Origin of the sequence: Streptomyces sp. NPDC102360 (assembly GCF_044766085.1) — a bacterium.
Classification (GTDB): Bacteria; Actinomycetota; Actinomycetes; order Streptomycetales; family Streptomycetaceae; genus Streptomyces.
In genome coordinates this window covers 4,157-60,310 of the sequence record NZ_JBIWLG010000012.1, presented here as the reverse complement: position 1 = coordinate 60,310, position 56,154 = coordinate 4,157, and the positions used below count along the sequence as shown (strand labels likewise).

At 69.6% G+C, this 56,154-nt stretch carries 50 protein-coding genes, 2 tRNA genes and 1 pseudogene (1 of these 53 running past the window's edge); 19 read left to right on the top strand and 34 right to left on the bottom strand.

Going from position 1 to position 56,154, the window contains the following annotated elements; all coding sequences use genetic code 11:
• Together ACIRHA_RS34535 and ACIRHA_RS34530 are read right to left on the bottom strand one after the other, a co-directional pair.
• Window positions 1–1,181, bottom strand: the 5' portion of a protein-coding gene (locus ACIRHA_RS34535; protein ID WP_403854066.1) for a sensor histidine kinase. The gene continues 16 nt to the left of window position 1, outside the view; the window shows 1,181 of its 1,197 coding nt (coding positions 1–1,181); it begins with the start codon at window positions 1,179–1,181; its stop codon lies beyond the left edge, outside the window.
• 273 nt (window positions 1,182–1,454) lie between these two features.
• Entirely contained in the window at window positions 1,455–4,079 is a 2,625-nt protein-coding gene (locus ACIRHA_RS34530) for a valine--tRNA ligase (protein ID WP_403854064.1), read from the bottom strand.
• A gap of 115 nt (window positions 4,080–4,194) precedes the next feature.
• Between ACIRHA_RS34530 and ACIRHA_RS34525 the strand changes: the two genes are divergently transcribed.
• Window positions 4,195–5,241, top strand: a complete 1,047-nt coding sequence (locus ACIRHA_RS34525) for a hypothetical protein (protein ID WP_403854062.1) — start codon at window positions 4,195–4,197, stop codon at window positions 5,239–5,241.
• A gap of 79 nt (window positions 5,242–5,320) precedes the next feature.
• On the opposite strand, the gene clpX is transcribed toward ACIRHA_RS34525, so the two are convergent.
• From clpX to ACIRHA_RS34500, 5 genes are all read right to left on the bottom strand, one after another.
• Window positions 5,321–6,607, bottom strand: coding sequence for an ATP-dependent Clp protease ATP-binding subunit ClpX (clpX, locus tag ACIRHA_RS34520; protein ID WP_326022559.1), 1,287 nt, complete (start codon window positions 6,605–6,607; stop codon window positions 5,321–5,323).
• Between the two features lie 156 nt (window positions 6,608–6,763).
• Entirely contained in the window at window positions 6,764–7,423 is a 660-nt protein-coding gene (locus ACIRHA_RS34515) for an ATP-dependent Clp protease proteolytic subunit (RefSeq protein WP_266719658.1), read from the bottom strand.
• Window positions 7,424–7,484: 61 nt separating this feature from the next.
• Window positions 7,485–8,090, bottom strand: coding sequence for an ATP-dependent Clp protease proteolytic subunit (locus ACIRHA_RS34510; protein ID WP_351341472.1), 606 nt, complete (start codon window positions 8,088–8,090; stop codon window positions 7,485–7,487).
• A 283-nt stretch (window positions 8,091–8,373) separates the two neighbouring features.
• Window positions 8,374–9,756, bottom strand: a complete 1,383-nt coding sequence (gene tig / locus ACIRHA_RS34505; protein WP_403854059.1) for a trigger factor — start codon at window positions 9,754–9,756, stop codon at window positions 8,374–8,376.
• A 160-nt stretch (window positions 9,757–9,916) separates the two neighbouring features.
• Window positions 9,917–9,993, bottom strand: a tRNA-Pro gene (locus tag ACIRHA_RS34500).
• Between the two features lie 139 nt (window positions 9,994–10,132).
• On the opposite strand from ACIRHA_RS34500, the gene ACIRHA_RS34495 reads away from it, so the two are divergent.
• Window positions 10,133–10,206, top strand: a tRNA-Gly gene (locus ACIRHA_RS34495).
• Between the two features lie 66 nt (window positions 10,207–10,272).
• On the opposite strand, the gene ACIRHA_RS34490 is transcribed toward ACIRHA_RS34495, so the two are convergent.
• The 11 genes from ACIRHA_RS34490 to ACIRHA_RS34440 form a co-directional block, all read right to left on the bottom strand.
• Window positions 10,273–11,448, bottom strand: coding sequence for a tyrosine-type recombinase/integrase (locus tag ACIRHA_RS34490; RefSeq protein ID WP_403854057.1), 1,176 nt, complete (start codon window positions 11,446–11,448; stop codon window positions 10,273–10,275).
• The gene (locus tag ACIRHA_RS34485) at window positions 11,448–11,648 is read right to left on the bottom strand and encodes a helix-turn-helix domain-containing protein (RefSeq protein WP_403854055.1); all 201 of its coding nucleotides are present in this window, start codon (window positions 11,646–11,648) and stop codon (window positions 11,448–11,450) included. The genes ACIRHA_RS34490 and ACIRHA_RS34485 overlap by 1 nt, the downstream gene beginning before the upstream one ends.
• Complete coding sequence (repSA, locus tag ACIRHA_RS34480; RefSeq protein ID WP_403854053.1) at window positions 11,645–13,036, bottom strand: replication initiator protein RepSA; 1,392 nt, start codon at window positions 13,034–13,036, stop codon at window positions 11,645–11,647. Before repSA ends, ACIRHA_RS34485 begins: the two co-directional genes overlap by 4 nt.
• The gene (locus ACIRHA_RS34475) at window positions 13,033–13,221 is read right to left on the bottom strand and encodes a hypothetical protein (protein ID WP_403854051.1); all 189 of its coding nucleotides are present in this window, start codon (window positions 13,219–13,221) and stop codon (window positions 13,033–13,035) included. Before ACIRHA_RS34475 ends, repSA begins: the two co-directional genes overlap by 4 nt.
• A gap of 87 nt (window positions 13,222–13,308) precedes the next feature.
• Window positions 13,309–13,623, bottom strand: coding sequence for a SpdD-like protein (locus tag ACIRHA_RS34470; protein ID WP_403854049.1), 315 nt, complete (start codon window positions 13,621–13,623; stop codon window positions 13,309–13,311).
• Between the two features lie 23 nt (window positions 13,624–13,646).
• Window positions 13,647–13,805: a hypothetical protein gene (locus ACIRHA_RS34465; protein WP_351341442.1), complete on the bottom strand. Its 159-nt coding sequence runs from the start codon at window positions 13,803–13,805 to the stop codon at window positions 13,647–13,649.
• Window positions 13,806–13,815: 10 nt separating this feature from the next.
• Window positions 13,816–14,007 (bottom strand): mobile element transfer protein, encoded by a 192-nt coding sequence (locus tag ACIRHA_RS34460; RefSeq protein WP_351341445.1) that lies wholly within the window; start codon window positions 14,005–14,007, stop codon window positions 13,816–13,818.
• 22 nt (window positions 14,008–14,029) lie between these two features.
• Window positions 14,030–14,668 (bottom strand): DUF2637 domain-containing protein, encoded by a 639-nt coding sequence (locus tag ACIRHA_RS34455; RefSeq protein ID WP_403854047.1) that lies wholly within the window; start codon window positions 14,666–14,668, stop codon window positions 14,030–14,032.
• Between the two features lie 79 nt (window positions 14,669–14,747).
• Window positions 14,748–14,927: a hypothetical protein gene (locus ACIRHA_RS34450; protein ID WP_403854045.1), complete on the bottom strand. Its 180-nt coding sequence runs from the start codon at window positions 14,925–14,927 to the stop codon at window positions 14,748–14,750.
• An 84-nt stretch (window positions 14,928–15,011) separates the two neighbouring features.
• Window positions 15,012–16,367: an FtsK/SpoIIIE domain-containing protein gene (locus ACIRHA_RS34445; RefSeq protein WP_403854043.1), complete on the bottom strand. Its 1,356-nt coding sequence runs from the start codon at window positions 16,365–16,367 to the stop codon at window positions 15,012–15,014.
• 3 nt (window positions 16,368–16,370) lie between these two features.
• A complete protein-coding gene (locus tag ACIRHA_RS34440) occupies window positions 16,371–16,727 on the bottom strand; it encodes a hypothetical protein (RefSeq protein ID WP_403854041.1) in 357 nt (118 codons plus the stop codon).
• A gap of 181 nt (window positions 16,728–16,908) precedes the next feature.
• On the opposite strand from ACIRHA_RS34440, the gene ACIRHA_RS34435 reads away from it, so the two are divergent.
• Window positions 16,909–17,640, top strand: a complete 732-nt coding sequence (locus ACIRHA_RS34435) for an XRE family transcriptional regulator (RefSeq protein WP_403854039.1) — start codon at window positions 16,909–16,911, stop codon at window positions 17,638–17,640.
• A gap of 35 nt (window positions 17,641–17,675) precedes the next feature.
• Entirely contained in the window at window positions 17,676–18,146 is a 471-nt protein-coding gene (locus tag ACIRHA_RS34430; protein WP_403854037.1) for an NUDIX hydrolase, read from the top strand.
• On the opposite strand, the gene ACIRHA_RS34425 is transcribed toward ACIRHA_RS34430, so the two are convergent.
• The gene (locus ACIRHA_RS34425) at window positions 18,147–18,698 is read right to left on the bottom strand and encodes an HD domain-containing protein (protein ID WP_403854035.1); all 552 of its coding nucleotides are present in this window, start codon (window positions 18,696–18,698) and stop codon (window positions 18,147–18,149) included.
• A gap of 875 nt (window positions 18,699–19,573) precedes the next feature.
• Entirely contained in the window at window positions 19,574–19,768 is a 195-nt protein-coding gene (locus tag ACIRHA_RS34420; protein ID WP_326022563.1) for a hypothetical protein, read from the bottom strand.
• Window positions 19,769–20,278: 510 nt separating this feature from the next.
• On the opposite strand from ACIRHA_RS34420, the gene ACIRHA_RS34415 reads away from it, so the two are divergent.
• Together ACIRHA_RS34415 and ACIRHA_RS34410 are read left to right on the top strand one after the other, a co-directional pair.
• Window positions 20,279–21,442: an acyltransferase family protein gene (locus tag ACIRHA_RS34415; RefSeq protein WP_403854033.1), complete on the top strand. Its 1,164-nt coding sequence runs from the start codon at window positions 20,279–20,281 to the stop codon at window positions 21,440–21,442.
• Window positions 21,443–21,511: 69 nt separating this feature from the next.
• A complete protein-coding gene (locus ACIRHA_RS34410) occupies window positions 21,512–22,306 on the top strand; it encodes an SDR family NAD(P)-dependent oxidoreductase (protein ID WP_403854031.1) in 795 nt (264 codons plus the stop codon).
• 25 nt (window positions 22,307–22,331) lie between these two features.
• On the opposite strand, the gene ACIRHA_RS34405 is transcribed toward ACIRHA_RS34410, so the two are convergent.
• Window positions 22,332–22,769, bottom strand: coding sequence for an HD domain-containing protein (locus tag ACIRHA_RS34405; protein WP_403854029.1), 438 nt, complete (start codon window positions 22,767–22,769; stop codon window positions 22,332–22,334).
• A 171-nt stretch (window positions 22,770–22,940) separates the two neighbouring features.
• Between ACIRHA_RS34405 and ACIRHA_RS34400 the strand changes: the two genes are divergently transcribed.
• Window positions 22,941–24,122, top strand: coding sequence for a cation:proton antiporter (locus tag ACIRHA_RS34400; RefSeq protein ID WP_403854027.1), 1,182 nt, complete (start codon window positions 22,941–22,943; stop codon window positions 24,120–24,122).
• Between the two features lie 29 nt (window positions 24,123–24,151).
• On the opposite strand, the gene ACIRHA_RS34395 is transcribed toward ACIRHA_RS34400, so the two are convergent.
• A complete protein-coding gene (locus tag ACIRHA_RS34395; protein ID WP_403854025.1) occupies window positions 24,152–25,324 on the bottom strand; it encodes a PP2C family protein-serine/threonine phosphatase in 1,173 nt (390 codons plus the stop codon).
• Window positions 25,325–25,463: 139 nt separating this feature from the next.
• Here ACIRHA_RS34395 and ACIRHA_RS34390 point away from each other — a divergent pair, with 139 nt between their 5' ends.
• On the top strand, window positions 25,464–26,696 hold the full coding sequence (locus tag ACIRHA_RS34390; protein ID WP_403854023.1) for a GNAT family N-acetyltransferase: 1,233 nt from the start codon (window positions 25,464–25,466) through the stop codon (window positions 26,694–26,696).
• Here ACIRHA_RS34390 and ACIRHA_RS34385 read toward each other — a convergent pair whose 3' ends face one another.
• A complete protein-coding gene (locus tag ACIRHA_RS34385; RefSeq protein WP_403854021.1) occupies window positions 26,697–27,518 on the bottom strand; it encodes an Fpg/Nei family DNA glycosylase in 822 nt (273 codons plus the stop codon).
• Between the two features lie 162 nt (window positions 27,519–27,680).
• Window positions 27,681–28,169: a ribose-5-phosphate isomerase gene (locus ACIRHA_RS34380; RefSeq protein ID WP_403854019.1), complete on the bottom strand. Its 489-nt coding sequence runs from the start codon at window positions 28,167–28,169 to the stop codon at window positions 27,681–27,683.
• Between the two features lie 163 nt (window positions 28,170–28,332).
• Here ACIRHA_RS34380 and ACIRHA_RS34375 point away from each other — a divergent pair, with 163 nt between their 5' ends.
• Complete coding sequence (locus ACIRHA_RS34375; RefSeq protein ID WP_403854017.1) at window positions 28,333–29,760, top strand: amino acid permease; 1,428 nt, start codon at window positions 28,333–28,335, stop codon at window positions 29,758–29,760.
• 54 nt (window positions 29,761–29,814) lie between these two features.
• Here the strand turns inward: ACIRHA_RS34375 and ACIRHA_RS34370 are convergent, their stop codons facing one another.
• Complete coding sequence (locus ACIRHA_RS34370) at window positions 29,815–31,317, bottom strand: serine/threonine-protein kinase (RefSeq protein WP_403854015.1); 1,503 nt, start codon at window positions 31,315–31,317, stop codon at window positions 29,815–29,817.
• Window positions 31,318–31,519: 202 nt separating this feature from the next.
• On the opposite strand from ACIRHA_RS34370, the gene ACIRHA_RS34365 reads away from it, so the two are divergent.
• Complete coding sequence (locus ACIRHA_RS34365; RefSeq protein ID WP_403854013.1) at window positions 31,520–32,281, top strand: LPXTG cell wall anchor domain-containing protein; 762 nt, start codon at window positions 31,520–31,522, stop codon at window positions 32,279–32,281.
• Window positions 32,282–32,285: 4 nt separating this feature from the next.
• Here the strand turns inward: ACIRHA_RS34365 and ACIRHA_RS34360 are convergent, their stop codons facing one another.
• A complete protein-coding gene (locus tag ACIRHA_RS34360) occupies window positions 32,286–32,867 on the bottom strand; it encodes a biotin transporter BioY (RefSeq protein ID WP_403854011.1) in 582 nt (193 codons plus the stop codon).
• 287 nt (window positions 32,868–33,154) lie between these two features.
• Between ACIRHA_RS34360 and ACIRHA_RS34355 the strand changes: the two genes are divergently transcribed.
• Together ACIRHA_RS34355 and ACIRHA_RS34350 are read left to right on the top strand one after the other, a co-directional pair.
• Window positions 33,155–34,519, top strand: coding sequence for an amino acid permease (locus tag ACIRHA_RS34355; RefSeq protein ID WP_403854009.1), 1,365 nt, complete (start codon window positions 33,155–33,157; stop codon window positions 34,517–34,519).
• Window positions 34,520–34,695: 176 nt separating this feature from the next.
• Complete coding sequence (locus ACIRHA_RS34350; RefSeq protein WP_403854007.1) at window positions 34,696–36,111, top strand: amino acid permease; 1,416 nt, start codon at window positions 34,696–34,698, stop codon at window positions 36,109–36,111.
• 57 nt (window positions 36,112–36,168) lie between these two features.
• On the opposite strand, the pseudogene ACIRHA_RS34345 reads toward ACIRHA_RS34350, so the two are convergent.
• Window positions 36,169–37,395 (bottom strand): annotated as a pseudogene (locus ACIRHA_RS34345) (RNA-guided endonuclease InsQ/TnpB family protein).
• 322 nt (window positions 37,396–37,717) lie between these two features.
• Between ACIRHA_RS34345 and ACIRHA_RS34340 the strand changes: the two are divergent.
• Complete coding sequence (locus ACIRHA_RS34340; RefSeq protein ID WP_351344293.1) at window positions 37,718–38,359, top strand: superoxide dismutase; 642 nt, start codon at window positions 37,718–37,720, stop codon at window positions 38,357–38,359.
• Window positions 38,360–38,500: 141 nt separating this feature from the next.
• A complete protein-coding gene (locus ACIRHA_RS34335; RefSeq protein ID WP_403854005.1) occupies window positions 38,501–38,716 on the top strand; it encodes a hypothetical protein in 216 nt (71 codons plus the stop codon).
• A gap of 2 nt (window positions 38,717–38,718) precedes the next feature.
• Here ACIRHA_RS34335 and ACIRHA_RS34330 read toward each other — a convergent pair whose 3' ends face one another.
• Window positions 38,719–39,360 carry a DsbA family protein gene (locus ACIRHA_RS34330; protein ID WP_403854003.1) on the bottom strand — a complete coding sequence of 214 codons (642 nt, stop codon included), beginning with the start codon at window positions 39,358–39,360 and terminating at the stop codon, window positions 38,719–38,721.
• Between the two features lie 138 nt (window positions 39,361–39,498).
• On the opposite strand from ACIRHA_RS34330, the gene pepN (ACIRHA_RS34325) reads away from it, so the two are divergent.
• Window positions 39,499–42,084, top strand: a complete 2,586-nt coding sequence (pepN, locus tag ACIRHA_RS34325; protein ID WP_403854001.1) for an aminopeptidase N — start codon at window positions 39,499–39,501, stop codon at window positions 42,082–42,084.
• Window positions 42,085–42,372: 288 nt separating this feature from the next.
• Window positions 42,373–43,434 (top strand): hypothetical protein, encoded by a 1,062-nt coding sequence (locus ACIRHA_RS34320; protein ID WP_403853999.1) that lies wholly within the window; start codon window positions 42,373–42,375, stop codon window positions 43,432–43,434.
• An 8-nt stretch (window positions 43,435–43,442) separates the two neighbouring features.
• On the opposite strand, the gene ACIRHA_RS34315 is transcribed toward ACIRHA_RS34320, so the two are convergent.
• Both ACIRHA_RS34315 and ACIRHA_RS34310 read right to left on the bottom strand, forming a co-directional pair.
• Window positions 43,443–45,203: a TIGR03767 family metallophosphoesterase gene (locus ACIRHA_RS34315; RefSeq protein WP_403853997.1), complete on the bottom strand. Its 1,761-nt coding sequence runs from the start codon at window positions 45,201–45,203 to the stop codon at window positions 43,443–43,445.
• Window positions 45,204–45,742: 539 nt separating this feature from the next.
• Window positions 45,743–46,192: an NUDIX hydrolase gene (locus ACIRHA_RS34310; protein WP_403853995.1), complete on the bottom strand. Its 450-nt coding sequence runs from the start codon at window positions 46,190–46,192 to the stop codon at window positions 45,743–45,745.
• Window positions 46,193–46,425: 233 nt separating this feature from the next.
• Between ACIRHA_RS34310 and ACIRHA_RS34305 the strand changes: the two genes are divergently transcribed.
• Complete coding sequence (locus tag ACIRHA_RS34305) at window positions 46,426–49,740, top strand: S8 family serine peptidase (protein ID WP_403853993.1); 3,315 nt, start codon at window positions 46,426–46,428, stop codon at window positions 49,738–49,740.
• A 247-nt stretch (window positions 49,741–49,987) separates the two neighbouring features.
• On the opposite strand, the gene ACIRHA_RS34300 is transcribed toward ACIRHA_RS34305, so the two are convergent.
• The gene (locus ACIRHA_RS34300) at window positions 49,988–50,695 is read right to left on the bottom strand and encodes a hypothetical protein (protein WP_403853991.1); all 708 of its coding nucleotides are present in this window, start codon (window positions 50,693–50,695) and stop codon (window positions 49,988–49,990) included.
• Window position 50,696: 1 nt separating this feature from the next.
• Window positions 50,697–51,212, bottom strand: a complete 516-nt coding sequence (locus ACIRHA_RS34295) for a sigma-70 family RNA polymerase sigma factor (RefSeq protein WP_403853989.1) — start codon at window positions 51,210–51,212, stop codon at window positions 50,697–50,699.
• A 206-nt stretch (window positions 51,213–51,418) separates the two neighbouring features.
• Here ACIRHA_RS34295 and ACIRHA_RS34290 point away from each other — a divergent pair, with 206 nt between their 5' ends.
• Complete coding sequence (locus ACIRHA_RS34290; protein WP_403853987.1) at window positions 51,419–52,438, top strand: aspartate-semialdehyde dehydrogenase; 1,020 nt, start codon at window positions 51,419–51,421, stop codon at window positions 52,436–52,438.
• A gap of 62 nt (window positions 52,439–52,500) precedes the next feature.
• On the opposite strand, the gene ACIRHA_RS34285 is transcribed toward ACIRHA_RS34290, so the two are convergent.
• Together ACIRHA_RS34285 and ACIRHA_RS34280 are read right to left on the bottom strand one after the other, a co-directional pair.
• Window positions 52,501–52,746: a hypothetical protein gene (locus tag ACIRHA_RS34285; protein WP_403853985.1), complete on the bottom strand. Its 246-nt coding sequence runs from the start codon at window positions 52,744–52,746 to the stop codon at window positions 52,501–52,503.
• 40 nt (window positions 52,747–52,786) lie between these two features.
• Window positions 52,787–53,290 carry a DUF1203 domain-containing protein gene (locus ACIRHA_RS34280; protein ID WP_403853983.1) on the bottom strand — a complete coding sequence of 168 codons (504 nt, stop codon included), beginning with the start codon at window positions 53,288–53,290 and terminating at the stop codon, window positions 52,787–52,789.
• A 131-nt stretch (window positions 53,291–53,421) separates the two neighbouring features.
• On the opposite strand from ACIRHA_RS34280, the gene pepN (ACIRHA_RS34275) reads away from it, so the two are divergent.
• On the top strand, window positions 53,422–56,004 hold the full coding sequence (gene pepN, locus ACIRHA_RS34275) for an aminopeptidase N (protein WP_403853981.1): 2,583 nt from the start codon (window positions 53,422–53,424) through the stop codon (window positions 56,002–56,004).
• The last annotated feature ends 150 nt before the right edge of the window (window positions 56,005–56,154 follow it).

Sequence of the window (56,154 nt, the reverse complement as noted above, 5' to 3'; positions counted from 1 at the left end):
AAAGTTGCCTCCACCTCGTAGGTGGACTGCTCTGTTCTGCCTGCGTGGAACGTGCCGCCCAGTGACGACACCCGTTCTGCCATGCCCGCCGTGCCCGTACCCGCCGAGACCGGGGGCAGTGTCGGGGCGCTGGGCGCCAGCGGGTTGGTGACCGTGACGCGCAGGCGGTTCGCCGCCACCGTCACGGTCACCGCCACCGGCCGGCCCGGGGCGTGCTTCGCGGCGTTCGTGAGGCACTCCTGGACGACGCGGTAGACCGCGGCCTGGCGCAGCGGGGACTGGGCGCGGGCGGCGGCGTCCACCTCGACGGCGACCTCGTTGCCCGCCGCCGCGCTCTCCTCGGCGAGCCGGGCCAGGGCCTCCAGGCCGGGGGTCGGTGCGCCGCCTCCGGTGCCGCGGCGCACGACGATCTCGTTGAGCAGCAGGTGCGCCCGCCGCGCCGTCTCGGACAGCTCGTCGAAGTCGGTCTCCCAGCGCTCGCCGCGGGCCCGCCGCGACAGCACCTCCGCCCGCACCGACAGCATCGTGAGCTCGCGGCCCACGAAGTCGTGCACGTCGCCCGCGACGTCGGCGCGCTCCTGCTGCACGGCCTGGAGCAGCGCCGTCTCGGTGCCCTTGGCCTCCAGTGCGCGGACGAGGTCGATACGGCGCGCGGCGATGCCGACGCCGGTGGCGAGTACCCCGATGGGCACGGCGAGGGCGAGGAACTGGCTCACGCTCTCGCCGCCGCGGTGCGCGGGCCAGTCGAAGAGCGCGTACGCGGTACAGGCCCAGACGAGATAGCCGCAGCACGCGAGGATGCCGGAGTTGCGGCCCCGGTAGCGGGCCACGGAGTACAGGGCGAACTGGATCAGGGTCACATCGTGCAGCCAGCCGAGGAAGACCATCCCGACGGCGAACGACAGCCAGGGCCCCCACGGCCCGCGCCGGCGCAGCAGCAGCGTCGCGGCGCCGAGGACGAGCACGAGCGTGGCGGACGTGCCGCTGAGCGCGTTGTCCGCCCTGGCGAGGCCGGGGATGTCGAGGCCCATCAGGGCGAAGCAGCCGGCGGCCGTGACGAGGTCGACGGCGTGCGGGGTGCCGCGCCAGCGCTCCAGGCGCGACCAGAGCCGCCCGAGGCGACGGCCCGCGGCGGCCGTCGCGGCCCCGCTCGCCGCCTCTGCGTCGGCCCCGTCGTGCATGCGCCTCATCTCCGTGCGACCGCGCCCGATATGCCCCTTCTTACCTTGATCCGGCATGCCGGGGCATCTCGTGGCCGGCCACGGGAACGCCGTGCGGCGGCCCCACCCTCGTCGAGCGCTCGGGATACGCGGTGGTCTCGTCGGCCCCGCGGCGGCCCGCATCGGTGCTCAGGACGGCTCGGGGCGTCGCGCCGACAGCAGGGTCAGTCGTTCGACGCGGCGGGCCCCGAAACCCAAAGGTTTCGGGGCCCGCCGCGTCGATGACTCACGCTGCTACGCCTGCGGCAGCCGGTCCAGCTGGGCCTGGATCCGGGCGATGTCCTCGTCCGCCTTGGCGAGCCGGCCCTTGATCTTGTCGACCACCTGGTCCGGGGCCTTGGCGAGGAACGCCTCGTTGCCGAGCTTGCCCTCGGACTGCGCCTTGTCCTTCTCTGCGGCGGCGAGGTCCTTGGCGAGGCGCTTGCGCTCGGCGGCCACGTCGATCGCACCGGACAGGTCGAGCGCCACCTCGGCGCCCGCGACCGGCAGCGTGGCGGTGGCGGTGAAGCCCTCGCCCTCCGGCTGCAGCTTGAGCAGCTGGCGGATGGCCGGCTCGTGCGCGGCGAGCGCGGTGCCGTCCAGGGTCAGGCGGGCCGGGACGCGCTGGCCCGCCTTGAGGCCCTGGTCGCCCTTGAAGCGGCGGACCTCGGTGACGACCTGCTGGAGCGTCGCGATCTCCTGCTCGGCGGCGTCGTCGCGGAAGCCACTGTCCTTCGGCCAGTCGGCGATGACGACCGACTCACCGCCCGTGAGCGTCGTCCACAGCGTCTCGGTGACGAACGGGACGATCGGGTGCAGCAGCCGCAGCATGACGTCGAGGACCTCACCGAGGACCCGGCCCGACACCTTGGCCGGCTCGCCGCCCGCCATGAACGTCGTCTTCGACAGCTCGACGTACCAGTCGAAGACCTCGTCCCACGCGTAGTGGAAGAGCGAGTCGGAGAGCTTCGCGAACTGGTAGTCCTCGTAGAACGCGTCGACCTCGGCGACCGTCTTGTTGAGACGGGAGAGGATCCAGCGGTCCGTCGCCGTCATCTCGGACGGCTCCGGCAGCGGGCCCTCGACGGTCGCGCCGTTCATGAGCGCGAAGCGCGTCGCGTTCCAGATCTTGTTGGCGAAGTTCCGGGACGCCTGGACCCAGTCCTCGCCGATCGGGACGTCGATACCGGGGTTCGCGCCGCGGGCGAGCGTGAAGCGCAGCGCGTCGGAGCCGTAGGTGTCCATCCAGTCCAGCGGGTTGACCGCGTTGCCGAACGACTTGGACATCTTCTTGCCGTGCTCGTCACGGACCATGCCGTGGAACGCGATGGTCTTGAAGGGGACCTCGCCGTCCATCACGTACAGGCCGAACATCATCATCCGGGCGACCCAGAAGAACATCAGGTCGTAGCCGGTGACCATGGCCGAGTTCGGATAGAACTTCGCCAGGTCCTCGGTCTGCTCGGGCCAGCCCAGCGTGGAGAACGGCCACAGGCCGGACGAGAACCAGGTGTCCAGGACGTCCGTGTCCTGGTGCCAGCCCTCGCCGCTCGGCGGCTGCTCGTCGGGGCCGACGCACACGATCTCGCCGTTCGGGCCGTGCCAGACGGGGATGCGGTGGCCCCACCACAGCTGGCGCGAGATGCACCAGTCGTTGAGATTGTCGACCCAGTCGAAGTAGCGCTGCGTCAGGTCGGCGGGGTGGATGTTCGTCCGGCCGTCGCGGACCGCGTCGCCGGCCGCCTTGGCGAGCGGCTCGACCTTGACCCACCACTGCAGCGACAGGCGCGGCTCCAGGGTCGTCTTGCAGCGCGAGCAGTGGCCGACGCTGTGCACGTACGGCCGCTTCTCGGCGACGATCCGGCCCTCGGCCCGCAGCGCGGCGACGATCGCGGAGCGCGCCTCGAAGCGGTCGAGCCCCTCGAAGGGACCGTGCGCGGTGATGATGCCGCGCTCGTCCAGAACCTCCAGCGCCTCGAGGTCGTGGCGCTGACCGATCGCGAAGTCGTTCGGGTCGTGCGCGGGCGTGACCTTGACGGCTCCGGTGCCGAACTCCGGGTCGACGTGCGTGTCCGCGACGACGGGGATCGAGCGCCCGGTCAGCGGCAGCTTGATCCGCTTGCCGATCAGGTGCGCGTAGCGCTCGTCGTCCGGGTGGACGGCGACCGCGGTGTCGCCGAGCATCGTCTCGGCGCGGGTGGTCGCGACGACGATGGTGTCCTCGCCGTCGCCGTACTTCATGGAGACGAGCTCGCCGTCGTCGTCCTGGTAGTCCACCTCGATGTCCGAGATGGCCGTCAGGCAGCGCGGGCACCAGTTGCTGATGCGCTCGGCGCGGTAGATCAGGCCGTCGTCGAACATCTTCTTGAAGACGGTCTGGACCGCGCGGGACAGGCCCTCGTCCATCGTGAAGCGGTCGCGGCTCCACGCCACACCGTTGCCCAGGCGGCGCATCTGACCGGCGATCTGGCCGCCGGACTCGGCCTTCCACTGCCAGACCCGCTCGACGAACGCCTCACGGCCCAGGTCGTGACGGGACAGGCCCTCCTTGGCGAGCTCGCGCTCCACCACGTTCTGCGTGGCGATGCCGGCGTGGTCCATGCCGGGCTGCCACAGCGTCTCGTAGCCCTGCATGCGCTTGCGGCGGGTGAGGGCGTCGATCAGCGTGTGCTCGAAGGCGTGGCCCAGGTGCAGGGAGCCCGTGACGTTCGGCGGCGGGATGACGATCGTGTACGGCGGCTTCTCGCTCTTGGGATCGGCATCGAAGTAACCGCGCTCCACCCAGCGCTCGTACAGCGGCCCCTCTACTTCGGCCGGCGCGTACTGGGTCGGCAGTTCGGAAGTGGGCGCTGGCGTCTGCTGCTGAGAGTTCTCGGTCACGGGGCCAGTTTAGAGGGGTTACAAGCTCGTACTGAAACCGAATCCGGTGGAACGGATCGCACCCACGTACGTCAGGATGTCGGCAGCACATAAGCAACGGGAGGGAACGCCAGTAATGAGCCACAACCAGCCGGGCCCGTACGGGAACCAGCCGCCCCAGCAGCCGGGCCCGTACGGTCAGCCGCCCCAGCAGCCGGGCCCCTACGGTCAGCCGCAGCAGCCGGGTCCGTACGGCCAGCCGCCGCAGGCGCCCCAGCCCGGCTACGGTTACCCGCAGCAGCCGCCCCAGCAGGCACCCCAAGGCGTTCCGCCCCAGCAGCCGCCGGGTCCGTACGGTCAGCCGCCGCAGCAGGCGCCCGGCGGTTACGGCCAGCCCCAGCAGCCGGGCCCGTACGGGCAGCCGCAGCAGGCTCCGTACGGCCAGTACCCGCCGCAGCCGCCCACCGGCGGGGGCGGCAGCAAGAAGGTGCTGGGCATCGTGATCGGCGCGGTCGTCGTGGTGGCGGCGCTCGGGGCCGGGGGCTACTTCATCTTCGGCGGCGGCGACGGCGGCAGTGGCGGCGGGTCCGTGGCGGACGACGGCCAGCACAAGCTGACGACGCCGGCCACGGTCCTCGGCGAGTACCAGAAGAGCAGCTCGAACACCTCCAGCAGCGGCACCTTCAGCGACAGCGACCTCGCGGAGGCCAAGAAGTGGGGCGTGACCGACCCCAAGAGCGTGAACGCCAGCTACAAGGCGGGCTCCGGCACCTCGGTCAAGGCGATCAACTTCGGTGGCGTCTACGGCAAGATCGAGGACCCGGAGAAGGTCGTCGACTCGATGTTCACCGAGATGGAGAAGAAGTCCAAGGCGGACGCGGGCGGCGCGAGCGGCGCCAAGGTCTCCTTCGACGGCTCGCCCCAGAAGTTCGAGCCGGCCGGCTTCAAGAACGGCGTCATGAAGTGCCAGAACGCCAAGTACGAGATGCCCGGCGGCAGTTCGTCCACCGCGGGTGTGCCGTCGAGCTTCAAGATGCCGATGTGCATCTGGGGCGACCACAGCACGGTCACGTACATCGTGTACTCCGACAGCGGCGCCATCATCTCGAAGAAGGAGCAGCCGCTGAGCGAGGCGGCCGACACGACGGCGAAGCTGCGCGACGAGGTCCGCGTCAAGTCCTGACGGTCAGCACCTGCACCACATGAGAAGGGCCCCGGTCGGATCTCCGACCGGGGCCCTTCCCGTACCGACTGGCCTGTGGCTACGCCGACTTCTGCTCGCCGCTGCCACCGCCGCGGGCGTCCCGCGGGATCAGCGTCGGGTTCACGTTCGAGTGAACGGCCTCTGCCGTGATGACGACGCGGGCCACGTCCTTGCGGGACGGGACCTCGTACATCACCGACTGAAGGACCTCCTCCATGATGGCGCGCAGTCCTCGCGCGCCGGTGCGGCGCAGGATCGCCTGGTCGGCGATGGCCTCGAGCGCCTCGCGCTCGAAGTCCAGCTCCACACCGTCGAGTTCGAAGAGCCGCTCGTACTGCTTGACCAGAGCGTTCTTCGGCTCGACGAGGATCTGGAGCAGCGCCTCACGGTCGAGGTTCTGGACCGCGGTGATGACCGGGAGCCGGCCGATGAACTCCGGGATCATCCCGAACTTCACCAGGTCCTCCGGCATGACCTCCTGGAACTGGTCCTTCTCCTCCAGCTCGCGCTTGGAGTGCAGGGTCGCGCCGAAGCCGATGCCCTTGGCGCCCGCCCGCGACTCGATGATCTTCTCCAGACCGGCGAACGCGCCGCCCACGATGAACAGCACGTTCGTCGTGTCGATCTGGATGAACTCCTGGTGCGGGTGCTTGCGGCCGCCCTGCGGCGGAACCGAGGCGCTGGTGCCCTCAAGGATCTTGAGGAGGGCCTGCTGCACGCCCTCACCGCTCACGTCACGCGTGATCGACGGGTTCTCCGACTTGCGGGCGACCTTGTCGATCTCGTCGATGTAGATGATCCCGGTCTCGGCCTTCTTGACGTCGTAGTCGGCCGCCTGGATCAGCTTCAGCAGAATGTTCTCGACGTCCTCGCCGACGTACCCGGCCTCCGTCAGCGCCGTCGCGTCGGCGATGGCGAACGGGACGTTGAGCATGCGCGCCAGTGTCTGCGCGAGGAGCGTCTTTCCGGAGCCGGTCGGGCCGAGGAGAAGGATGTTGGACTTCGCGAGTTCGATCGCGTCGTCCCGTCCGTTCGCCCCGCCGTTCTCGCCGGCCTGGACGCGCTTGTAGTGGTTGTACACCGCGACGGACAGGGCCTTCTTGGCGGCTTCCTGTCCTACGACATAACTCTCGAGGAACTCGTAGATCTCGCGCGGCTTGGGCAGTTCCTCCCAGCGCACTTCGCTCGTCTCCGCGAGCTCTTCCTCGATGATCTCGTTGCAGAGGTCGATGCACTCGTCGCAGATGTATACACCGGGGCCTGCGATGAGCTTCTTGACCTGCTTCTGGCTCTTTCCGCAGAACGAGCACTTGAGCAGATCGCCGCCGTCACCGATGCGTGCCACGAGGTGCTTCCCCTTCGCCTGGGAGACGCTCGCGTAAGCGGCTCCTGGTGCCTGTATCCGACGGTACCTTGCCGGGCCCCCCGTTCGGGCCCCCCTTGGCACGGTTCACTTTGACGTGAACCGTGCCGGAGGGAACGGCAGACGATACAGCGCCTACTACGCGATCGCCTCGTTGTTCATCTTGCGCGTCGACACGACCTGGTCGACCAGGCCGTACGCGAGCGCGTCCTCGGCCGTGAGGATCTTGTCGCGCTCGATGTCGTCGCGGATCTTCTCGATCGGCGTCGTCGAGTGCTTGGCCAGCATGTCTTCCAGCTGAGCACGCATGCGCATGATCTCGTTGGCCGCGATCTCCAGGTCGGAGAGCTGCTCACGGCCGGTGCCGCCGGAGGGCTGGTGGATCAGCACGCGCGCGTTGGTCAGCGCCATGCGCTTGCCGGGCGTACCGGCGGCCAGCAGGACGGCGGCCGCGGAGGCGGCCTGGCCCATGCAGACCGTCTGGATGTCCGGCTTCACGAACTGCATCGTGTCGTAGATGGCCGTGAGGGCCGTGAACGAGCCACCGGGGCTGTTGATGTAGATGGAGATGTCGCGGTCCGGGTCCATCGACTCCAGGCACAGCAGCTGCGCCATGACGTCGTTGGCCGACGCGTCGTCGATCTGCACGCCGAGGAAGATGATGCGCTCCTCGAAGAGCTTCGCGTACGGGTCGTACTCGCGCACGCCCTGCGAGGTGCGCTCGACGAAGCGCGGCACCACGTAGCGGTTGTCGACCTGGGGGCCCTGGTACAGGCCGCTGCCGGGGAAGTTGTTCATGGTCGGTGTTCCGTCCTGGTGAGGGTGGGCTTGGCTGGCTGTGCCGACGTGATCGCGAGGATCAGGCGCCGGTGCCGCCGCCGCCCGGAACGCCCGTAGCGGCAGTGATGATCTCGTCGATGAGGCCGTACTCCTTGGCCTCCTCGGTGGTGAACCAGCGGTCGCGGTCACCGTCACGGATGATCGTCTCGATGGTCTGGCCGGAGTGCAGGGCCGTGATCTCGGCCATGCGCTTCTTCGTGCGCAGCAGGTACTCGGCCTGGATCTTCACGTCCGACGCGGTACCGCCGATGCCCGCAGAGCCCTGGTGCATCAGGATGTCGGTGTGCGGCAGAGCGAAGCGCTTGCCCGCCGTGCCGCCGGTCAGCAGGAACTGGCCCATGGAGGCGGCCATGCCCATGCCGATGGTGATGACGTCGTTCGGGATGTACTGCATGGTGTCGTAGATCGCCATGCCGGCCGTCACCGAGCCACCGGGGCTGTTGATGTAGAGGTAGATGTCCTTGTCCGGGTCTGCGGCAAGGAGCAGCATCTGCGCGGTGATCTTGTTCGCGATGTCGTCGTCGACCTGCTGGCCGAGGAAGACGATGCGCTCGCCGAGCAGCCGGTTGTACACATGGTCGCCGAGGCCACCACCGATGGACGGCTCGCCTGCGGCGGAAGGCATCAGATTCGTCACGTATCCACCTGCTCGTCTCTGACGGCTACGCGCCGTCTCGCGTCTTTAGCTGGGGCCGGGGGCCGTGCTCGGACTCCCCTGCCCTCCTCTTCATGGACCCTAACGCGCGGCTCCCTCAGGAGAATCCCGCGAGTGGAACTGTTCGCTGTGAGCGCAGGTTCGCGCCGGTCATGGACGGGGTGGCCGAGCGCGGCTCTCCGCGCCCGTAAAAGCAGGCCCCCGGAACCAGCACGGTTCCGGGGGCCTGCTCACACGTTCCTGAGCGGAGCGGTTACTTGGCCTCGGCCTCGGGGGCCTCGGTGGACTCGGCGGCGGCCTCGGTGGCCTCCTCCGTCTCCTCCTCGTCGTCCGACAGGTCGACGACCTCGCCGTTGGTGTCCTTGACGGTGGCGGCCTCGACGACCACGGCAAGGGCCTTTCCGCGGGCGACCTCGCCGACGAGCATCGGGACCTGGCCACCCTCGACGACCGCCTGGGCGAACTGGTCGGGGGACATGCCGGAGGAAGCGGCGCGGCGCATGAGGTGCTCGGTGAGCTCCTCCTGGCTGACGTTCAGCTTCTCCTTGTTGACGAGCTCGTCGAGGACGAACTGCGTCTTGATGCCCTTGACGGCCTGCTCGCTCGTCTCGGCGTCGAACTCCTCGACCGTCTTGCCCTGGATCTCGAGGAACTTCTCGAGGTCCAGGCCCATCTGGCCGAGCTGGTGGTTCTCGAGGTTGTGCTTGCGGGTCTGGACCTCGTCCTCGAGCAGCTTCTCCGGGACGGGAACCTCGACCAGCTCGAGCAGCTTCTCCAGGACGCGCTCCTGCGCCTGCGTGGCCTGGTCGTTCAGCTTCTGGTTCTCGAGGCGCTTGCGGCTGTCCGCCTTCAGCTCCTCAAGGGTGTCGAACTCGGAGGCGAGCTGCGCGAACTCGTCGTCCAGCTCCGGCAGTTCACGCTTGGCGACCTGGCTCACCTTGACGGTGACCTCGGCGTCCTTGCCCTCGGCGGAACCGCCCTTGAGCTCGGAGGTGAAGGTGGCCTCGCCACCGGCCTCCAGGCCCTTGACGGCGTCGTCGATGCCGTCGAGGAGCTCGCCCGAGCCGATGGTGTACGAGACGCCGGACGCGACGCCGTCCTCGAGGACCTCGCCCTCGACCTTGGCCTCCAGGTCGATCGTCACGACGTCGCCGTCCTCGGCGGCGCGCTCGACCGGCGCGGTGGAGGCGAAGCGGTCGCGCAGCTGCTCGACGGCCTTGTCGACGTCCTCTTCGGTGACCTCAGTGGCGTCGACCTCGACCTCGATGCCGGAGTAGTCCGGGATCTCGATCGTCGGGCGTACATCGACCTCAGCGGTGAAGTTCAGCGTCTCGCCGTCCTTCAGGTCGGTGATGTCGACCTCGGGCTGACCGAGGACGTTGAGCTCCGCCTCGTTCACGGCCTCGGTGTAGAACTTCGGGAGCGCGTCGTTGACGGCCTCCTCGAGAACCGCACCGCGGCCGAAGCGCTGGTCGATGACGCGGGCCGGGATCTTGCCCTTGCGGAAGCCCTTCACCGTGACCTGCTGGTTGATCTTCTTGTACGCCGCGTCGAGGCTGTCCTTGAGCTCCTCGAAGGGCACCTCAATGCTGAGCCGAACCCGGGTCGGGTTCAGGGTCTCGACGGCGCTCTTCACGGTGGGTCTCCTTGGGGGCTGACTTCTGGGATCTGCCCGGCTTAAGAGACACACGGGCATGCAGCTTGCATAGTAACGGCACGCCGCTGCTGACCCACAATGCGATCTTGGAGAACCCCGGGGTGGCCGACCCTGTCCGCGCCGGCCACCCTCCGAACGCTGGTCGGGGTGGCGGGATTTGAACCCACGACCTTCCGCTCCCAAAGCGGACGCGCTACCAAGCTGCGCCACACCCCGTCGGTGCGACACGTAGGGTACATGCCCGCAGGCCATGCGGCTCCCGCGCTGCGGGCCGCCGAAAGGGGGGTGTGCGCTCGACGCCCTCGACCCGCTACGATGCCTGCGTACCGCGGTCACCGACCTGCGGTGCGGCCGTGCGGGCGTAGCTCAATGGTAGAGCCCTAGTCTTCCAAACTAGCTACGCGGGTTCGATTCCCGTCGCCCGCTCCATACGACTCAAGGCCAGGTCAGAGGCTATTTCCTCTGCCTGGCCTTGATCGTTTCCTAGGGGCCCGTTCAGTCCTCCGTGTCCCCCGCGTGCCCCTTGGACTTTCGATCTTTCTTCTTCTTCTTGGACTTCTTGCCGTTCTTCCGGCCCTTCTTCACGATCTCGTTCAGGGCGTCCGCGATCAGCCGGTCACGGTCCGCGCTCGCGTGCTGATAGATCAGCGCGGCCCGGGTCGTGCTGTGGCCCATGCGCGACATCAGCTCCCGCGTGCTGGCCCCGGTCGACGCGGCGAGCGTGTTCCCCGTGTGGCGGAGATCATGGAAGTGCAGACCCTTGATCCCGGCATCCTCGCAGGCCGCACGCCACAGCTTGTTGAAGTGGTTGCGGCGAGGAGTCGCGCCCTTGACCCCGATGAAGACGCGGCCGTCGGCGCCCGGCTCCGCGTACCGCTTCAGGTGGACCCGGATCTCAGCGACGATCACGAGCGGGACGGCAACGGTGCGCTTGCCCGCCGCACTCTTGGGTGCCTTGATCTCCTGCTGTCCGTTGAACAGCTCAGCGACCGCCCGGCGGACACGTACGGTGCCGTGCTCCAGGTCGATGTCCCGGCGGTGCAGGCCGACCAGCTCACCCCAGCGCAGGCCGAGGAAGCCCGCCATGAGGACGAGCGCCCGGTAGCGCGGCTGGATCGCGTCGGCGAGGGCGTAGACCTCCTCCACGGTGGCCGTCGGCCGCTCCGGGGTGTGCACGGTGCTCGCTCCCTTGATCTGGCACGGGTTCCGCCTGATCATCTGGTCCGACACGGCCGTGCCCAGGATCGAGCGGAGCAGGGCGTACGCCTTGGCGACCGTCGTCGGCCCGGTGCCGGACGCGAGCTTGTCGGCACGCCAGCCCCGAACGAGGGCGGGCGAGATCGCGGCCACGTTGACGGCGCCGAAGGCGGGCTCAAGGTGGTGCTTCAGGAGCGAGCCGTAGAGCTGTCGCGTGGTGGTCGTGATCTCCCGTTCCTTGATCCAGGCCGTTGCGTACGGTCCGAAGGGGACCTGTCCGGCGTCCGGGTCGTGCCAGTCTCCACGGCGCATCTCCGACTGCTTGTCGGCGAGCCAGTCGTCAGCGTCCTTCTTCGTGCGGAAGGTCTCCGGTGCCGGACGGAGCTGGCCGTCAGGGGCCAGGTAGCGGGCCTGGTAGCGGCCGGACTGGAGCTTGCGGACGCGGCCGAACTGCCGACGCTTCTTGCCAGCCATCAGGCAGCCACCCCCAGCCGCTTCCGAGGCTCGACCGTGTTCGCGGCGAGGAACGCAAGTACGACGCTCTCGCGGAACCGCACGTGCCGACCGAGCTTGACGTACTCAATCCGACGTTCTTCGACGAGACGCCGAGGGAAGCGGACCGACGTGTTGAAGAGTTCGGCGACCTGTTCCACGTCGAGGTATCGATCATTCATGCTGCGGCTCCTTCCAAGGTGCGTTGGTGTTGCAGGGCTTCGCGTGCTGTCTCGCGGTTCAGTTGGATGTCACGGGCGATCGAGGCGGCGAGGGCGGATTCGCCCGGGGTGTGGCCGTGCCCGGCGTACTGCCAGTCGGCGAGGACGAGCACGGTGTCCGGCTCGTAGTCAGGCAGGCCGAGGGCTTCACGTTCTTGGGCGGCTCTGAAGTCAGCGCGGGCCTGACGGAGTTCACCGAGCGTCGTCGAGTACCTGCGCGACTTCGAGGAGAAGTGGCCACGGAAGCCGAGCATGTGAGCCCAGGCCCAGAGCCGACGGTCCGGGTAGATCGGATCGAGCAGCTTGCACGCCTTGATCAGGCGGCGGGCATGGTCGGGCACGCCGTGACGATCAAGTTCGGCCAGCTCCCCGATCCGGCGGTCGAGGGTGCCCGTGTTCTCTGCCGCCTTGGTGGCGTACTTGGCGACGTAGGAGGCGACTGCCTGCTCTGTGATCTCGGAGCCGTTCCCGAACGCCTTGACCGGGCGCACATCGAGCTGTCGGCCCCAGCGGAACGTTCGGGCCGGTTGGCCGTCGGCGGCGGGAACGCTGACGCTCGTGTACGCGTGCAGTGCCGCGGCTCGGATCGCGTCATCGAGCAGGCCGACGCTGGCCCAGGACGGCGGCGGAGTCTCGGGCCCGTCCGGACCGTCGAGGCGGATCACGGCGTGGAAGTGGATCGCGCCGCGCTTCTGGAACTCAGCGACCTTGCCGTACGAGACGCGGGCGGTGTCGGCGAGTTCCCGTTGTGTGATCCCGGCACGGGCGGCGATCTCGCGGCGCAGCCGGTTGACGAACCGCATCCACAGCTCGCTGGACAGGTTGTTGAAGAGGACCGCGCCCGCGTAGTCGTAGGTCGCCGGATCGAGCGCGGTGCCGAGGGCCGGATCATCCGGGGCGTGGCGGGCACCGCAGCGGCAGGTTCCTCGGTCCGGCCGGTTGTGGACCGGTCCGAAGGATGGCGCCGTCAGAGTGGCGAAGACGCGCGGGTGATCGCGGACCGTGGGGGTAAGGTCCCGGCGGTCGTCGCCGACGAGCCCAGCCCGGATCAGGTGGTAAGTGTCTCCGGCGTAGGTCCAGGCACAGGCCGGGCAGCGGGAGGCACGGCGGTTGCCGCAGGCGACACGGAGACGCCCGCCCGGCTCGGTCTCGGTCGAGTAGTGGTGCAGGGTCTCGCCGGTCGTCTTGTCCTTGGTGAGCGTCCATCCGGTCAGGTGGATGGGGTTGGCGCAGCCGCCGGTTCGGCGGATCTGGTCTTGCCAGCGGTCGAAGCCGTCGGACCCGGCCACCCGCAGCAGGTCGCCGAGGGTGGTCGGATCGAGGCCCGCGAAGGTCGCGGAGTCGGTCACGCGGCCACCTTCCGGACTGCGAGGGCCGGGCGGAGGGTGCCGGAGCCCTTGCAGGTGTGGCAGGAGACCGTGACGACGGGCAGGTTGCCGCGGTGGTCGCGGCCGAGGCCGGAGGATACGGCGACGACGGGAAAGCCGTCGCAGTTCGGGCAGACGCGTCCCAGGTAGGAGATGCGGTCGGTCATGATGAAGGTTCCTTCCGGATCTTTGGTTCGGACAGGGACGGCGCCGGAGCGGGCGAAACCTGGCAGTGGAGGCCGCTCCGGGGCCGGTCAACGGCGCTTGTGCTCCGAGGCGATCAGCGAGCGGACGACCAACGCGACGATCGCGAGCGAGCCCGCGGTCACGGCGACGGCGAGGAGCATCGAGACGAGGACGGTCCCGACGACGAGGACCGCCGCAGTGCCGCCGCCGACGAGCAGGGCCAGGGCGCCAGGGGTGAGCTGGACCGTCGGCCGAGTCGGCGCGGGGGCAGAGGCGAACGGCTCGGGGGTGTGGCGCGGGACGACGCTCGTCGGCTCGACCACGGCAGGCGGAGTGACGTGCCCGGTCGGTGCGGGCATGGTCGGGATCTTCGGGCGGAGCATGGTGGATCTCCCTTCACGGCGGGTTACTTGTTGACGGCGGTGTCGATGACCGGGGAAAGCAGGCTGTCGGCGAGGAGGTAGCCGCCGAGCAGCAGCAGGGCGATCAGCCACCACGGCGGGCGGATGAGACGGATGCCGACGAGCCCGACGCAGGCGACGAAGAACCACAGCGGTACGTCCATGACCAGCTCCTCAGCGGACCTTGCAGCGGTGAGTACGGGCAGCGAGCTGGGCGGCCGACTGGCTGCCGTAGTCGGCGGACCAGCCGCAGCGCTCGGAGGTGCACACGGCGGCGTGCTTGGTGTGGCCGTGCCGGTCGCGGTGGGTGCCGATCCGCACGGGGCCGATGCTCATCACGGAGTGGAAAAAGTCGCGGGCAGGCATGACGATCGGTTCTCCTTGTTGGTCAGGTGAGTTGGGCGGCGATCGCGTCGGCCATTGGAGCCGGGACGCCGAGGCGGGCACGCAGGGTGTCGGTGTCGATCGAGGCGCCGGTCCGGGCGCGGTGGTCGTCGGCGACCTTGCGGGCATGCTCGACCAGCGCGGCGGGAGCCTCAGGGACGGTCGGTGCTTCGGGCAGAGCCGGAGCCGCATCGGGAGCGAAGACCGGTTCGGGGGCCGGGGCTGCGGGCGCCGGCGGAACCGGCACCCGGTCCCCGGCCGCGGTGTCGGCGGGCGACCGCACGGTTGCCGAGTGGGCGAGAAGCGTGCCGCCGAGGAACGCGAGGGCGGGCCATCCGGCGACCCCGAAGCGCAGCCAGGCGGGCGGGTGAGCGAGGTCGAGGAATCCGGCGGTAGCGACGTTGGCGCCGAGCGAAGCGACCAGGGCGACCAGGAACCAGCTCCATGCCAAGCGCGAAGGCCCGTCAGCCCGCAGCCGCCGCCATGCAGCAACGAGCAGCAGGTCGACGCTGACCGGGTAGGCCCACGCCTTCCAGCCGTCTTGTCCGGCCGCGGCGGCGAGGTCGTGCAGGTGGGCGAAGGACAGCGCACCGGCGATCACGGCCTGTACGAGTACGGCATCCGGACGGATCGAGCGGGACACGGTTCCTCACCTCCTTCAGGGGTTGGGGCCAGGGCCGGGCGGGGCTCACGGAGTCCGGCCGCCCGGTCCCAGCAGGTGTTCAGTCGGCGGCGTGGCCGGAGCCGAAGCAGGCGAGGCACATGCCGGTCTGTTGGTGATCGGTGGTCCGCTGCTTACGGCCGCCGACCCGGACCGCGGTCGAGATCTCTCCGGAGCCCTTGCAGGTCTTGCACTCCGGCGGGGTCGCGGGCTTGCGGGCGGGGCTCTTGCGTGTGGCCATGGGTGGTGCTCCTTCCGGGATCAGGCATGGGCGGGGTAGGGACGTGGCGCGAGGCGGTCACGCCGACCGGAGTACGAGGAGAGATCAGGCAGCCGTCGCGGACTTCTCGACAGCCGGAGCCGGAACCGGCTTCAGGTGCGGCAGGTCAGGCCGGAACGGCTCCAGCTCGGGCAGGTCCGGGGTGCGCTCAGCGTGCCGGTTGCAGACGTTCACGGCCTTGCGCAGCGAGGTGTACGGCGCCCGGATGCGGGACCAACCGCCGGTCGAGTCGCCGGAGATCGCGACGCCGTGTGCGTCGGCGGGGATGGAGATCGCGGCGAGGACGGCGTCCGGGGCGATGTCCCCGAAGGCCATGTTCGCGCTCGTCTCGTCATTGACGCGGTGCGCGGTCCGCCCGGTGAGCTGAGCACGCAGCATCGTGATGCCCTTGCCCAGCTCCGAGCCGAAACGCTGCCCGCAGATTTCCAGGTAGACGCCAGCGGCACGGCCGAGCTGGGCGAGGCGGACCAGGGACGTGATGATGCGGTTGCGGCGCTTCTCGTCCGCGCTGCTGGCGTACAGGGCGAGTTCGGCCACCTCGTCGACCAGGACGACGATCGGGACCGGGCGCAGGTCCTCGGGCAGGTCCCAGATGTCTGCGGCGATCTCCGCATCCGGGACCGCGGAGGCAACACCCTGGTGTGCACGGATGATCTGGTAGACGCCCTCCATGTGATTGACGAGCGCGTCGAGGAGATCGGCCGCGGTGTCGGGGTTGTCGGCCAGCGCCGAGAACCGGCGGGCAAGCGGGAACAGCTCGACGCCCTGCTTACAGTCGATGCCGACCAACGCCACGTCCCGCGGGGCGAGTTCGGTCACGAGGTTACGCAGGTAGACCGACTTGCCGGACTCCGTGGCGCCGATCGTCAGACCGTGCGGGATGGCTCGGAAGTCGCGGTAATGGACCGCTCCGTCTTCTCGCAGGGCAACCGGGATGCGCATCGGTGCCGGGTCGGTCACGGCGGGCATCTGCACCCGCTTGAGCACGTCATAGCCGGTCATCCGCAGCTCTACGACGCCCGATCGCAGTTCGCGCGAGGTGACGCCGTACATGGCGAACGAGTGGCGCAGCCGGTCGGTGGACGCAGCCACGTCGAAGGCGTCCTGTCCGGGCCGCAGCCCGAGCCGCAAGACCAGGCCGGTCCGGGTCGGACGAACACGGAGGATGCGCGGAGCCCGCGGGCCGGGCATCTCCCGATGGGTCAGCCTGGCCAGACGCAGCCGCCAGCGAGCGGGCGGGACTGTCAGGCCGCAGGCGTCCATGACCGAGCCGTACCGGACCAGGACGCGCAGCACGGCGAGGGTGACCCCGAAGGTCAGCCAGTACCAGGCGGGGCGCCGCCACCGCAGGAGACCTGCGGCAGCAACGACCAGCAGCACGACGGCGAGCAGCCACGTCATGACTCAGGCCGCCTTCGGCTTCGAGGCGCCCGCAGCGAGCGAGGTCACGGCGACCGCGCGGAACGAGATCCCGTGCCGCTTGCCGTTACCGAAGTCGTTCTCCCACGGACGGGCAATCAGCCCGGTCAGTGCAACGGGCGTGCCCATCGTCAGCTCACCGGAGATACCCGGCTCGGGAACGGCGACGGACAGGATCTCCACCTCGTCGTTGGCGGAGAACATGACCTCCACGGTCATCAGCGACGCGCCGGACTCGATGTCTGTGGCGATCTCGCCGGTACGGCGGTCCTTGACCTTGGGCTGCGGAGGCTTGGCCACCATCACGACGGCGGCGGAGGTGTCGACGGGAATCTGACGCATCGTCTCTTCTCCTGATCTTGCGGGGAATTGATCCGCTGTTCGGCGGTGAGACCAGGAGACTCCCGAAGGGGGTGGACGGAGCACCGACCCTATGGACCTTTGGGGACGTCTCCGCTACCGTCGAAAACGTCCCACCGTCCCAACACTCCATCCGGCAAGGCGAGTTCAAGGGAGCGGCATCATGGCGAACGACCGCTTGCGCGCAGCGATCTCCGCGAAGGGCGAGACCATCCAGACGCTGGCCGATCACGTCGGCATAGACCCCAAGAGCGTTGAGCGGTGGGTCTCCAAGGAGCGCACCCCGCACCGGACGCACCGCTGGAAGGCCTCGCAGTTCCTCGGAGCGGACGAGGTCTACCTCTGGCCCGCCGTCGAGAAGCAGGCGGACACAGCCAGCGCGTCAGAACTGATCACGTACTACCCGCACCGAGGAGCAGTCCCGACGAACCTCTGGGACTACTTGATCGAGAACGCAACCAGCCACGTCGAGATCCTCGTATACGCAGGCCTGTTCTTGTTCGATGGGCACCCTGACCTGCCCGACCAACTGGCCGAGAAGGCCGCATCAGGGACCGAGGTCCGCATCCTCCTTGGCGACCCGGACGCGCCCATGATCAAGCAGCGCGGTGAAGAGGAAGGCATCGGCGACGGTCTGGCGGCCCGGGCCCGGATCACCCGGCAGTACCTGGAACCGGCGATGAACGTCCCCGGCATCGAGGTCAGGCTTCACGACACGATCCTCTACAACTCGATCTACCGCTTCGACGATGACGTGCTGGTGAACCCTCACGTCCTCGGAGCGCCCGCCGCGCAGAACCCGATGCTGCACTTCCGGTACCTCCCGGGCGCCCGCACGTTCCGGCACTACATGCGGAGCTTTGACTACGCATGGGAGCGAGGACGGCCCGCGTAGAGCGGTCGAACAACCAGCCGTGCGAGGCTGGCCCCATGGGCCGAATCGACTACGTGAATGATCCGAACGCCCCGAAGGCGAACAGCATCGTCCCCTCGGTGGTCGCCGTTGCCGTCAACGAGGCCGGAGAAGTCCTGCTGATCCACAAGACCGACAACGACCTGTGGGCGCTCCCCGGCGGAGGCGTCGAGGTAGGCGAGTCGGTCGCCGACGCCGCCGTACGCGAGACCAAGGAAGAGACCGGCTTCAACGTCGAGGTGACCGGACTAGTCGGCCTCTACACCGACCCCGGTCACGTCATGGCGTACGACGACGGAGAGGTACGCCAACAGTTCTCGATCTGCTTCACCGCCCGCATTGTCGGCGGCGAGCCGCGAACGAGTAGTGAGAGCAAGGAAGTCGCGTTCGTCGCACCGGAACGGTTGGGCGAGCTGAGCATCCATCCGTCCATGCGGATGCGGATCGAGCACGGCTTGTCCAACCGGCCCGCTCCCTACATCGGTTGATCAACCACGGAGTCGGGCACGCGTGCGCTCGACAGCCGCACCCAGGTACGGGCGAGCCTTACTGATCGCGGTGTGAACGACGCTGCCCGCCTCATACCGATCAAGGATCTCGTCCATACGACGGTCAAAGTCGAAGGACTGCCCAGCGGGGCCAGTCGTCATGTCGGCGTAGATCAGCGCATCGAGGAGCGGCGAGTCCTCACGCTCGTACACGGCCAACTCGGCAGACAAACCGCGCTGCTCTGCCTCATACACAGCTCCGGAGTGGTGAGCAACCAGTCGTACGAGTCGGTCGGGGGCATCGAGGGATTCCAGGTGCCGAGCCCCGTCGAGGGGGTGAAACCCGGTCTCGCGCAACTCCGGGGCATACCCGATGTCATGCAGCCAGGCCGAGGCGACGAGGAGATCACGTTCAGCCTCAGGTACAGCCGCCGAAGCCTCCCGCGCCCGTGCTGCAACGGCTTGCGTGTGCAGCCAACGGTTCCCGAGCGGGGGCAGCAGGGACTCAGCCAGTTCGGCCGCTCCCTGAGGCGTATCCAGTGCAAGAGGCATGATTCGCACCGTAGCCGAATCAGCAGGCCGCCCAACAGGGTGAAGCCGGTCGTTCCGGATCACCACAAGCGCGGTGGAACTTTCCCTACTTCATCAAGGCACGCGCACGGCGCGGGCGCGCGCCGTCTTCGGCGCGGGCCGCTCGCTCTGTCTTCGCCCGCGGCGGCCCGCGCCAACGGCGCGCCGCGTGCATGCGGGCAAGAGCGGGAAGTCACCTGCGGATCAAAGACGATGCCTCCGGCGGGGGCGCTCCTGCATCCGGGGCGGGGGGCCGCTTGCGGGTTCCGGCCGTGCGCGGCGCGCGTTGGAGAGCTCCCATCCCGTCTGCCGTCGACCCAGGCAGAGCCGAGCAGACGTGGCCCATGGCGTCCAGGTCGTTCGTACAGTGGCGCGCTCCACCTGGACGCCATGGACCACGCCCGCTCCACATCCGTGTGGGTCGACGGCAGACGGGATGGGAGCTGGGGAAGTTGTGTGGGAGGAACAGACCACGTCCCCGCCGCCGGACCCGAGGAAGCACCCAGCGATACCCTGGAGGCCGACTAGCGCCCCGGAGGCGGCCGAACAGGGCTGACGCGGGGTCAGAGTCCAGCTCACGACGGAGAACGCGGCAGGCGGGCGCCTGTGCCCCCTACGTGCCCGATGGGGCAGCACCGAGCGGGGAGCAACGGGGAGTCCCGGCGAGCGTCCCGAGAACCCGCAGGTCAGCGTCTTGCCTGGTCAGAGCAGGTGCGCGTACGCGATCTTCCAAACTAGCTACGCGGGTTCGATTCCCGTCGCCCGCTCTCGTGAAAAGCCTCCGGCCCGGATCCACTTCTTGTGGACCGGGCCGGAGGCTTTTTCGCGGACCTCCGCCGGGCGTCCCGACCGCTGCTTCAGAAATGGATCGCGCTGACGCTGTCCGCGACCGAGTTCAGGAAGTTGTTGATCGCAGGCGCCATTCCGGTCGATGCGAGGAAGAAGCCGAAGAGCACCGCGACTATGGCGGGCCCCGCCTTGATCGAGCCGCCGCGCATGAGGACGACGAGGACGATCGCCAACAACAGCACCACTGACAGCGAAATGGCCACACTGATCACACCCTAGGTCGGTCCGCTCTCCCGGCCCGGGGGGTACAGCCCCACCCCCCGCCAGAACCATCGTGCCACCAACCCGGCGCCTCTATGCGGCCCGTGACGCATCGTCGGCCACGTACCGGCGGGTTTCGGCTTGATCGTTTCTATCGCCCCGCGCTCCCCACGCGCCCGCCGCCCTCGCGGCCTGCAGGCTTTCTCTCAGTTTCCCCTTGGTTCGCACACAGGAAAATCAAGGAAATGCGATGTCCAATTACTGCCCAAGCCGTAGGGGACGAATCGGTCATTTCACCAAGGGCGGGCAAACCGATGGGGCACAACCGCACAAACTCCATGCCGACTTCCGCACAAACGGGGTACCTGGAAAGGCCAAGGAGGAATCGACTTGAGGGTTTTACGAAATCACAGCGGCCCCACTAAGGTGCCTCAGATGTTCCACGCTGCCATCGTCCCCACCGGCGCAGTGCGGCCCCCCACGATCTCCCCGAGTTCCTGGCGGGAGGGCCCGTGACCAACTCGCTGCACCCGCAGGGCTCGCACCGCACGCCGCTGCCACCGACCGCGCGGCCCGCGGCAGACGTCACCCCCCAGAAGACCCAGCAGAAGCCGGCCCCCGCTCCGGCCGAATCCCCCACCAAGCCCAAGCAGCGCGACGCGTTCTTCGACAACGCCAAATATCTGGCCATCGTCTTCGTCGCGATGGGCCACTCCTGGGAACCCCTGACGGACGGCAGCCGTACCGCCGAAGCGCTGTACGAGATCGTCTACACGTTCCACATGCCGGCGTTCATCATCATCTCCGGCTATTTCTCGCGCAGTTTCGACATGCGGCCCGACCGGCTGCGGCGCCTCATCACCGGCGTCGCCGTGCCCTACGTGATCTTCGAGGTCGCGTACAGCATCTTCAAGAAGTACGCGGACGACGACCCCACGCATCCGATCAGCCTGCTCGACCCATGGTTTCTGACCTGGTTCCTCGTCGCGCTGTTCATCTGGCGGCTCACCACACCGCTGTGGAAGATCGTCCGCTGGCCGATCCCGCTCTCCATCGCGATCGCCGTGCTCGCCGCGGTCTCCCCCGACATCGGCGACGACCTGGATCTGCAGCGCGTACTGCAGTTCCTGCCGTTCTTCGTGCTCGGCCTGTTCCTGAAGCCCGAGCACTTCCAGCTCGTGCGGCGGCGCGAGGTGCGGATCCTGTCCGTGCCGATCGCGGCGTGCGCCTTCCTGCTGGCCTACTGGTCGGCTCCGCGCATGACGTCGGTGTGGTTCTACCACCGCGACAGCGCGCAGGAACTGGGCGTCCCCTGGTGGGTCGGCGTCGTCATGACGCTCGCCCTGTTCGGCTGCTCGATCGTGCTCACCGCGTGCTTCTTCGCGTGGGTGCCGGGGCGCAGGACGTGGTTCACGGTGCTCGGCGCCGGGACGCTGTACGGCTATCTGCTGCACGGATTCCTGGCGAAGGGCTCGCGGTTCTGGGGCTGGTTCGACGCGGACTGGCTGCACAAGCCGTACGGGGAGGTCTTCGTGACGCTCGTCGCCGCGGTGGTCGTGACCGTGCTGTGCACGCCGCCCGTGCAGCGGATCTTCCGGTTCGCCATGGAGCCGAAGATGCCGTGGGCGTTCAAGAAGAACGCCACCGAGACGGCACGGGCCAGGCAGCGCGCCTGACGTGGTTCGGGTAAGGGTGGGACCGGGGACCCCGACCACTCTTACCCGAACCGCGAGGAGCCCGGCCTCATGCAGATCGACCTGACGGGACGCACCGCCCTGGTCACCGGATCCACCCAGGGCATCGGCGCCGCCATCGCGACGGGCCTGGCCCGGTCCGGGGCCCGCGTCGGCGTCAACGGCCGAACCCGGGAGCGCGTCGACGAGGCCGTGTCCCGCATCCGCGCCGACGTACCCGGCGCCGACCTGGTGCCGGTCGCGGCCGATGTCACCACGGAGGACGGGCTGCGGGACGCCGCCGAGGCGCTCCCCCACATCGACATCCTGGTCAACAACCTGGGCATCTTCGGCTCCGCCGACCCGCTGAAGATCACCGACGCGGAGTGGCGCCGGTACTTCGAGGTCAACGTGCTGTCCGCGGTCCGGCTGATCCGCCACTATCTGCCCGGCATGACCGAGCGCGGCTGGGGCCGGATCCAGAACATCGCGAGCGACTCGGCCGTCGTGATCCCCGCCGAGATGATCCACTACGGGATGTCCAAGACGGCGCTGCTCTCCGTGACCCGTGGCTTCGCGAAGCAGGCCGCCGGCACCGGCGTGACCGTCAACTCCGTCATCGCGGGTCCCACCCACACGGGCGGCGTCGAGGACTTCGTCTACGAACTGGTCGACCGCGAGCTGCCCTGGGACGAGGCGCAGCGGGCCTTCATGCGCGAGCACCGCCCGCAATCCCTGCTGCAACGGCTCATCGAGCCGGAGGAGATCGCGAACATGGTGGTCTACCTGGCCTCCGACCAGTCGAGCGCAACGACAGGCGGCGCGCTGCGGGTGGACGGCGGATACGTGGACTCGATTCTGCCGTAGGGCCCCGCGAGGCCCCGCGCCCCGCCTAAGAAAGCCTCAGCAGCGTGCGCATCGTCGCGTACTTGCGCGTCAACCGCTCCCGGGTCGGCTCGTCGAGGACGGCGAGGCGGTCCGGGTCCGCGTTGTGCGCCAGGTCCGCCTCCTTGACCAGGCGGGCGCCGGGGGTGGCGAGAATGCGCCGCGCGTACGCCTCCGGGAGCTCGCCCTCGCGCTTGGTCAGCGCGCGGACGACCGCCTTGGTCTCCGCCGGGAGCGGGGCCGCGTCCAGCCACTCCTCCGTGAGCGCGTCGTCCTCGATCGCGTCGTGCAGCCAGGCCGCGGCGATCAGGGCTTCGTCGCCTCCCCTGGCGCGGGTGCCCTCGGCCACGGCCGCCAGATGCTCCGCGTACGGGCGGCCCGCCTTGTCCTTCTGCCCCTCGTGGGCCCGGCGCGCGAGGGCCTCGACTTCAGTCAGCGTGAGCATGCCGCCGACTCTCTCACACGGCCCCGGATACCCCCCTCAGGTCCTTTGGTAAGCTAAGTATTGACGTTTTCTTGACGCTCTCTTGACCAAAGGCTCTGGTCGGTCCTGACGACCGGGCTTTCAAGACCAAGGAGGAACGGGCCCATCGGACACGCAGACACCTTGATCGCCATGGGCGGCGCCTTTCTCGCGGCAGCCGTCCTCGCCCGCCTGGGAGGGCGGATAGGCCTCCCCACCATTCCCCTGTTCATCCTGGCCGGGATCCTGCTCGGCCCTCACACGCCGGGCGTCGTGCTGCTCTCCGACCCGCACGACCTGGAGATGCTCTCCGCGCTCGGCCTCGTACTGCTGCTCTTCTATCTCGGCCTCGAGTTCCACATGGACGACCTGAAGACGGGCGGCCGCAAGATGGCCGTCGCCGGAGGGACGTACCTCGCGCTGAACGTCGGCGCCGGCCTCGGTTTCGGATTCGCCCTCGGCTGGGGCACATCCGAAGCTCTGGTCCTCGCCGGGGTGCTCGGCATCTCGTCGTCCGCGATCGTCACCAAGGTCCTCGTGGACACCGGCCGGCTCGGGAACCCCGAGACCAAGCCGATCCTCGGGATCATCGTGGTCGAGGACATCTTCCTCGCCCTGTATCTGGCCGCGCTCCAGCCGATCCTGTCCGGTGCGGACTCACTGTCGGCCGCCGTGCTCGACGGCGGCAAGGCCTTCGGGTTCCTGTTGCTGCTCGCCCTCGCGGCACGCTTCGGCACGCGGGTCGTCGGCGCGCTCTTCAACACCAAGGACGACGAACTGCTCGTCATCTCCTTCCTCGGTGCAGCGGTGTTCGTGGCCGGGGTCTCCGAGTGGTTCGGGGTCGCCGACGCCATCGGCGCGTTCATGGTCGGCCTGATGCTCGGCTCGACCGCTTCCGGCGAGCGGATCCGCACACTGGTGCACCCGCTGCGGGACGCCTTCGGGGCGATCTTCTTCTTCGGGTTCGGGCTCTCCATCGACCCCGGTGACCTGCCGTCCGTGCTGTGGCCGGTGCTCGCCGCGGTCGCGCTGACGCTCGTCATGAACGTGCTCGCGGGGATCGGCGGGGCGAGGATCTACGGCTTCGGGGCCGGGCCCGCCGCGAACATCTCGACCACGTTGCTGGCGCGCGGCGAGTTCGCGCTGATCCTCGCCACGATGGCCGCGGGGGCAGGACTCGACGAACGCCTCTCGCCGTTCATCGCGGGATACGTGCTGCTGCTCGCGGTGCTCGGCCCGATGGCCGCGGGCCGCTCCGCGTGGCTGGCCCGGATCCTGCCGATCAAGGAGCGGGCGCCGGTGGCCGAGGAGCCACGGGTGGGCGCGGGGGTATAGAGACCTCGCGCCGGGACCCGTGGGAACCCTTACGCGTCCCGGCAGATCAGCAGCAGCGCCCGGTCGTCGTTGACGTCCTTGGCCACCGCCTCGATGAGGTGCCAGGCCGCACCGTGGAAGCCGCCGGTCACATACCGGTCGGCTTCCCCGGTGAGGCGGTCCATGCCCTCGCTGATGTCCCGCTCGGAGGTCTCGACGAGGCCGTCCGTGAACAGCATCAGCACGTCACCGGGGCGCAAGGTGCCCTTCGTGGCGTCGAATTCGGCACCGTCGTAGACGCCGAGGAGCGGTCCCTCGGCCGCCTTCTCCTCCCAGCGCCCGGTGCCCGCGCTGAGCTGGAGGCCCGGCGGATGGCCCGCGGAGTACAGCTCGTAGTCCCCCGATTCGAGGTCCAGGACCAGGTGGATCGAGGTCGCGAAGCCCTCGTCCCAGTCCTGGCGGAGCAGATAGCCGTTCGCCGCGGGCAGGAAGGCGTGCGGCGGCAGCGAGCCGAGCAGGCCGCTGAAGGCGCCGGCCAGCAGCAGCGCCCGCGAGGCCGCGTCCATGCCCTTGCCCGACACGTCCGTGAGGACGACCTCCAGCGTGCGGCCGTTGTTCGTACGGGCCGCGACCACGAAGTCGCCGGAGAACGACTGGCCGCCCGCCGGGCGCAGCGCCATCTCGCGGTGCCAGCCCTGCGGCAGCTTGGGCAGCCGGCTCTGCGTACGGATCCGCTCGCGCAGGTCGAAGAGCATCGTTCCGCCGCGCCGCCAGGGCACGCCGACCCGGCTGCGGAACTGGGCGATGAGCAGGCCGAAGAACCCGCAGGCCGCGACCGTGAGCACGGTGCCGGGCGTGACGCCGGCCGCGCGCTGTGTGTAGGGGCCGAGCTGGAACGATTCCACGATCAGCGCCGCGGCCGCCGCCGCGTACAGACCGAGCAGGCTGGCCGGGCGCAGCAGCAGGCCGCCCGCGACGATCGGCAGGACGAGGACGGCGGGCGCGCACCACACCGGATTGAGGATCGTGGCGAAAGCGATCACCGGGATGGTGATGAGCAGCCCGACGAGCGCGATCCAGTCCGAACCGTCCCCGCGGAAGTAGTCCACTCCGGATTTGCGCACGGCTGTGCGGACCCGGTGCACGCGCATTCTCAACCGGGCCGGGAACGTATCGGCCTCCGCGCGCTGTTCGCGCCCGCGCCGCTCTCGTCGTACCGCCATTGTTCGTGGACCCTATCCACCGGGTCGGGACCTGTGCACGGGAGGTCCCACTTGTCCCCCTTTCCGGGCACGTCCGTCAGCCCCGGTACGGGCGGTAAATTCTCTCGCCCGCCGCTGCCCGCCCTGGTAGGGATGGCGTATGGCGACCGATCTGCGCACCTTGCGGGACAGCGAGTGGAACGACTGGTACGGGAAGCTGGAGCGGGCCTTCGGCGGAGTGGCCGAGGCACCGGAGGAGCGCGGGCTCTACCGGGAGCTGACCGCCCTGGACCGCTCGCTCGGGGTCTGGGAAGGGGCCGAGTGCGTGGGCACGGCGGGCGCCTTCCCGTTCCGCGTCGCGGTGCCGGGCGGGGCCTTCGTGGGCGCGGCGGGCGTGACCATGGTCAGCGTCGCCGCTACGCACCGCAGGCGGGGCATCCTGACCGGAATGATGCGCCGTCAACTCGACGACGTACGCGGGTGGGGCGAGCCCCTCGCGGTCCTCACGGCGTCCGAACCCGTGATCTACGGACGGTTCGGCTACGGCATCGGGACCCGTAAGGCGACGGTGCGCGTCGAGTCCCAGCGGGTACGCGTCGACGCGCCGGCCGAGGCCGACGACGTGCGGCTGCGGTACATGGACGCGGCGCAGGCCGCGGAGCGCTGCGAGGCCGTGTATCTGCGGACCGTGGGGACGCGGCCCGGGATGCTCGGGCGGCTGCCCGGCTGGGAGCGGCTGCCGCTGCTCGACCCGGAGCGGGATCGGGGCGGGGCGTCGCCGCTGCAGTGCGTCGTGGCCGAACTGGACGGCGAAACGGTCGGGTTCGCGCGTTTCCACGTGAAGCCGGAGTCCGCGCACGGGCTGGATCAGAGCACCGTGTTGGTGCGCGAGGTGGCCTCGGTCGACCCCGCGGCGTACGCGGCGCTGTGGCGGTTCCTGTGCACCATCGACCTGACGGAGACCGTGGAGTGCGGCAATCTGCCGGTGGACGACCCGCTGTTCTCGCTGGTCTCCGACATCCGGCGGTGCGACGTACGGGTGCGTGACTCGATGCACGTACGCCTGGTGGAGGTGGGCGAGGCGCTCGAAGCACGTACGTATCTCACGCCCGTGGATGTCGTGTTCGAGGTGCGGGACGCCTTCTGCCCCTGGAACGAGGGGCGTTGGCGGCTCACGGGCGACGCGAAGGGCGGCGCGGCCTGCAAGCGGACCGAGGAGCCGGCCGATCTCGCCCTTTCCGTACGAGAGTTGGGCGCGGCCTATCTCGGTGACGTGTCACTCCTTGAGCTGGCCGGGGCCGGGCGGGTGCGGGAGCTGCGGCCGGGGGCGCTCGCGGAGGCGTCGGTGGCGTTCGGCTCGGCGGTCGCGCCGTGGCTGCCGCACGGGTTCTAGTCAGTACGCGCCGGTGGGCTGGCAGGTCGGGCACCAGAAGAGGTTGCGGGCCGCCAGTTCCAACGTGCGGATCTCGGTGCCGCACAGGTGGCAGGGGTGCGGTGCGCGCCGGTAGACGTAGACCTCGCCGCCGTGGTCGTCGACGCGCGGGGGCCGGTTCATCGCCTCGGGGGTGTGCTCGGGGCGGACGGTGTCGATGCGGTTGGCGCGGACGCCGTCGTGCATGAGCGCCACCAAGTCGTCCCAGATGGCGGCGAGTTGGGCCGCGGTGAGGTTCCTGCCCGGGGTGTACGGGTCGATGCCGTGCCGGAAGAGGACCTCGGCGCGGTAGACGTTGCCGACGCCGGCGATCACCTTCTGGTCCATCAGGAGCGCGGCGATGGTGGTGCGGCTGCGGGAGATCCGCTCGTACGCCCTGGTGGGGTCCTCACCCGGGCGCAGCGGGTCCGGGCCGAGGCGGTCGTGTATCGCCTGCTTCTCGGCGTCCGTGATGAGCGCGCAGGTGGTGGGGCCGCGGAGGTCCGCGTAGTGGGTGTCGTTCGCGAGGCGGAGGCGGACGGTGTCCGTGGGGGGCGGGGCGGGGGTGGCGCCGAGGGTGTACTTGCCGAAGAGGCCGAGGTGGATGTGGATCCAGGCGGCGTCGTCGCCGAAGGCGAGGAAGAGGTGTTTGCCGTGGGCCTCGGTGCGGGTCAGCTCTTGACCGGTGAGGAGCGCTGCCGCGTCGGAGAACTTGCCCTGGGGGCTGGTCACGGTGGCCGTGCGGCCGGCGAAGCGGGTGGCGTGGTCCTGGGCGAGGCGGTGGATCGTGTGGCCTTCAGGCACGCCGGTTCCTTTCGGCTAACCGTGGTTGACGTCACGGGGCTCCGCCCCGGGCCCCGCGCCTCAATCGCCGGCGGGGCTTGATTTATCAAGCCCCGCCGGCGATTGAGGCGATCGAGCCCCTGCGGCGATTGAGCAGCGGGGTCCGGGGCGGAGCCCCGGGGGTCAGTCCTGCTGCGGGTGGTGTGCGGGGATCGCGGGGAGGACGCCCGACGCCTCGTAGGCCGACAGCATGTCGATGCGGCGCTGGTGGCGCTCCTCGTTCGAGTACGGGGTCGCGAGGAAGATCTCGACGAACTTCGTCGCCTCGGCCTCCGTGTGCATCCGCCCACCGATGGAGATCACGTTCGCGTTGTTGTGCTCACGGCCGAGCGCAGCGGTCTGCTCGCTCCAGGCGAGGGCCGCACGGACGCCCTTCACCTTGTTCGCGGCGATCTGCTCACCGTTGCCCGAGCCGCCGATCACGATGCCGAGGGCGTCGGGGTCCGCCGCCGTCCGCTCCGCGGCGCGGAGGCAGAACGGCGGGTAGTCGTCCTGGGCGTCGTAGATGTGGGGCCCGCAGTCGACGGGCTCGTGGCCGTGGGCCTTGAGCCATTCGACCAGGTGGTTCTTGAGTTCGTAGCCGGCATGATCCGAGCCGAGGTACACGCGCATGGGTCCGAGTGTGGCACGACGCGCGCCGGGTAGCCGCCTCCGGGTGCCCCGGCGGGCCGCCGGTCGTGGCCTTGACAACGATCCGGACTCAAAGCTTCCGATCGGGCTCTCCGGTGCGTTGAATGCGGACGCACGTTTACCGCGCAAACGTAAGGACCCGTGCATGACCACGCAGTCGTCCCCCACCACCGGGACCCCGTCCTCCGGTACGCCGCCCACCGGCGGCGAAGGTGACGGACTCAAGGCAGGGCTGAAGAACCGGCACCTGTCCATGATCGCCATCGGCGGTGTCATCGGCGCCGGCCTGTTCGTCGGCTCCGGCTCCGGCATCGCCGCCGCGGGACCCGCCATCCTCGTCTCGTACGCCCTCGTCGGCGCGATGGTCGTCTTCGTGATGCGGATGCTGGGCGAGATGGCCGCCGCACGGCCCTCGTCCGGCTCCTTCTCCGCCTACGCCGACCAGGCGCTCGGCCGCTGGGCCGGCTTCTCCATCGGCTGGCTGTACTGGTTCTTCTGGGTCGTGGTGCTCGCCGTGGAGGCGACCGCCGGGGCGAAGATCCTCAACGGCTGGATACCGGGCGTCCCGCAGTGGGGGTGGGCACTGATCGTGATGGTCGTGCTCACCGTCGTGAACCTGGCGGCCGTCGGCTCGTACGGAGAGTTCGAGTTCTGGTTCGCCGGGATCAAGGTCGTCGCGATCGCGGCGTTCGTGATCGTGGGGCTGCTCGCCGTGTTCGGGGTGCTGCCGGGGTCGGACAACGCGGGCAGCGGTCTCGCGCATCTCACCGATTCCGGGGGCTTCTTCCCGAAGGGGCCCGGAGCGATCCTCACCGGTGTGCTGATGGTCGTCTTCTCCTTCATGGGATCCGAGATCGTCACGCTCGCCGCCGGTGAGTCCGAGGACCCGCAGAAGGCCGTCACCAAGGCCACGAACTCCGTGATCTGGCGTATCGGCATCTTCTACCTGGGCTCGATCTTCGTCGTGCTCACGCTGCTGCCGTGGAACGATCCGTCGATCACCAAGGACGGTTCGTACGTCGCCGCGCTGAACTCCATCGGCATTCCGCACGCCGGGCAGGTCATGGACGTCATCGTGCTGACGGCCGTGCTGTCCTGCCTCAACTCCGGGCTCTACACCGCTTCCCGTATGGCGTTCTCGCTCGGGCAGCGCGGTGACGCGCCGAAGGCGTTCGCGAAGACCACGTCGCGTGGTGTGCCGCGGGTCGCGATCCTCGGGTCCGTCGTCTTCGGGTTCCTCGCGGTCTGGTTCAACTACCAGTGGCCGGACACCGTCTTCAACTTCCTGCTGAACTCCTCCGGAGCCGTCGCGTTGTTCGTGTGGCTCGTCATCTGTTTCACGCAGTTGAAGATGCGGGGGATGATTCTGCGGGATCAGCCGGAGAAGCTTGTCGTGAAGATGTGGCTGTTCCCGTATCTGACGTGGGCGACGATCGCGGCGATCTCGTTTGTGCTGGTGTACATGCTGACGGATGACGCGGGGCGGGAGCAGGTTCTGCTTTCGTTGCTCGTCGCGGCGTTCGTTGTGGTGTTCGCTCTCGTGCGCGAGAAGGTGCAGCGGCAGAAGGTGTGATTGTTGCGGTGGTCCGGGGTTGGCGTCGCGGGGCGCTGCCCCGGACCCCGCGCCTCAATCGCCGGCGGGGCTTGATGTGCCGGATGGGGTGAACGTCGACTTCACTTTCTCGTACGTCTTCCGCGCCTGGGGTTCCGACTCCGGGCGGTACCACGTGCCCAGCTGGTAGGAGCGGGTGCCGCGGTCGAAGCCGAGGAGTTCCGCGTGCCAGCGGGCGCCCTTGAGGGTGAAGAGGTACTCCCAGACCACCGCGGGGCGGCCGCGGAACGTGGTGCGGGTCAGGCGGAGCTTTCTGTAGTCCTGGCCCTGGTGCGCGGCGCGTTCGGACTTCTGCCACGTGGCCAGCAGGTCGTCCTTCGCGAGGGCCGACTGGGCGACGAGCTCCTGGTTGCCGTCCGGTGACGTGTAGTGCACCTCGGACGCCGTCTTCACCACCCTCTCCCAGCCCTTCGGCGGCACCCACGCGTACCCCGCCTCCCGCCGCGCGCCTGCCGGAAGGCTCTCGGTGGGCGCGCGGGACGTGCCCTCGACGGTGGGCGGGCGGGACGTCGTGGAGGTCGGGCGGCCGTCCGGCGGGTCGATGTTCGGCAGCAGGAGGGCGAGGACCGCGGTAAGGCCCACGGTGCCCGCTCCCCCGATGATGAGAAACAGCGCCCGGCTGCGACGGGTCGGAGCGGGGTCCGGCGAGCGGTCCTGCGGGGGCTCTGCCGCCGCCGGCACGGGCGGTGGTGGAGGCGGCGACGCGGGCGGTGGTGGAGCCGGTACCTGGGTCCGGGTCAGGGAGCGCGTCACCCGGTCCAGGTCGGGGCGGTCCCCCGGCTCCTTCGCCAGGAGGGCCGTCAGGAGCGGCGCCAGGTCCCCGGCCCCGTACGGGAGTTGCGGTTCCTCGTACAGGACGGCGTGCAGCGTCGCGAGGGTCGTCTCCCGGGAGAACGGCGAGCCGCCGCCGAGCGCCGCGCAGAGCGTCGCCCCCAGGGACCAGAAGTCGGACGGCGGGCCCTGCGGGTGGCCCGAGACCCGCTCCGGCGCCATGTAGTCGGGCGACCCGACCAGCATGCCGGCCATGGTGAGCGCCTTGGTGTCCTGGATCGCGGCGATGCCGAAGTCGGTGAGCATGACGCGGTGCTGCCCGACGCCCTCGATCAGTACGTTGCCGGGCTTGATGTCCCGGTGCAGCACGCCGCCCGCGTGCACCTGTCGCAGCGCCCCGGCCAGGCTCAGTCCGATCCGCGCGACCTCGTCCGCGGGCAACGGCCCGTCCTCGACGAGGAGCTGCTCCAGGGAGCGGCCGTCGACCAGCTCCATGACGATCCACAGGCGTTCGCCCTCGTCGACGACGTCGTAGACGCGCACCACGCCCGGGTGGTCGATACGGGCGGTGGCGCGGGCCTCGCGCAGGGTGCGCTCACGGCGGGTGCGGGCGTCCTCGGGGTCGAGGCCGTCGATGCGCATTTCCTTGACGGCGACCCGGCGGTCGAGCATTTCGTCCACCGCGCGCCACACGCGACCCATTCCGCCCTGGCCTATCGATGCGTCCAGGCGGTACCGGGAAGCCACCAATAACCCCTGGACGCCTCCGCTCGTATTCCCCGGCAATCGACTGCACCCCCGAAACACGAAGAAACACGAAGTCGACACTTACCGCCGACCCAGCATAGTGCGGAGAAATCTTGTGGTACCTCTTCAAGTGCCGCGAATTCGGCCGCGGTTGGGGAAGCCGCGATCAGGGGAAGCGGAAAGATCAAGGGGGGCGACGAGCATGAGTTCACGACGTCAGGTCACAATCGCCGGGTCGCTGTGCGCAGCGGCCGTCACGGCGTTCATGGTGCTGCCGGGCGCCGCGCTCGCGGACGACGGCCCTGGTCCGGGCAGCGGCGAGGGCGGAAAGCCGGTGGACGCGGCGCCCTCGGGCGTGAAGCTGACCACGGCGCTGCCGAAGAAGATCTCGGCCGACAACGCGACAGGGGAGACACAGAATCTCGTCGCGAGCGTCGGCAATCAAGGGGACAAGGGAAGCGGCCGGATATTCCTGGCCGTCGTGGGATTCGACGGGCTCGTGGTGAAGGACGTTCCGAACTGCACCGCGATACCGGAGAACAAGCTGCCGAAGGGCTCCAACAGCGGATTCTCCTGCCTCATCGACAACCTTGGGGCGGGAAAGACGCAGTCGTACAAGGTCGCCGCGACATTCGACCTGAAAAAGACCGGGAAGATCTGTCTGCCGGTGCAGAGCGGGGACACGAAGAAGACGTTCTGGCAGCAGGGCCCGGTGCCGTTCGGCGCGACGAGCCCCTCGCCGAACGCGCCGGTCACGCCGCTGCTGCTCGGCACCGAGAACAAGCCGGCCGCCCCTGCCGGTGACAAGGGCGGCGGCGGAGACAAGGCGGGCGGCGAGGAGAACCTGCCGTCGACCGGCGTCGGTGACGCCGCACTGCCGCTGGGCGCGGCCGGCGCGGCGCTGATCGCGGCCGGCGGGGCGGGCCTGTGGTGGACCCGCCGCACCGGCCGGCGCGCGCGTTAGACGCCTACTTGTCGGCGAGCTTCCAGGCGGTGGGCAGCGCGCCCATCGCCAGGGCCGCCTTCAGGACGTCGCCGATCAGGAACGGGGTGAGGCCCGCGGCGATCGCGGCCGTGAGGCCCATGCCCGTGGACAGGGCCAGGTACGGGACGCCGACCGCGTAGACGATCGCCTCGCCGAGCAGGAACGTGCCCGCGGTGCGCAGCATCGAGCGGTCGGCGCCGCGCCGGGCGAGCGCGCCGACGGCGGCAGAGGCCAGCATCAGACCGATGACGTAACCGAACGAGGCCATCGCCATGCCCGAGCCGCCCTCCGCGAACCACGGCACGCCGGCCATGCCCGCGAGCGCGTAGACGGCGAGCGCGAGGAAGCCGCGGCGGGCGCCGAGCGCGGTGCCGACGAGCAGCGCGGCGAAGGTCTGCCCGGTCACCGGCACCGGCGAGCCCGGGACCGGGAGCGCGATCTGCGCGGCGATGCCGGTGAGGGCGGCGCCACCGACGACCAAAGCAATGTTCTTGGCACGGGAGGCGGGGAGGAGGTCGGCCAGGACCTTGCCCGGACGGGCGGTCGTGACAGCGGCGGTACTCATGGGGACTCCGCGTTCAGTGAGAGGACCTTGCGGTCGGGCAGGACAGGACGGGACTTTGTGACGCTATCCCAGGGGAGTTGGGCCGATCACGGTCGCCGGTCGACAAAGGGGCCCACGCCGTGTTGGTGGGCTCTGAACAAACAACGGCGCGTACACCCCGTACAAGGTGATGCTCGTCACTGGGAGAGTCCGTTTTGCGTGCGGAGGTGCTTGAACGGGAGACTGTAGGTTCCCGCCAAACCGCGCACGCCCGCGCGACCAGCACATCCGAGATCGGCTGAAGCTCCATGCCCCCCACGCACGACGAACCACTCTCCGCGGGGCTCAAGCAGCGCCACCTCACGATGCTCGGCCTCGGCGGGGTCATCGGTGCGGGCCTGTTCGTCGGCTCGGGCGCCGGTATCGCGGTCGCGGGACCCGGCATCGTCGTCTCGTACCTGATCGCGGGCGCGCTCGCGATGCTGGTGATGCGGATGCTCGGCGAGATGTCCGCCGCGATGCCCGCGTCCGGCTCCTTCTCGGTGCACGCGGAGCGGGCGCTCGGCCGGTGGGCCGGGTTCAGCGCCGGCTGGCTCTACTGGTTCATGCTCGTCGTGGTGCTCGCCGTGGAAGCGACGGGCGCGGCGCAGATCGCGAACGGGTGGGTGCCGGGCGTCCCGCAGTGGGCGTGGGTGCTGCTCTTCATGGTCGTGTTCACCGTCGCCAACCTGACGGCGGTGAAGAACTTCGGCGAGTTCGAGTTCTGGTTCGCGGCGCTGAAGGTCTTCGCGATCGTCGCGTTCCTGATCCTCGGCACGCTGGCGATCTTCGGGCTGCTGCCCGACACGGACCCCGTCGGCCTCACCCATCTGACCGGGGACGGCGGGTTCCTGCCGCACGGCTGGGAGGGCGTCGTCTCCGGGGTGCTCGCGGTCGTCTTCGCGTTCGGCGGCCTGGAGGTCGTCACGATCGCGGCCGCCGAGTCCGAGGACCCGGCCCGCTCGGTGGCGCGCGCGGTGCGCAGCGCGGTGTACCGGATCCTGTTCTTCTACGTCGGGTCGATGCTGGTCATCGTGACCGTGCTGCCGTGGACCGAGCAGAAGGCGGGGATCAGCCCGTACGTCACCGTGCTCGACTCGATCGGCGTCCCGTCGGCGGCGCAGATCATGAACATCGTGGTGTTCGTGGCGCTGCTCTCCGCGCTGAACGCCAACCTCTACGGCTCATCGCGCATGATCTTCTCGCTGGCCGAGCGCGACGAGGCACCGAAGTCGCTGCTGAAGGTGAGCGGTGGCGGGGTGCCGCGCCGCGCGGTCCTGGCCTCGGTGGCCTTCGGGTTCATCTCGGTCCTGCTCAACCTGGAGTGGCCGGACACGATCTTCCTCTACATGCTCAACTCGGTCGGCGCGGTGCTGCTGTTCGTGTGGGCGCTGATCGCCGTGTCGCAGCTGCGGCTGCGGCGGCGCATCGAGCAGGAGGCCCCCGAGCGCCTCGTGTTGAGGATGTGGGCGTTCCCCTATCTGACCTGGGTGGCGATCGCCGCGATGGCCGCGGTCTTCGGCCTGATGCTGACCGACGCGTCGGCGCGGCCGCAGCTGCTCTGGTCGGCCGGGGCGACGCTGCTGGTCCTCGCGGTCGCGGGCGTACGGGAGTTGCGCGCACGGCGTGCCTGAGCGGTACCCGCGCGTTCACCGAACGTCGACATGATCATTGCGGCGTGTGAGCGTCGTGTCCGTATACCGGAAACCTATTCCCTATGAGCGGGCCGGGCACGGACACTGTGGCGGTTTTACGCACCGTTTACGTCACGACCGCCAGGACCGTCACAGCTACTGAACAGGGCACACCCATGTCTGGGAACTCAGCGCAGTCCACAGAGAGTGCGGACGCGCGTCCGAGCGAGCAGGCGCCGGCCGAGCCGACGCTGTCGCACGGCCTCAAGCAGCGACATCTTTCCATGATCGCGCTGGGCGGCGTGATCGGTGCGGGGCTCTTCGTGGGCTCCGGCACGGCGATCGCCGCCGCGGGCCCGTCGATCATCCTCGCCTACGCGATATCCGGCGCGCTCGTCATGCTCGTGATGCGCATGCTGGGCGAGATGGCCGCCGCTTACCCGGCCTCGGGTTCGTTCTCGGTGCACGCCGAGCGGGGCATCGGGCCGTGGGCCGGATTCACCGCGGGCTGGTCGTTCTGGTTCCTGCTCTGCGTGGCCGTCGGCCTGGAGGGCATCGGCGCGGCCGGCATCGTGCACGGCTGGGTGCCCGGGGTTCCGGAGTGGGCCTGGGTGGCCCTCTTCATGCTGCTGTTCACGGTCACGAACCTGTCGGCCGTGAAGAACTTCGGCGAGTTCGAGTTCTGGTTCGCCGCGCTCAAGGTCGGCGCGATCGTGATCTTCCTGGTCATCGGCGTCCTGGCCATCCTCGGCGTGCTGCCCGACGCCGAAGCCCCCGGCATGTCCAACCTCACCGGCCACGGCGGCTTCATGCCCAACGGCACGGAGGGGTTGATCGTCGGCCTGCTCGCATCGGTCTTCGCGTACGGCGGTCTGGAGACGGTGACGATCGCCGCCGCCGAGTCGGAGCACCCGGTCCAGGGTGTCGCGAAGGCCGTCCGCACCGCGATGTGGCGCATCGCCCTCTTCTACGTCGGCTCGATGGCGGTCGTCGTGGTCCTGCTGCCCTGGACCGCGAAGGAGATCCCGACCAAGGGCCCCTACGTCGCCACGCTCGACTACCTGGGCGTCCCCGCGGCCGGCCAGATCATGAACGTGGTCATCCTCGTCGCGCTGCTCTCCGCCATGAACGCCAACATCTACGGCGCCTCGCGCATGGCCAGTTCGCTGGTCGCCCGCGGCATGGGCCCGAAGGTCATCGGCAAGGTCACGGGCGGTGTGCCGCGCGCCGCCGTCCTGATGTCGGCCGTCTTCGGCTTCGTGTGCGTGCTGCTCAGCTACTGGCGTCCCGACGACATCTTCGCCTGGCTGCTCAACACCATCGGCGCGATCATCCTCGTCGTCTGGTTCTTCATCGCCGTCTCGCAGCTGGTGCTGCGCCGCAAGCTGGAGCGGGAGGCGCCGGAGAAGCTGGTCGTGAAGATGTGGGCGTACCCCTACCTCACGATCCTGGCGCTCGTCGGCATGGTGGCCGTCTTCGTGCTGATGGCCCGTGAGCACGACACGCGGATCCAGCTGTACTTCTCGGGCGGCCTGGCGATCATCCTCGCGGCGGTCGGGTACGCGCGGCAGAAGATGGCCGAGAAGAATTGACTTGCATCCCCGCCCTGAAGGGCGGGGGTTCTGGCCTTCCGTTCCGTTGCTGTGCTGCTACGCGGCACGGTCTTCGGTCGGGAATCCGTGGCTTCCTGTTTCTTCGCGTGGTGCCGGACGTGGTGTCCCGGTCTTACCTACGCTCGGCAGGCTGTCACCGCCGAGTCCGGCGGCCTTCTTCACATTGATCGCGGCGTTGATGTCCCGGTCGTGGACCGTGTGGCAGGCGGTACAGGTCCATGCCCGGACGTCGAGGGGTTTGGGTCCGTCCCGGTGTCCGCAGGTCGAGCAGGTCTGGGTGGTCGGTTCGTACCGGCCGATCCTGATCAGAGTGCGGCCGTACCGGGCCGCCTTGTATTCGAGCATGGTGATGAACGCCGACCAGCCCGCGTCGTGCACGGACTTGGCCATCCGTGTGCGCGCCAGGGCTGTGACCGCCAGGCTTTCCACGCCGATCGCTTGGTTCTCGCGGATCAGACGGGTGGAGAGCTGATGGTGGAACTCGTGGCGGGCGTCGGTCACCTTCGCATGCGCGCGGGCGACCTTCAGGCGGGCCTTCTCGCGGTTCTTCGAGCCCTTCTGTTTGCGGGACAGGTCCCGCTGGGCCTTCTTGAGCTTCTTCTCCGCACGGCGCAGGAACCTCGGGGAATCGATCTTCTCGCCAGTGGACAGGACCGCGAAGTGAGTGAGGCCCAGGTCGATACCGATGGCCTGGTCGGTGTCGGGCATGCGGGCGGCGTCGGCTGCCGGGTCGGTGTCGATGACGAAGGAGGCGAAGTACCTCCCGGCCGCGTCCTTGATCACGGTGACGGAGGTGGGGGTGGCGGGCAGGGTGCGGGACCATTTCACCTTCACCGCCCCGATCTTGGGCAGGTTCAGCCGGCCACTGTCGGTGATGGACCATCGGGCGTTGGCGGTGAAGCGGATCGACTGCCGGGGGTCCTTGCGGGACTTGAAGCGGGGCGGGCCAAGCTTCCTGCCTTTGCGGGCACCCTTGCAGGAGGCGAAGAAGTTGCGGTACGCCGTCTCGGCGTCCCGCAGGGACTGCTAGAGGACGACTGAGGAGACCTCGCCCAGCCAGGACCGCTCCACAGTCTGCTTCGCGACGGTGATCAGCTTCCTCGACAGCTCGCCTGCTTTCGGGAAGGCTTCCCCCGCCTTCCGGGCGTCCTCACGGGCACGCACCGCATCGTTGAATACGACACGGGCGCACCCGAACGCCCTAGCCAATGCGGTGCGTTGGTCGGCGTCCGGGTACAAGCGGAAGCTGTACCGGAGCTGCATGACGATCACACTAGACATGCCGAACGAACACTGTCGCCGGGAACATACGAACGAGTCGTCACCGTCACCGCGCGAAGCCCGGCTCCGCCGGAACGGACGCGACGACGCTCCGCGTCGCCACCATTTAGATTCGCTTCACCACCGGGCTGAAGCCCGATGCACTGCGAATGAACCCCGGTAGCCGTACCGGCTTCCACCGAGTTCAACGCGGCGGGCCCCCGGACCACTTGGTCCGGGGGTCTTTTCGTTGCGCCCGACACTGTTGCTGCTAGCCTGCACTTGCAAGAGAGTTGCAATAAGCAGTCGGAGGGCACGGAGAGACATGGCCACGTACACGCTTCCTGAGCTTCCGTACGACTACGCGGCGCTTGAGCCGGTCATCAACCCGCAGATCATCGAGCTCCACCACGACAAGCACCACGCGGCGTACGTGAAGGGCGCGAACGACACCCTCGAGCAGCTGGCCGAGGCGCGCGACAAGGAGTCCTGGGGCTCCATCAACGGCCTGGAGAAGAACCTCGCCTTTCACCTCTCCGGCCACATCCTGCACAGCATCTACTGGCACAACATGACCGGTGACGGTGGCGGCGAGCCGCTCGCGGCGGACGGCGTGGGCGAGTTGGCGGACGCGCTGACGGAGTCCTTCGGCTCCTTCGCCGGTTTCAAGGCGCAGCTGACGAAGGCCGCGGCCACCACGCAGGGCTCCGGCTGGGGCGTCCTCGCGTACGAGCCGGTGAGCGGGCGGCTCATCGTCGAGCAGATCTACGACCACCAGGGCAACGTCGGCCAGGGCTCGACCCCGATCCTCGTCTTCGACGCGTGGGAGCACGCGTTCTACCTTCAGTACAAGAACCAGAAGGTCGACTTCATCGAGGCGATGTGGCGGGTCGTCAACTGGCAGGACGTGGCCAAGCGGTACGCGGCCGCGAAGGAGCGGGCGTACAACCTGCTGCTGGTGCCGTAGCCGGCACCGCAGCGTGATGCGTCCCGCCTCGTGATCGTCTTCTCAACCTTCACGTTGGCGGGCGGAAAAGGGACGGGCCCCCGTGAGGATGTGACTCACGGGGGCCTGTCGGTATGCGGGGTTCCGGTGGACCGTGTCGACATGCCGAAGTCGAGGAATCTCACCTGCAAGACGTGCAAGCCCCATCGGTCCCGGCCTCACAAGTCCCTGACCAAGGAGCAGGAGGACTGGCTGCGCACGAACGCGGGCGTGAAGTACACGGGCGACTGGTGGAAGTGCGCCCAGGACGGCTGCGTCACCGCCCGGCCCTTCTCCAGTGAGGGCAACAGCGTGCAGTTCCCCTCGGCCATCGCCTGACGTCAGTCGAAGATCGGGCCCACCGTGCGCGTGCGCTTGATTTCGTAGAAGCCCGGGACCGAGGCGACGAGGAGTGTGCCGTCCCAGAGCTTGGCCGCTTCCTCGCCCTTGGGGGCCGGGGTGACGACCGGGCCGAAGAAGGCGATCTGGTTGCCGTCGGCCCCCGGCACCGCGATGACCGGCGTGCCGACGTCCTGGCCGACCTTGTCGATGCCCTCCTTGTGCGAGGCCCGGAGCTCCTCCTCGTACTTCGTGCCGTCCCAGTGGTCGAGGAGCGAAGCCGGCAGGCCGACCTCGTCCAGGGCGCCGGCGACGGCCTCCTTCGTGGGGCCCTCGCCGCGGTTGTGGATACGCGTGCCGAGCGCCGTGTAGAGGTCGCCGAGGACCTCCGCGCCGTGCTCCTGCTGCGCGGCGATGACGACGCGGACCGGGCCCCAGGCCTGGGTGCGCATCATCTCCTGGTACTCCTCGGGCAGCTCGTCGAGGCGCGGCTCGTTCAGCACCGCGAGGCTCATCACGTGCCAGCGGACCTTGATGTCGCGGACCTTCTCGACCTCCAGGATCCAGCGCGAGGTCATCCAGGCCCAGGGGCACAGGGGGTCGAACCAGAAGTCGACGGGGGTCTTCTCGTCCGTGGCGGACATAGCTCTCCTCAAGGTTCACCGGGTGGTCTCGGCTGCGCCAACGCGGTCCGTGCCCGGTCCATTCCCCGATGTCCGGTGTCACAGGCGCGTGCGAGGATCGTAGGCGGCTGAACAGTTACGTCACAAAGGAGTGCCGCCGTGCCCGGTGAGAATCTGTCCCGCGACGAGGCCCGCGAGCGGGCGGGACTGCTGTCCGTCGACGGGTACGAGGTGGCGCTCGACCTGCGCTCCGCGGTCGGCGGCTTCGCCGGCGAGGGGCCGCGCACCTTCCGCTCCGTGACCACGATCCGGTTCCGGTCGAACGAGGCGGGGGCGGGCACGTTCGTCGATCTGATCGCGCCGTCCGTGACGGCCGTGTCGCTGAACGGCGAGGACCTCGACCCCGCGGCCGTGTTCGACGGCAGCCGCATCCAGCTGGAGAGCCTGGCCGAGGACAACGAACTCGTCGTCGACGCGCAGTGCGCCTACTCGCGCACCGGCGAGGGCATGCACCGCTTCGTCGACCCCGAGGACGGCGAGGTCTACCTCTACACGCAGTACGAGCCGGCCGACGCGCGGCGCGTCTTCGCCAACTTCGAGCAGCCCGACCTGAAGGCGCCGTACCGGTTCAGCGTGCAGGCCCCCGAGGGCTGGACCGCGTGGTCGAACGGTGCGGGAGAACTGATCGACGGTGTCTGGCAGTTCGCGGAGACCAAGCCGATCTCGACGTACATCACGGCGGTCGTCGCGGGCCCGTACCACTACGTGACGGACTCGTACGAGCGCGTCTTCGAGGACGGGTCGAAGCTGGTCGTCCCGCTCGGCGCGATGTGCCGCAAGGGGCTCGCCCCGTACTTCGACGCCGATGACGTCTTCACGGTGACCAAGCAGGGCCTCGACTTCTTCCACGACCACTTCGACTACCCGTACCCCTTCGGGAAGTACGACCAGGCGTTCGTGCCCGAGTACAACCTGGGGGCCATGGAGAACCCGGGGATGGTGACCTTCCGCGAGGAGTTCATCTTCCGCGGGAAGGTCACGCAGGCGTCCTACGAGCGGCGCGCGAACGTGATCCTGCATGAGATGGCCCACATGTGGTTCGGCGACCTCGTCACCATGCGCTGGTGGGACGACCTGTGGCTGAAGGAGTCCTTCGCTGACTTCATGGGCGCGTTCTCGATGGTGGAGGCGACGCGGTTCACGAACGGCTGGATCACCTTCGCCAACAACCGGAAGTCGTGGGCGTACCGGGCGGACCAGCTGCCGAGCACGCATCCGATCACGGCCGACATCCGGGACCTGGAGGACGCGAAGCTCAACTTCGACGGCATCACGTATGCGAAGGGCGCCTCCGTACTGAAGCAGCTCGTCGCGTACGTCGGGCGGGACGCGTTCCTCGAAGGCGCGCGGCGGTACTTCAAGCGGCACGCCTACGGGAACACCGAGCTGGGCGATCTGCTCTCCGCGCTGGAGGAGACGAGCGGGCGCGATCTGGCCGCCTGGTCGCGGTCCTGGCTACAGACAGCGGGCGTCAACTCCCTCACCCCGCAGGTCACGTTGAACGCCGAGGGGCGGATCACCGAGCTGGCGGTGGTGCAGGAGGCCGTGGCCTCCCATCCCGAACTGCGTCCGCACCGGGTGGCCGTGGGCCTGTACCGGCGTGCGGCCGGCGGCGCGGTCGAGCGGTACGCGCGCGCCGAGGTGGACGTGGACGGGCCGCGGACGGTCGTGGGCGAGCTGGCCGGGGCGGAGGCTCCGGAACTGGTGCTGGTCAACGACGACGACCTCACGTACTGCAAGATCCGCTTCGACGAGAGCTCGCTGGCAACGCTCCGGGAGCACCTCGGGGACGTGTCCGACCCGCTGGCCCGTGCCCTGTGCTGGACGGCGCTGTGGAACGCGACGCGGGACGCGTTGATGCCGGCGCGGGACTTCATCGACCTCGTGCTGCGGTTCGCGGGGCGCGAGTCCGACATCGGAGTGCTCCAGACGCTGCACGGGTGGGCGCGTTCGGCGCTCGTGCACTACGCGGCGCCCGAGTGGCGCGAGGCCGGCGGGCGGCTGCTCGCCGAGGGTGCGCTCAAGGAGCTGCGGATCGCGGAGCCGGGGAGCCAGCACCAGTTGACGTGGGCGCGGTTCTTCGGCGCGGTCGCCTCCAGCGAGGCCGATCTTCAGTTGCTGCGGGGGCTGTTGGACGTTTCCGGTGGCGCGAAGATCGACGGGCTCGACGTCGACCAGGAACTGCGGTGGGCGTTCCTGGAGACGCTCGCGGCGTACGGGGTCGCGGACGAGGGCGTCCTTGCGGCGGAGCTGACGCGGGACGACACCGCCTCCGGCAAGCGGCACCAGGTGCGGTGCCTCGCGGCGCGGCCGTCGGAAGCGGTGAAGGCGCAGGCCTGGGCGCAGGTCGTGGAGTCGGACGCGCTGAGCAACGCGCTGGTGGAGGCCACGATTTCGGGGTTCCAGCAGCCGTCGCAGCGGGGGCTCACCGCGGGGTATGCGGAGAAGTACTTCGGCGTGATCGAGCGGGTGTGGGGAGAGCGGTCGATCCAGATCGGGATGGATGTGGTGCGGGGGTTGTTCCCCGGGTTGCAGGATTCGCGGGCGACCCTGGACGCCACGGATGCGTGGTTGGCCTCGCACGAGCAGGCCGCGCCTGCGTTGCGGCGGCTCGTGCTTGAGGCGCGGGACGATCTGGCGAGGTCGCTGCGGGGGCAGGCGTGTGACGGGGGCGCGGCCCGGTAGTCGGGTATGTCGCGCGGCGACGGGGCTTCGGGGCTCTGCCCCGGACCCCGCTGCTCAAACGCCGCAGGGGCTTGAAAGATCGCCTCAAACGCCGGCGGGGCTTGAATTATCAAGCCCCGCCGGGGCGGGGGGCGTGTTACCGAACTCTGGCATTTGGGGCCGTAACCCAGGGGTCGCCTGGGGTTTTCGGCAGATGGAGGGGGCAGCTTTAGGGCGACGATGTCCGGAGTTTCCTACGGGGGTGTAACAGCGGTTAGAGGGGGCGAACCGGGCGGGAATGGCCCGGTCATGAACCAGAACACCCCCGCCCCACTGTCCCCCCGCCCCCTGCGTCACCTCGCCCAGAACCAGCGGCAGCTGATGAGCTCGGCGCAGCTGAAGGCACACGGCGTGGGCGCCGCCGCCGTATCGGAGCAGTGCCGGGCCGGCGGGTCGTGGCAACAGGTGCTGCCAGGTGTGTATTTGCTGCACCCCGGCCCGCCCAGCGACGAGGAGCGGCTGCACGCCGTACTGCTGTACTCGGGGCGGGCCCCCGAGCGGCGCGGCCGCCCGGACGGCGTGCCGCCGCAGCACACCCCCGACCGCGCGCCGTACTCCGACACCATGGTCACCGGGCTCGCCGCCCTCGCGCTGCACGGCTTCTCCGGCGCTCCCCCACTGTCCTCGCTCGACCACATCGACGTGCTCGTCCCGCGCACCCGGCGACTGCGCTCCACCGCCTTCGCGCGGCTGACCCGAACCACGGGGCTGCCGACTCCCGTACAGGTGAACGGAGTTCCGGTCGCCCCGGTGCCGCGGGCCCTCGCCGACGCGGTGGCCCGACTGTCCGACGCGGTCGCCGTACGCCGGCTGCTCACCGAGGCGGTACGCGGCGGGCACTGCGAACCAGCCGCCGTCGTACGGGAGTTGTCGCAGGCACGGCTCCTCACCAGGCCGCACGTCGTCGACGCCGTCGACTCGCTGCTCGCCGAGGGGCGGACCATCGCCGAGGACCGGCTGTACGCGATGGTGCGCGAGCATTCGCTGCCCGACCCCGTGTGGAACGTGGATCTGCGCCTGCCCGGCGGCCCGCACCTCGGCGGCGTCGACGCGTTCTGGCCCGACCACTCCGTCGCCCTGGAGCTGGACACGCGGGCGACCCGGCAGGGCCCTCGGCAGGAAGGCGACGTGCTCTGGAGCGAGTACGCCCGTAAGCGCGAGCACTTGGAACGGCTCGGCATCACGGTCGTGCACGTCTCCCCGAAGAAGCTGCGCGAGTCGGCCGAGCAGCAGGCCGCCATCGTGCGGACCGCGTTGATGGCTTCCGGTGACCGGGACCCGGCGGCGTATGTCGTGGTCCTGCCCCGGTGAGATCGGGTTCAGGCCTTGCGCAGGACGAGTTCGGTGTTGCGGTCGCCAGGGGTGCCGGAGAGGGTGGCGCGCGAGCCGGGCGCGTTGAAGGAGAGTTCGCGGTAGAGGGCGGCCAGGCCCGTCTGCGTGAGGTCCGTGAAGTCGGTGCGGTGCGGGGCCGAGGACTCGATGAGCGTCGTGAAGACGGACAGCGTGCCGTCGTGGTTGTCGGCGACCTCGATGATGCGGGCGAGTTGGGGGAAGTCGACGTGCGAGGCCGTGGAGATCTCCCAGAAGCCGCCGCCGTCCCCGGAGTGCGGGGTGATGTCGTTCTTGTGGCTGTGGCCGTTCACCCAGGCGAGGACGGGGCGGTGGGCCGCGAGCAGGGCGGTCAGCTCCTCACCGCCGTGCCGCCTTTCGCCGGGGTGGTGCGGGTCCTCGCGGAGGTTGCGCATCGTCTTGGAGGTGTGGTGGGAGAAGACGAGGACGTGGTCGCCGCGCCGCTCCGCGGCCTTCAACTCGCGTTTCAGCCAGTCCAATTGGGTCGTGCCGACCGAACCCTCGTAGTGACCGGCCGGGTCCGTGGTGTCGAGGCTGATGCCGAGGACGTCGTCGGAGATCCGGAACGCGTAGTACTGGGTCGCGTCGGCCAGGTTGGCCTGGGTGTAGCCGTGGCCGATCGGCCCCGGGCCCATGTGGGCGGGGTCGAGGTGAGCGGCGACGTACTCGGTCGGCGTGAACGGGGCGCGCGACTCGTCGGGCGTCACGCGGCGCATCTTGCGCTTGTGCGAGACGAGGAGTTCCTTGAACGCCTTGCCCTTGGGGTCGCCGCCGCTCTGCACGTTGTCCCAGATCGCCTTGCCGGTGGCGGTGTCGAGGTCCATCAACTTGCGGCCGCCCACGGCGAACTCGGTGAAGTACGGGTCCGCGGGCGCGTAGCAGCCGCCGGGCAGTGAGTCGTGGTTGCCGACCGTGGAGTACCAGGGGAAGTTCAGCCCCGGGCTGCGCAGTGCGGAGATGGCGGCGTCCAGGAAACCGGGGATGCGGGGGAAGCCGTGGTCCCGTTTGTCGCCGTCCCGGAAGGCGGCGTCCGGCTGCCAGTAGAGCGGCAGGCCGCTGTTCTGGACGCCCTCGTAGTGGCGGGGGTCGCCGGTGTTGGGGCTGATGCGGCCGCCACTCATCGCCTTGAGGAACCAGTCGAGTTCGGAGCGGGCGTTGTTGTCGGTGTTGTCGCCCGTCGTCATGACGAAGTGGAGCGGCGAGGCGGTGACGGGCGCGCCGCGCAGGGCGTTGACGCGCTCCACGAGTGCCACGGCTCCGGCCACGCTCAGCGCCTCCTGCGGGCGCCAGGCGCTCGCGGTCTGCGACCGCAGGTACTCGTAGCGCAGGGGGTGTTGTACGTCGACCAGGTGGAGGTCGGTGAACTGGACGAACGCGGCGAGTGGCGTGCGCTTGGCCTCTCGGGCGCCGCGGGCGGGGCCGAGTTCGGTGCGGACGACGCGTTCCCAGGCGGGGCCGTCGCCCAGGCGCCGGTAGCCGGAGCCCGCGGTGGCGGTGGCGACCGCGGCGAGGGTGGTGCCGCGGGTGTACGGGGCGAGGGGGGCGGCCGGGGCCCCGCGGGACATCGCCCGTACGGGGGCGGCGGCCTGGTGGGCGGCGGCCTGGGTCTCGCCGCCCGGCCCCAGGGCGTATCCGATCCCGGCCGAGAGGGTGACCGCGCCGGTCGCGGTCAGGAATGCGCGGCGGTCGATCTCTGCGGCGGCTGTGGTGACAGAGCGTATGCGCGGCATGGCGCGGTCTCCCCGGGTGCGAACGCGTCGACAGTGACGGCCGGGTCGGTCCGGTCGGACCGCCCCTTCCGTACTGGATCGTTGGCAGTGGGGGTGACCTGTGCGTGAACGGCGACGCAACGCGCAACGCCGATCACGTACGTGGATCTAGGCCGGGTGTGGGAGCGCCACATCGTCACGCGAGGGTGGGCGCCGGGCGCCCCGCCGGTCACTCCGTGTTCACCTTTCGGGGAAGCGGGGGTGGGAGACGGTCTGCTGGTGCCGCACCGGCGTTACGGCCCCGGGGCTCCGCCCCGGACCCCGCTGCTCAATCGCCGCAGGGGCTTTAAGTACCTGCTCAATCGCCGCAGGGGCTTGAAATACCAACCCCCCCGCGGGACTTGATCCCTCAATCGCCGGCGGGGCTTGATCTATCAAGCCCCGCCGGCGATTGAGGCAGCCTTCCAGCCCCGCCGGCGTTTGAGGCGGTCTTTCAAGCCCCGCCGGCGATTGAGGCGCGGGGGCCGGGGCGGAGCCCCGAGGCCGGAGGACGGGGGCCATCACATGGAGGTGTGGCCCGTCGCCGGGCGGTCGCGCCACAAGTGGAGGCCCACGTCCACCAGTTCCACCCTCCGCAACTCATCCACCGCCGCGAGATCGTGCCACGCCGCCATATCGGTCGAGCCGTTCTCCTCGTGGCGCAGCACCCCACCCGTGACCACCCCCTCGTACACGAGCCGCAACCCGTGGAAGTCCGCCACCTTGCCGAGCTTGCGGGGATAGCGGCGCAGCACGGAGTGGACCCCGAGGAGGGCGACCGGGTCGACGACGTAACCGGTCTCCTCGTCGACCTCACGGATCACCGTGTCGTACGGGTCCTCACCGTGGTCCATGCCCCCACCCGGCAGGGTCCACCGCTTGCTCCCGTCCCCCGCGACCCAGCGGGCCAGCAGCACCCGCCCCTCGCGGACGCACACCGCGTAGGCCGCCACCCTCAGCTCTTTGTTCATCCCCTGACGCTAGAGGCATCCGGTCCCGGGTGCAGGTGTAACGCGCCTTGCCGGTCTCGTCACGGTTTGGGCGGGATGGCGCATGGCGGAAGTACGCCATGGCACGTTCCCGGTTCGGGCAACTCTCCCCAAACTGTGGTCACTTGCGTAAAGCTGAGCGGTCACCCGGCACCGAAATCCGGACCCCTTTCGACACGTCCCGTCTTGTCCGACCTTTACGTACAGGGATGCAGATGACCACCGATCCCCAGCGCGCCCCCATATCCGGCGCGAGACGCGCGGCCCGGCTCGCGGCGGCCGCGGGACTCGTGGCCGCGCTCACCGCGACCGGGCCGATACCCATGGCCTTCGCCGCGCACGCGGACCCCGCCCCGCCCCCGGCCCCCAAGTCCGCGAGCGACAAGCTCGGCGCACACGACGCCGAACTGCTCGCCGACGCCAAGGCCGACGGCACAAAGAACGTGACCATGATGGTCGCGACCACCCCCGGGAAGACCGAGCAGGTCGCGGAGCAGCTCGACGCCGTCAAGGGCGGCTCCGTGGGCCGCACCTACGACAAGCTCGGCTACGTACGGGCGACCGTGCCGACCAAGAGCGCGACCTCCGCGATCCGTTCCGCCGAGAAGCTCGGCTCCGTGCGCGGCATCGACCTGCGCCAGGAGATCGCGCTCGACGACCCGTCGCCGTCCGCCGACACCACGAAGGGTGCCGCCACGAAGGCGACCGGCTCGTACAGCGGCCCCGGCAAGGACACCCCCGCCAAGAACCCGTACAACCCGTCCTTCGAGACGGGCGCCGTCGATTTCGTGAAGCAGCACCCGAAGGCGGACGGCCGCGGCACCACCATCGGCATCCTCGACTCGGGTGTCGACCTGGGCCACCCGGCGCTGCAGAAGACCACGACCGGCGAGCGCAAGATCACCGACTGGGTCACCGCGACCGACCCGATCGTCGACGGGGACGCCACCTGGCGCCCGATGGTCACCACGGTGAGCGGGCCGACCTTCACCTACAACGGCCGTACGTACAAGGCCGCTTCGGGCTCGTACGGCATCAGCACCTTCGCGGAGTCCGCCACGGCCGGCGGCGACGCGAAGGGCGACGCGAACCGGGACGGCGACACCACCGACAAGTGGGGCGTGCTGTACGACGCGGCCAAGGGGACGGTGACCGTCGACCTCAACGACAACGGCGACTTCACCGACGACACCCCGATGAAGCCCTATAAGGACGGCTACCAGGTCGGCTACTTCGGCAAGGACAATCCGTCCACCGACGTCGTCGAGCGCCAGCCGTTCGTCGTCGAGGTCCGCAAGGACGTCCCGATGGATCCGTACGGCGGCGACTGGGTCGGCAAGAAGGCCGACTTCGTCAACATCGGCGTCATCGAGTCCGAGCACGGCACGCACGTCGCGGGCATCACCGCGGCCAACGGCCTGTTCGGCAACAAGAACATGAACGGTGCCGCGCCCGGCGCCAAGCTGGTCTCCTCGCGGGCCTGCACGTGGACCGGCGGCTGCACCAACGTCGCGCTCACCGAGGGCATGATCGACCTCGTGACGAAGCGCGGCGTCGACATCGTCAACATGTCGATCGGCGGGCTGCCCGCGCTGAACGACGGGGCCAACGCACGCGCGCTGCTCTACACGCGTCTCATCGACGAGTACGGCGTCCAGTTGGTGATCTCCGCGGGCAACTCGGGCCCCGGCGCGAACACCATCGGCGACCCCGGCCTCGCGGACAAGGTGCTGTCCGTCGGCGCCACCATCTCCAAGAACACCTGGGCCGCCAACTACGGCTCCCAGGTCGAGAAGTCGAACGCGATGATGCCGTTCTCCTCGCGCGGCCCGCGTGAGGACGGCGGCTTCGCGCCCCTCATCTCGGCACCGGGTGCCGCCATCAACTCCACCCAGACCTGGCTGCCCGGCAGCCCGACCCCGGAGGCCGGCTACGCGCTGCCCGCCGGTTACTCGATGCTCCAGGGCACCTCGATGGCCTCCCCGCAGGCGGCGGGCGCGAGCGCGCTGCTGATCTCGGCGGCCAAGCAGCAGAAGGTATCGCTGAACCCGGCGAAGCTGCGCACCGCGCTCACCTCGACCGCGAAGCACATCTCGGGCGAGCAGGCGTACGCGGAGGGCTCCGGCCTCATCGACATCGTCGACGCATGGGACTCCATCGAGGACAAGGCGAGCGCCCACACGTACACCGTGAAGGCTCCCGTCGACACCGCCCTCGACGACGCCCTGAAGACGCCGGGCTTCGGCACCGGTATCTACGACCGCGAGAGCGGCCTGAAGGCGGGCCAGAAGAAGACGTACGACGTGACGATCACGCGGACGTCCGGCTCGTCGAAGCCGGTGGCACACAAGCTGTCGCTGAAGAACAACTCCGGTGACACGTTCTCGATCGTCGGATCGAGCACCGTCAGCCTGCCGCTGAACAAGCCGGTCACCGTGAAGGTCGCGGCCAAGCCGTCCTCGGCCGGGTTGCGGAGCGCGATCCTGCGCGTCGACGACCCGAAGACGGAGGGCGTCGACCAGCAGATCATGGCGACGGCCGTCGTCTCGTCGCCGGTCAAGTACACGTTCAACGCGAAGGGTTCGGTGCAGCGCAACAGCACCAAGTCGTACTTCGTGACGGTGCCGGAGGGGGCGAAGTCCCTTGAGGTGCGGATGAGCGGGCTCGCGGCGAAGAGCCAGACCCGGTTCATCTCCATCCACCCGTACGGCGTCCCCGTCGACCCGACGTCGACGCCGAACTGCTACCCGAACTACGGGGACGGTACGGGTGCGGGCTGCCGCCCCGACCTGCGTTCGTACGCCGACCCGCAGGCGGGCGTCTGGGAGATCGAGGTCGAGGCGCGGCGTACGTCGCCGCTGCTCGACAACCCGTACACGCTGGACGCCGCCGTGCTCGGCGCGGACTTCGACCCGGCGGTGCAGACGCTGCCCGAGGCGAAGGTGGGCACGCCCGCCGATGTCTCGTGGAAGGTGGCGAACAAGTTCGCGGCCATCAGCGGCGGCAAGCTGAACGGCGGCGCGCTCGGTTCCTCGAAGTCGACGCGGCCGACGATCACGAACGGCGCCACGCAGACGTCGACGGTCGACGTTCCCGAGGGCACCGACAAGCTCGACGTCACCATCGGCAACGTCTCCGACCAGGCCGCCGACCTCGACCTCACGGTCAAGGACGCGGCGGGCAAGGTCGTCGGCTCCTCCGCGGACGGTGACTCCGAGGAGGCGGTGAGCGTGGCGAAGCCGGCCGCCGGTACGTACACGGTGGAGGTGGCGGGGTACTCGATCCCGTCCGGCTCGACGGCGTACGACTACGTCGACGTCTTCTTCGCGCCCTCGTTGGGGACGGTGAAGGTCGACGAGTCGAAGCCGGTGTCGTTGGCGACCGGGGCGTCTGCCGCCGTTTCCGCGCAGGTCGTCGCGGCGGCTGCGGCGCCCGAGGGGCGGGAGTTCTTCGGGCAGGTGCGGTTGTTGAACGAGCGGGGCGTTGCGGTGGGTGCCGGTAGCGTCAAGATCGAAAAGGTCACGCCGTAGCGTTTGGCTGGGCGTGACTTGGGGGGGGCGGTCACCTGCGGGTGGCCGCCCCTCCGCCGCGCACGCCACGGGGCTCCGCCCCGGACCCCGCGCCTCAAACGCCGGCGGGGCTGAATCTGCTCAATCGCCGCAGGGGCTTAAATTGCCCGGCCGCCGCCTTGGGCAATCTGCCGCCTTGGGCGGCAGGGTGGGCAAGGCGGCACCCCAGTGCGGCGCGCCCATCACGGCGGCCCCGGCCGCGGCTCGGCTACCGCCCCTGCGACCCCGCACATTTCAGCCCCCGCGCCCCCGGCACCCCCCGCACGATGTCCTCGCGGGCGGCAGCCACCTCGCTGCGACCCGTCGTCCACTCCTCCCGGTCCCCCGCCCGCACCGGGACCCGGATCAGCGCGTACGTTCCGGGCTTCAGGTCCCGCCGGGCCGAGGCGTCCAGCGTCACCGCCGTCGTGGGGTGCTCCCGCACCGACCGTTCGGGCCGGTAGTAGCGCGCGACGTCGAGCACGACGCGTACATCCCCTCCGTCACGCGGCGTGAGACGGATCACCCGGCCCTCCACCAGCACCCGCGAACACGCGACCCGCATCGCCCCCGAGGAGACGGACTTGCCGCCGTCCTGGGCCGCCGCCTTGTCGCTCGCCGAATCCGCGTCACCGCCCCCGCCCGGCGCGCTCACCCCCAGCCACACCAGCCCCCCGAAGAGAGACGCCGCGCACGCCACGACGAGCCCGCCGAACGCCAGCCGCAGCGGACGCCGGCGTCGTACGGGGACCGGCACGGGCACCGGCACCGGAACCGGCTCCCGGCGGGACGCCAGCGCGTCGCCGAGGCCCCGCACCTGCTCCCGCAGCATCGCGACCTCCGCCACGACCGCCGCCGCGCAGGGGTCGTCGTCCGGGAGCGGCTCCCCGGTCACGGCCAGCATCAGCAGCCGGTCGTCGGACTCGGCGTCCTTCACGTCACACCACCTCCCCTTCACGCAGCCGCACCCGCAGCATCCGCACCGCCGTGTGCAGGCGGCTCTTGACGGTTCCCTCCGGCACGCCCAGTTCCGCGGCGATGTCCCGCACCGGCAGATCCGCGTAGAAGCGGAGCACGACCACCTGCCGCTGCTCGTCCGGGAGCTGGTCGAGGCCCTGGGCCACGGCCATCGACAGGACACGCGTGTCCGCCGCGTCCCCCGCCGGCTCCTGGCGCAGCGCGGCGAGCCGCTCGCCGAGCCGTTCCTGGCGGCGCCGCGCCCGGTGCCAGTCCATGGCGAGGTTCGAGGCGACGACCGCCGCCCACGCCGAGACGTCGCGCGGCGCCTCCTGCCCCTTCGCGGCCCGCTCCAGCAGCCGCAGGCGCACCTGCTGCACGCCGTCCGGCAGGTCCGCGTACGGCATCCCGCCCAGGGACAGCACGGCGCGCACCCTGTCCTCGACCGCCGCCTCCAGGGGGTCGTCCGGCCGACCCCTCGGTTTTCCGCGCAGCACTCGGCGCCTCCCCTCCCCGCGTACGCCCTACGACGCCGTGGGAACCGGAAACGTTCGCCGATCGCTCCTGAAACTGTGGTCAGCGCCATACCGTCCCGGAACCCGGACAATGGATTGGACAAGCCGGGCCTGGACAGACGCATCATGGAGACACCCGTGAGGCCGGATGGCCGGTCGCGCGGAAACACGAAAGCACGGAGGACCCTGTGAAGGTCGGAATCGTCGGAGCCACCGGTCAGGTCGGCACGGTCATGCGCAAGATCCTCGTCGAGCGGGCCTTCCCGATCGACGAGCTGCGCCTGTTCGCGTCGGCCCGCAGCGCGGGCAAGGTGCTGGACGGCGTGACGATCGAGGACGCGTCGACGGCCGACTACAGCGGGCTCGACATCGTGCTGTTCTCCGCCGGTGGCGCCACGTCCAAGGCCCTCGCCGAGAAGGTCGCCGCGCAGGGCCCCGTCGTGATCGACAACTCCTCGGCCTGGCGCAAGGACCCCGAGGTCCCGCTCGTCGTCTCCGAGGTCAACCCGCACGCGATCGCGAACCGCCCCAAGGGCATCATCGCGAACCCGAACTGCACGACGATGGCCGCGATGCCGGTGCTCAAGCCGCTGCACGCGGAGGCGGGCCTCGAGGCCCTGACCGTCGCCACGTACCAGGCGGTGTCCGGCTCCGGCCTCGCGGGCGTGGCCGAGCTGCACGGCCAGGCGCAGAAGGTCATCGCGGAGGCCGACAAGCTGACGCACGACGGCGAGGCGGTCGACTTCCCCGAGCCGGACGTGTACGCCCGCCCCATCGCGTTCAACGTGCTGCCGATGGCCGGCTCGATCGTCGACGACGGTCTGAACGAGACGGACGAGGAGCAGAAGCTCCGCAACGAGTCCCGCAAGATCCTGGAGATCCCGGAGCTGAAGGTCTCGGGCACCTGTGTCCGCGTCCCGGTCTTCTCCGGCCACTCCCTCCAGGTCAACGCCCGCTTCGCCCGCCCGCTCAGCCCGGCGCGCGCCACGGAGCTGCTGGCCGCTGCGGAGGGCGTCGAGCTCTCCGACATCCCGACCCCGCTCCAGGCCGCCGGCAAGGACCCGTCGTACGTGGGCCGCATCCGTAACGACGAGACGCTGGAGAACGGCCTGGCGCTGTTCATCTCCAACGACAACCTCCGCAAGGGCGCCGCGCTGAACGCGGTGCAGATCGCGGAGCTGGTGGCGCAGGAGCTGTCCGCCAAGTAGGCAGGCTGTCGTACGTCGTCGTAGGGGCGGTCACCGGATTCCGGTGGCCGCCCCTACGACGATCACTCGGCGACACCCATGAAGCGTTGGATGGCCAGAATTTCCGCCTGGTCGGCCGGATCGTCGGCCAAGGCTCCTGTGGCCGTCTCCGTGCCGCGTACGTCTTGAGTCCGCGCCATGCGTGCTCGCAGCAGGTCGACGGCGACCTGTAGTGCGGCGGACCGCGACGCCAGTCCGTGCGACACGGCGTAGGCGTCGAGGAACGCGACGTCGTCCTCGGGCAGATCCAGTTCCAGCGTGATCTCCATGGCGGCGAGCCTGCCACGCGGCACTGCACTCCACAGCCGGTCAGGGCCGGTGCACCGCGAAGTGGTAACACCCGTACTCCAGCGCCCGTACGTGCGCCTGTACCACCAGCGGGTCCGCGAACGCCTCGTCGAAGGCCGCGTCGAAGCCGGCCGTGGCGTCGGCCGGGATCTCCAGCAGGTCGCCCCCGACGATGCGTCCGCGAGCGTCGTAGCGCCGCACGGTACGTCGCGCGCCGGAGCGGTCGAAGGGGTAGCGAGCCCCAGGGACGTAGCCGCCGCAGACGTCGGCGTGCAGGAAGACCGGGCCCTGTTCGTCGTACGCGCCCGGGGTCGCGCCCGTCTCCGCGGCCCAGCGGCGCAGGGGTGCGTACGAGACGAGGGCGATGCGCTCGCCCTCCCGGATCGGCCGGAGGCAGCAGCGCAGTGGGGAGCCCGCGTCCGCGGCGGTCGCGGTGTACGGAGCGCAGGGGCGGCCCGCATCGTCGACGTCGCGCAGTTCCTTGAGGACGGTCGGGTCGATGGGCAGTGCGGTGTACCTGGTCATGACTCCACAGTCGCTCCGGTCGCGCATGTTCACCGGCGGGAAACGGACATCGCCTTCGCGTACCCCGCGTGGAAGGATGGCCGAAACGTCGCATACCTGAAAACACAGACCGCTTAGTAGGAGATGACCGCGTGCCTGGCACCAATCTGACCCGTGAAGAGGCGCAGCAGCGGGCGAAGCTGCTCACCGTTGACTCGTACGAGATCGATCTCGACCTCTCGGGCGCGCAGGAGGGCGGCACGTTCCGGTCGGCGACCACCGTGCGCTTCGACAGCGCGGAGGCGGGCGCAGAGACGTTCATCGACCTCATCGCCGACGCCGTTCATGAAGTGGTGCTCAACGGGCGGTCGCTGGACGTCGCCGCCGTGTTCCGCGACTCGCGGATCGCGCTGAAGCACCTCGAAGCGGGGCCGAACGAGCTGAAGGTCGTCGCCGACTGCGCGTACACGAACACGGGCGAGGGACTGCACCGGTTCGTCGACCCGGTCGACCAACAGGCCTACCTCTACACGCAGTTCGAGGTGCCGGACGCCCGTCGCGTGTTCGCCTCGTTCGAGCAGCCGGACCTCAAGGGCACCTTCCGGTTCACGGTGAAGGCGCCCAGCGGGTGGACGGTCATCTCCAACTCGCCCACCCTGGAGGCCAAGGGCCCCTCTTCTGACGTATGGGCCTTCGAGCCGACGCCGCGCATCTCGACGTACATCACGGCGCTGATCGTCGGCCCGTACCACTCGGTGCATTCCTCGTACGAGAATCCGGAAACGGGCCAGTCCGTGCCGCTCGGCATCTACTGCCGACCGTCCCTCGCCGAGTTCCTCGACTCGGACGCGATCTTCGAGGTGACGCGGCAGGGCTTCGACTGGTTCCAGGAGAAGTTCGACTACGCGTACCCCTTCGCCAAGTACGACCAGCTCTTCGTGCCCGAGTTCAACGCCGGTGCAATGGAGAACGCGGGCGCCGTCACCATCCGCGACCAGTACGTGTTCCGGTCCAAGGTGACCGACGCCGCGTACGAGGTGCGGGCCGCGACGATCCTGCACGAGCTGGCCCACATGTGGTTCGGCGACCTCGTCACCATGGAGTGGTGGAACGACCTGTGGCTGAACGAGTCGTTCGCGACGTTCGCCGAGGCCGCCTGCCAGGCGTACGCGCCGAACTCGAAGTGGCCGCACTCGTGGACGACGTTCGCCAACCAGATGAAGACGTGGGCGTACCGGCAGGACCAACTGCCGTCCACGCACCCGATCATGGCGGACATCAGCGACCTCGACGACGTGCTGGTGAACTTCGACGGCATCACGTACGCGAAGGGCGCGAGCGTCCTGAAGCAGCTCGTCGCGTACGTCGGCATGGACGAGTTCTTCCAGGGCGTGCAGGCGTACTTCAAGCGTCACGCGTTCGGGAACACCCGCCTCTCCGACCTGCTGGGCGCGCTTGAGGAGACCAGCGGGCGTGACCTGAAGGCCTGGTCGAAGGCGTGGCTGGAGACGGCCGGCATCAACATCCTGCGCCCGGAGATCGAGACGGACGCGAACGGCGTCATCACCTCGTTCGCCGTCCGCCAGGAGGCCCCCGCGCTGCCCGAGGGCGCCAAGGGCGAGGCGACGCTGCGCCCGCACCGCATCGCGATCGGCTTCTACGATCTCGACGACGAGACCGGGAAGCTGCTGCGCGGCGAGCGTGTCGAACTCGACGTCACGGCGACCGAGTCGACGCAGGTGCCGCAGCTGGTCGGCAAGCGCCGCCCCGCGGTGGTCCTGCTCAACGACGACGACCTGTCGTACGCGAAGGTCCGCCTCGACGAGGAGTCCCTGGCCTTCGTCACGCAGCACCTCGGCGACTTCGAGGCCTCACTGCCGCGCGCGCTGTGCTGGGCCTCCGCCTGGGACATGACGCGTGACGCGGAGCTGTCGACGAGCGCGTACCTGGACCTGGTGCTCAGCGGGGTGGGCAAGGAGTCCGACATCGGCGTCGTGCAGTCGCTGCACCGCCAGGTGAAGCTCGCCGTCGACCTGTACGCGGCGCCCGCCCACCGGGACGTGCTGCTGACCCGCTGGACCGAGGCCGCCCTCACCCACCTGCGCACGGCGGAGGCGGGCAGCGACCACCAGCTGGCGTGGGCCCGCGCGTTCGCGGCGAGCGCCCGCACGCCGGAGCAACTCGACCTCCTCGACGCCCTGTTGGAGGGCTCAGTGACCATCGAGGGCCTCGCCGTCGACACCGAGCTGCGCTGGGCGTTCGTGCAGCGGCTCGCGGCGGTCGGGCGTTACGACGAGGCGGAGATCGACGCCGAGTACGAGCGGGACAGGACGGCGGCCGGTGAGCGGCACGCCGCCAGCGCCCGCGCGGCGCGGCCGACTCCGGAGGCCAAGGCGGAGGCGTGGGCCTCGGTCGTCGAGTCCGACAAGCTGCCGAACGCGGTGCAGGAAGCGGTGATCGGCGGCTTCGTCCAGACCGACCAGCGCGAGCTGCTCGCGCCGTACACGGAGAAGTACTTCGCGGCGCTGAAGTCGGTCTGGGACTCCCGCTCGCACGAGATGGCGCAGCAGATCGCGATCGGCCTGTACCCGTCGATCCAGGTCTCGCAGGAGACGCTGACCGCGACGGACGCGTGGCTGTCGTCCGCCGAGCCGAGCGCGGCGCTGCGTCGCCTGGTGTCGGAGTCGCGGGCGGGCGTGGAGCGCGCGCTCAGGGCGCAGAGCGCGGACGCGTAACCGCTTCCGCTGCGGAACGGGGAGGGGTGGGGGGGGGGGGGGGGCGGGCCCCCCCCCCCCGGCCCCCGGGGGGGGGGGGGGGGGGGGGGGGGGGGGGGGGGGGCCGCGCCCCCCCCCGGGGGGGGGGGGGGCCCCCCCCCCCCGGCAAAA

Excerpts from the sequence above, each read along its gene's own strand:
- ACIRHA_RS34525 (WP_403854062.1), top strand. The coding sequence starts at position 4,195 with ATGAGCCACAACCAGCCGGGCCCGTACGGGAACCAGCCGCCCCAGCAG.
- ACIRHA_RS34400 (WP_403854027.1), top strand. The coding sequence starts at position 22,941 with ATGGGCGGCGCCTTTCTCGCGGCAGCCGTCCTCGCCCGCCTGGGAGGG.
- ACIRHA_RS34410 (WP_403854031.1), top strand. The coding sequence starts at position 21,512 with ATGCAGATCGACCTGACGGGACGCACCGCCCTGGTCACCGGATCCACC.
- ACIRHA_RS34425 (WP_403854035.1), bottom strand. The coding sequence starts at position 18,698 with ATGCCTCTTGCACTGGATACGCCTCAGGGAGCGGCCGAACTGGCTGAG.
- ACIRHA_RS34515 (WP_266719658.1), bottom strand. The coding sequence starts at position 7,423 with ATGAACAACTTCCCCGGCAGCGGCCTGTACCAGGGCCCCCAGGTCGAC.
- ACIRHA_RS34395 (WP_403854025.1), bottom strand. The coding sequence starts at position 25,324 with ATGGCGGTACGACGAGAGCGGCGCGGGCGCGAACAGCGCGCGGAGGCC.
- ACIRHA_RS34465 (WP_351341442.1), bottom strand. The coding sequence starts at position 13,805 with ATGGACGTACCGCTGTGGTTCTTCGTCGCCTGCGTCGGGCTCGTCGGC.
- ACIRHA_RS34475 (WP_403854051.1), bottom strand. The coding sequence starts at position 13,221 with ATGACCGACCGCATCTCCTACCTGGGACGCGTCTGCCCGAACTGCGAC.
- ACIRHA_RS34490 (WP_403854057.1), bottom strand. The coding sequence starts at position 11,448 with ATGGCTGGCAAGAAGCGTCGGCAGTTCGGCCGCGTCCGCAAGCTCCAG.
- ACIRHA_RS34360 (WP_403854011.1), bottom strand. The coding sequence starts at position 32,867 with ATGAGTACCGCCGCTGTCACGACCGCCCGTCCGGGCAAGGTCCTGGCC.
- ACIRHA_RS34285 (WP_403853985.1), bottom strand. The coding sequence starts at position 52,746 with ATGGAGATCACGCTGGAACTGGATCTGCCCGAGGACGACGTCGCGTTC.
- ACIRHA_RS34315 (WP_403853997.1), bottom strand. The coding sequence starts at position 45,203 with ATGCCGCGCATACGCTCTGTCACCACAGCCGCCGCAGAGATCGACCGC.
- ACIRHA_RS34510 (WP_351341472.1), bottom strand. The coding sequence starts at position 8,090 with ATGCCTTCCGCCGCAGGCGAGCCGTCCATCGGTGGTGGCCTCGGCGAC.
- ACIRHA_RS34340 (WP_351344293.1), top strand. The coding sequence starts at position 37,718 with ATGGCCACGTACACGCTTCCTGAGCTTCCGTACGACTACGCGGCGCTT.
- ACIRHA_RS34450 (WP_403854045.1), bottom strand. The coding sequence starts at position 14,927 with ATGGCCACACGCAAGAGCCCCGCCCGCAAGCCCGCGACCCCGCCGGAG.
- ACIRHA_RS34310 (WP_403853995.1), bottom strand. The coding sequence starts at position 46,192 with ATGAACAAAGAGCTGAGGGTGGCGGCCTACGCGGTGTGCGTCCGCGAG.
- ACIRHA_RS34445 (WP_403854043.1), bottom strand. The coding sequence starts at position 16,367 with ATGACGTGGCTGCTCGCCGTCGTGCTGCTGGTCGTTGCTGCCGCAGGT.
- ACIRHA_RS34390 (WP_403854023.1), top strand. The coding sequence starts at position 25,464 with ATGGCGACCGATCTGCGCACCTTGCGGGACAGCGAGTGGAACGACTGG.
- ACIRHA_RS34460 (WP_351341445.1), bottom strand. The coding sequence starts at position 14,007 with ATGCCTGCCCGCGACTTTTTCCACTCCGTGATGAGCATCGGCCCCGTG.
- ACIRHA_RS34350 (WP_403854007.1), top strand. The coding sequence starts at position 34,696 with ATGTCTGGGAACTCAGCGCAGTCCACAGAGAGTGCGGACGCGCGTCCG.
- ACIRHA_RS34330 (WP_403854003.1), bottom strand. The coding sequence starts at position 39,360 with ATGTCCGCCACGGACGAGAAGACCCCCGTCGACTTCTGGTTCGACCCC.
- ACIRHA_RS34280 (WP_403853983.1), bottom strand. The coding sequence starts at position 53,290 with ATGACCAGGTACACCGCACTGCCCATCGACCCGACCGTCCTCAAGGAA.
- ACIRHA_RS34355 (WP_403854009.1), top strand. The coding sequence starts at position 33,155 with ATGCCCCCCACGCACGACGAACCACTCTCCGCGGGGCTCAAGCAGCGC.
- ACIRHA_RS34380 (WP_403854019.1), bottom strand. The coding sequence starts at position 28,169 with ATGCGCGTGTACCTCGGCTCGGATCATGCCGGCTACGAACTCAAGAAC.
- ACIRHA_RS34305 (WP_403853993.1), top strand. The coding sequence starts at position 46,426 with ATGACCACCGATCCCCAGCGCGCCCCCATATCCGGCGCGAGACGCGCG.
- ACIRHA_RS34440 (WP_403854041.1), bottom strand. The coding sequence starts at position 16,727 with ATGCGTCAGATTCCCGTCGACACCTCCGCCGCCGTCGTGATGGTGGCC.
- ACIRHA_RS34405 (WP_403854029.1), bottom strand. The coding sequence starts at position 22,769 with ATGCTCACGCTGACTGAAGTCGAGGCCCTCGCGCGCCGGGCCCACGAG.
- ACIRHA_RS34470 (WP_403854049.1), bottom strand. The coding sequence starts at position 13,623 with ATGCTCCGCCCGAAGATCCCGACCATGCCCGCACCGACCGGGCACGTC.
- ACIRHA_RS34320 (WP_403853999.1), top strand. The coding sequence starts at position 42,373 with ATGAACCAGAACACCCCCGCCCCACTGTCCCCCCGCCCCCTGCGTCAC.
- ACIRHA_RS34485 (WP_403854055.1), bottom strand. The coding sequence starts at position 11,648 with ATGAATGATCGATACCTCGACGTGGAACAGGTCGCCGAACTCTTCAAC.
- ACIRHA_RS34430 (WP_403854037.1), top strand. The coding sequence starts at position 17,676 with ATGGGCCGAATCGACTACGTGAATGATCCGAACGCCCCGAAGGCGAAC.
- ACIRHA_RS34365 (WP_403854013.1), top strand. The coding sequence starts at position 31,520 with ATGAGTTCACGACGTCAGGTCACAATCGCCGGGTCGCTGTGCGCAGCG.
- ACIRHA_RS34435 (WP_403854039.1), top strand. The coding sequence starts at position 16,909 with ATGGCGAACGACCGCTTGCGCGCAGCGATCTCCGCGAAGGGCGAGACC.
- ACIRHA_RS34375 (WP_403854017.1), top strand. The coding sequence starts at position 28,333 with ATGACCACGCAGTCGTCCCCCACCACCGGGACCCCGTCCTCCGGTACG.
- ACIRHA_RS34335 (WP_403854005.1), top strand. The coding sequence starts at position 38,501 with ATGCCGAAGTCGAGGAATCTCACCTGCAAGACGTGCAAGCCCCATCGG.